Origin of the sequence: Kitasatospora sp. NPDC005748 (assembly GCF_040630735.1) — a bacterium.
GTDB lineage: Bacteria > Actinomycetota > Actinomycetes > Streptomycetales > Streptomycetaceae > Kitasatospora.
This window is the reverse complement of the sequence record NZ_JBEXYD010000005.1, coordinates 57,672-112,989: the sequence shown is the minus strand read 5'-3', so window position 1 is coordinate 112,989 and position 55,318 is coordinate 57,672. Positions and strand designations below refer to the sequence as shown.

Genomic DNA, 55,318 nt, shown 5'->3' with positions numbered 1-55,318 from the left:
AGTTCGTCTGGTTCGGCAACTACGCCGCCGTGCTCTCCTCCCCGTTCTGGTGGCAGGCGCTCTGGGTGACGGTGCTGATCACCGCCGTCTCGGTGGCCATCGAGCTGGTGCTGGGGCTCGCGCTGGCGCTGGTGATGCACCGGGCGGTGTTCGGCCGGGGCACGGTGCGCACCGCCGTCCTGGTGCCGTACGGGATCGTCACCGTGGTCGCCGCCTACTCCTGGCAGTACGCCTGGACGCCGGACACCGGCTACCTGGCCGCGCTGCTGCCCGAAGGCAGCGCCCCGCTCACCGACCACTGGCAGGCGATCGGGCTGATCATCCTGGCCGAGGTGTGGAAGACCACGCCCTTCATGGCGCTCCTGCTGCTGGCCGGTCTGGCGCTCGTCCCCGGGGAGACCGTCCGGGCCGCGATGGTGGACGGCGCGACCTTCGGCCAGCGGCTGCGGCTGGTGATCCTGCCGCTGATGAAGCCGGCCATCCTGGTCGCCCTGCTCTTCCGCACCCTCGACGCGTTCCGGGTCTTCGACAACATCTACGTCCTGACCGGCGGGTCCAACGACACCGGCTCGGTGTCGATCCTCGGCTACGACAACCTCTTCACCGCGCTCAACCTGGGCATCGGCTCGGCGATCTCGGTGCTGATCTTCCTCTGCGTGGCGGCGATCGCGCTGGTCTTCATCAAGGTGTTCGGCGCCTCGGCGCCCGGTGGCGGGACGGAGGGCCGATGACCTCCCGACGCACGCGCGCGGCGGCCGGCTGGGGCGTCGTCAACCTGCTGGTGGTGCTCTACGCGCTGTTCCCGGTCTGGTGGATCGCCGCGCTCTCCTTCAAGGACCCGAGCACGCTGAACGACGGCGACTTCGTCCCGCGCAAGTGGACGCTGGAGAACTACCGCGGCATCTTCCAGACCTCGGACTTCACCCGCGCGCTGGTCAACTCGATCGGCATCGCCGTCATCGCCACCACCATCGCGGTCGTCCTCGGCACCATGGCCGCCTACGCGGTGGCCCGCCTGCGCTTCCCGGGCAAGCGGCTGCTGATCGGGATGTCGCTGCTGATCGCGATGTTCCCGCCGATCTCGCTGGTCTCGCCGCTGTTCAACATCGAGCGGGTCCTGGGCCTCTTCGACACCTGGCCGGGCCTGATCATCCCGTACATGACGTTCTCGCTGCCGCTGGCGATCTACACCCTGTCGGCGTTCTTCCGGGAGATCCCGTGGGACCTGGAGAAGGCGGCGAAGGTGGACGGCGCGACGCCCGCGCAGGCGTTCCGGCTGGTGATCGCGCCGCTGGCGGCGCCGGGGGTGTTCACCACCGGGATCCTGGTCTTCATCTTCTGCTGGAACGACTTCCTCTTCGCCATCTCGCTGACCTCCACCAACGCCGCACGGACCGTCCCGGCGGCGATCGCGTTCTTCACCGGCAGCTCGCAGTTCCAGCAGCCGACCGGCTCGATCGCCGCGGCGGCCGTGGTGATCACGATCCCGATCGTGGTCTTCGTGCTGCTGTTCCAGCGCCGCATCGTGGCCGGCCTCACCGCCGGCGCCGTCAAGGGCTGACCCCCGAAAAGCACCCCGCAGGAAGCGTCCCAGGAAGGCAGGCAGGGCATGGCCGAGATCGTCCTCGACGGCATCACCAAGCGCTACCCGGACGGCGCGGTCGCCGTCCACGGCATCGACCTGACCGTCGCGGACGGCGAGTTCGTGATCCTGGTCGGCCCCTCGGGCTGCGGGAAGTCCACCACCCTCAACATGATCGCGGGCCTGGAGGACATCACCGAGGGCACCCTGCGGATCGACGGCCAGGTGGTCAACGACCGCGCCCCCAAGGACCGGGACATCGCCATGGTGTTCCAGAGCTACGCGCTCTACCCGCACATGAGCGTCCGCGAGAACATGGGCTTCGCCCTGCGGCTGGCGAAGACCGACAAGGCGGTGATCGCCGCCAAGGTCGAGGAGGCCGCCCGGATCCTCGACCTGACCGAGCACCTGGACCGCCGGCCCGCCAACCTCTCCGGCGGCCAGCGCCAGCGGGTCGCGATGGGCCGGGCGATCGTCCGCGACCCCAAGGCCTTCCTGATGGACGAGCCGCTCTCCAACCTGGACGCCAAACTCCGGGTGCAGATGCGCACCCAGATCTCCCGCCTCCAGCGCCGGCTGGGCACCACCACCGTCTACGTGACGCACGACCAGGTCGAGGCGATGACGCTCGGTGACCGCGTGGTGGTGCTGCGCGGCGGCGTCGTCCAGCAGGTCGGCGCGCCGCAGCAGCTCTACGACGAGCCGGTCAACCTGTTCGTCGCCGGGTTCATCGGCTCACCGGGGATGAACTTCCTGGACGCCACCCTGGAGCAGGGCGTGCTGCGCACCGCGCTGGCCGACCTGCCGGTGAGCGACCGGCTCCGGCAGCGGCTGACCGCGGCGGACGCGCCGCGCGAGGTGGTCGTCGGGCTGCGGCCCGAGCACTTCGAGGACGCGGCCCTCCTGGAGCACCCGCACGGCGGTCGGACGGCCACCGTCGCGGTCGAGGTGCTGGAGTCGGTCGGCTCCGACGTCTTCGCGCACTTCACGGTCGAGGGCGAGGCGGCCGTCCCGGGTGCGCTGGAGGAGCTGGCCGCGCAGCGGCGGGACACCGGCGCCACCGCGCGCGGGCGCGAGGTGGTGGCCCGGATCGGCACCGACACCCGGGCCGCCGAGGGCAGCCCGCTGGAGCTGTGGATCGACACCGACCGGCTGCACGTCTTCGACCCGGTCTCCGGGGCCGCCCTCAGCCACGCCGACCGCTGAGCGCCTGGCCGGGCCCGCCGCCGGGCGGCCCGCGCCGACGTGCCGAAGCGGGTGATCCGGGCGATCATGGGGAAACGCGCATCGAAAGGTGGAATGCGATGTTCCAGCTCCTGTGGATTCTGCTCATCGGTTTCGTGCTGGGTGTTCTGGCCAAGCTGATCCTGCGTGGCCCGCAGGCGATCCCCTGGTGGTTGACGATGCTGCTCGGCGCCGCGGGCGCCTGGCTGGGCAACGCGGTGGCCGGCTGGGTCGGCGTGCGGCACACCTCGGGCATCGACTGGATCCGCCACATCCTCCAGCTCGCCTTCGCCGTCGGCCTGATCGCCCTGGTCGCCCCCGCCTGGAGCAGATCGCACCCCAGCCGGTAGGCACCCGGAAGCCCGCCGGCGGGCACCCGACACCGCAGCCGGAGGGCACACCCGGCACCCCGGCCGCGGACGACACGTCCCGGACCGGGATGCCGGCCGGCGGCCGGACGGCCGCGGCCCGGAGCACCGGTGGGCGGTGCGACCGGGCACGTACGACCGCGGCTAGACTCGCCCGACCGAAGTGGACACCTGTCCGGTCGGCTGCGGGCGCCGGCGGCGCGGCACCGGCCGGGGATCGCGCGAGGGACAGAACATGGTCGAGGCCTCCCCCAAGGTCGTTGTCGTCGTACCCACGTACAACGAGCGGGAGAACCTGCCGGTCCTCGCGGGGCTGCTCGCTGACCTGAAGCTGCCCGGTCTGCACCTGCTGGTGGTCGACGACAACTCCCCGGACGGCACCGGCGAGGTCGCGGACGGGCTCGCTGCCCGGGCGCCCGGCACGGTCTCCGTACTGCACCGCACCGAGAAGGACGGCCTCGGCCGGGCCTACGTCGCGGGCATGACCCGGGCCCTGGCGGAGGGCGCCGACGTGGTGGTGCAGATGGACGCCGACCTGTCGCACCCCGCCTCGGTCCTCCCGGTCATGGTGGAGACACTGCTGGCCGACGCGAGCACCGCCGTGGTGCTCGGCTCGCGCTACGTGCCCGGCGGCTCGACCGCCGAGGAGTGGCCGTGGCACCGCAAGGCGCTGTCGGCCTGGGCGAACCTCTACGTCAACACCATCCTCGGCCTCGGCGTCAAGGACGCCACCGCCGGGTTCAAGGCCTGGCGCGCGCAGGCCCTGCGGGCGATCGACCTGCCCTCGGTGCACAGCAACGGGTACTCGTTCCAGGTGGAGCTGAACTACCGCGCCGTCCAGCGGGGCATGCGGATCCGCGAGGTGCCGATCCGGTTCGAGGAACGCGTCCAGGGCACCTCCAAGATGAGCCTCGGCGTACAGCTCGAATCGGCGCTCGCACCTTGGAAGCTGCTGCGCGAACAGCGCCGCCGGCCCTAGCACCGGGCCGGCGGCGTCGGCCGGACGAGCGGCTCTTTCGAGTGCCGGTGCGGTGGATCAGCAGTGTGAGCTGCCAGGACGGGGAAAGAAGGGCGGCATGGCCCTACTCCCGGAGACCTTCGCCACCACGCTGCGCCGCGGTGCCCGACAACCCTTCGTCGTCCAGACGGTCCGGGCCACGGTGGCCGCCACGCTCTCGTACGTGGTGGCCACTCGACTGAGCAGCGAGCCGGCGCCGCTGACCGCCCCCCTGACGGCGCTGCTGGTCGTCCAGGTCACCGTCTACTCGACGCTGACCACCAGCATCCGCCGGGTCAACTCGGTGGTCGTCGGGGTGCTGATCGCGATCGGTTTCAGCTCGGTGGTCGGGCTCTCCTGGTGGAGCCTGGGCATGATCATCCTGGCCTCGCTGATCATCGGGCGGTTCGTCCGGGTGGACGAGTTCGTCCAGGAGGTGGCGATCAGCGCGATGCTCATCCTGGGCGTGAGCCAGGTGACCTCACAGGCCTGGGACCGCGTACTGGAGACGCTGATCGGCGCCACCGTCGGACTGCTGTTCAACCTGCTGTTCGCCCCGCCGGTCTGGATCGACACGGCGGGCGAGTCGATCGAGGACCTCGCCCGGCGGGCCCGGCACCTGCTGCTCGGCATCGCCGAGGAGCTCGGCGAGCCCACCCCCGTGGAGCGCGCGGCCGAACGGCTGTACGAGGCCCGCCGGCTCGACCAGGCCATCGCGGACGTCGACGGCGCCCTGCGACAGGCCGAGGACAGCCTGCGGCTCAACCCCCGGATCAGCGAGGGGCTGCTCTCCCGGCTGGTGCTGCGGACCGGTCTGGACACGCTGGAGATCTGCGTGGTGGTGATCCGGGTGCTGGCCCGGTCGCTCACCGACCTCGCCAAGCGGCGGGCCCCGGGCGAGCGGCTGTTCCCGGCCGACGTCGCGGTCGCGCTGGAGGAGCTGCTGAGCCACCTCGGCGGGGCGCTGGTGAGCTTCGCGGTACTGGTCACCACCCAGGTGAGCCGCAACGCCGAGGAGGCCGAGCGGCGGCTGACCTCCGAGCTGGCCGCCGCCTGGGCCAGTCGGGAGAACGTCGCCCATCTGCTGCTGCTCCGGGTGCAGGAGCACCCGGAGGCCTGGCAGCTGCACGGTTCGCTGCTGGCCGAGGTGGACCGGATCCTCGACGAACTCGATCTGGAGCACCGCAGCCGGCGGCTGATGGAGGAACTGGACCGGGCCTCGGTGGCGAACCGGGAGCGGTTCTCCCGGTTCGCCCGGCTGCGGAGGCTGGCCCGGGGCGAGCGGCTGAACCCGGGCCGGCTGCGGAGGCGGCGGGCGGCCAAACAGCGGGCCTGAGGGCAGCGGTCCTGAGGGCAGCCGGCCTGAGGGCCCCGGCGTCGGCCGGGGCCCTCAGGACCGACGCGGCGGTGGCGGTCTCAGCCCCGGGCGGCGTCGAGGAGCGGCTGGATCTCGATCTTCTGCATCCGCAGCATCGCCGCCACCACCCGGGCGGCCTTGGCCGGGTCCGGGTCCGCGATCAGTTCGGTCAGCACGCGGGGGACGATCTGCCAGGAGAGCCCGTAGCGGTCCTTGAGCCAGCCGCACTCGCTGGCCGCGCCGCCGTCGGCGGTGAGCTTGGCCCAGAGGTCGTCGACCTCCTGCTGGTCGGCGCAGTCGACCTGGAGCGAGATGGCCTCGGTGAAGTGGAACACCGGACCGCCGTTGAGGGCGACGAACTGCTGACCGTCGAGTTCGAAGGTGACGGTCATGACCCGGCCCGGCTCGCCGGGGCCGGTCTCGCCGTAGTGGGTCACGCCGGTGATCCGGGAGTTGGCGAAGACCGAGGTGTAGAAGCGGGCGGCCTCTTCGGCCTGGTCGTCGAACCAGAGGAAGGTGGTGATCTTCTGCATGGCCCGACGCTAACCGCCGGGCCGCGGCGGGCGGCCGAGCCACGGCCGGAGGTCACCGGTTCGGCGCCTCCGGCCGTTCCCACCCGGGCCCGGGCGGCGGCGGCGGGGTCAGTGCACCCAGCCCGCGTACCGCTGGGTGAAGCGCAGACCGGTGCCCGCCGTCACGACGACGTCGTAGCGGCCCTGCTTGTCCAGCGGCCAGGCCAGGTCGGCCTGCTTGCCGGGCTTGACCCAGACCGTCTGCGCGGTGCCCGCGAAGTCGTTGGGCACCGCGGTGAAACCGACGTCGGTCAGGCCGTCGTTGACCAGTTGGAGGCTGAGCCGGGAGGAGCCGCTCAGATCGGCCGTCACGATCGGCACACCGATGTCGTTCTGGCCGTCCTCACCGTCCCGGACGACGGTGCCGGCGAAGCGGCGGACGAAGCCGTCGGGGCCGTGGACCGTGAAGTCGTACCGGCCGTGCGTGGCGGCGGCGTCCCAGACGTAGGTGGCGGTGGCAGCGGGCGCCACCGTGTACGGCGTCCCGGCGAACGGGAGGACGATGTTGGGGTAGACGGTGTAGGGGAAGGCGACCGAGCCGTCGTTGCTCATCGTGCAGGTGACCTTGCCGGTCTTCCGGTCCACCTCGACGTCCGCCCAGGGCTGGTAGGGCAGGTGACGGTGCGGGCGCTCGCCGGGCTCCTGGACGGGCATCGACTGGGTGCCGGCGGCGGGCAGCACGACACCGGGGAGCGCCGCCCCCGCGTCGGCCTTGGCCATCAGCGCCACGGTGTCGGGCAGCTCCGGTATCGAGAAGTCCGGGGCCGCGAAGTCGAAGCAGCTTGTGAGGTCGCCGCAGACGGCCCGGCGCCAGGCGGAGATGTTGGGTTCGGCGACCCCGGTGACCTGTTCCATGAAGCGCAGGACCGAGGTGTGGTCGAAGACCTGGGAGTTGACGTAGCCGCCGCGTGACCAGGGGGAGGCGACCCAGAGCGGTACCCGGTTGCCGAGGCCGATCGCGCGGCCCTGGGTGAACTCCTCGGCCGTACCGGCCTCGGGGGTGGGCGGCACCATGTGGTCGAAGTAGCCGTCGTTCTCGTCGTACATGACGAGGAAGACGGTGTGCTGCCAGACGGCGGGGTTGGACATCAGCGACTGGAGGGCCTGGTTCACCCAGTGCGCGCCGTACGCCGGGCCGGCGTTGGGGTGTTCGCTGAACAGGTAGGGCGCGACCAGCCAGGAGACGGTCGGCAGGGTGGCGTCCTTGCAGTGGGCGTCGAAGGCCGCCGGGTCGAACCTGGTCATCGCGTTGACGTAACGCGGGTCGTCCTTCGGGAAGTTGTGGAACTGCTTGAAGTAGGACAGGGCGTTGTCGTCGTAGTCGCCCGTCCGGTCGTCCTTGCTGGGGTTGTGGTAGACCCGCCAGGAGACGCCGGCCGCCTGCAGCCGCTCGGCGTAGGTCGTCCAGTCGGCGACGGGGTTGTCGGTCACCGGGGTGTTGTCGATCCAGGGACCGGTGGTGCCGTCCCGTCCGGGGCCGGAGGTGCCCGTCCACAGGTAGAGCCGGTTGGGGTCGGTCGGGCCGGCCAGCGAGGTGAAGTAGGCGTCGCAGAGGGTGAACGCGTCGGCCAGCGCGTACTGGTAGGGGATGTCGGCGCGGGTGAAGTACCCCATGGTGCGCTCGCCCTTGGCGGCGATCCACTTGTTCATCGCGCCGTTGTTGATCGCCTGGTGACCGGTCGCCCAGTCGTGCGGGAGGCCGCCGGCGTTCTGCGCGTTGTACTTGGCCGTGTCCATCCGGTACGGCAGCATCGCGCCGCCGTCGGCGCGCCCGGCGTCGGGCTGGCGGAACACGTCGGTGCCGTCCGGGAACCGGAGGGCCTGCTTGTCACCGAAGCCGCGGACGCCGTTGAGGGTGCCGAAGTAGTGGTCGAAGCTGCGGTTCTCCTGCATCAGCACCACGACGTGCTTGACGTCCTTGATGGTGCCGGTGGGCCGGCCGGCGGCGGGAGCGGCGCTCGCGGACGCGGCGGGCAGGCCGGTCAGTGCGGCGGCGCCGGCGGCCGCGGTGGCGCCGACGAAGGAACGACGGGAGAGATCGGACATGGCGAACGGGCCTCTCGGGGCGGGGGAGGGAGCAGGACGGGGCGGGAGGCCGTCAGAGCTGGAAGGTGGCGACCGCGGCGGCGCTGTCGGAGGGCCACTGGTTGGCGGCGATCGCGGCCGGGTCGGTCCCGGTGGCGGGCCAGTCCGCCACCAGGGTGTGCGCCTCGACCAGCTTCAGCGGGCCGGCGTACAGCACGTAGTCGATCCGGTCCTGCGGCTCCGGCTCGCTGCCCCGCTGCTTGCGGACCGGCGACCAGGTGGCCCCGGGCGCCTTGGCCGGGTTCCGGTGCTCCTCCCGGAAGCTGTCGGTCAGTCCGGCCTCCTGGAGGGCCACCGTGACCGGCCAGTTCAGCGGGCCTACCCCGCCGTGGCTGGCCGCGGTGGCCGCCGTCCAGTCCAGGTGCGAGGGCGAGGAGAGCGCGCCGGCGAGGACCACCGGGGTGTGCGCGGCGGCCTCGGCGCGGACGGCCGCGGCGAGCGCCGTGGCCTGCTGGAGGCGGGCGGAGGCGCTCTCCCCGGCGGTCACCTGGGCAGCGCTCTGGCCGTCCTGCACCGCGTAGGGGCCGTAGTTCGCCTCGTCCAGGTGGGCGGCCCAGAAGCGGACGCCCCGGCCGCCGGGCAGCTGCACCGTCACACCGGCCGCGGGCAGCCCGGCGGTGACCGGGGTGACGGCGGACAGCGGGTAGCGGCTGAGGACGCCGACGCTGCCCGCGCTCTGGTAGGCGTACCAGCCGAGCGCGGTGGCCAGGCTCTGGGCGGCGCTGCCGGCCGTCTCCTGGAGGGCGAGCACGTCCAGGCCCTGGGCGAGCACCACCCGCAGCTGCTTCTCCACCGCGTCGGTGAAGGCCGCGCCGGCCTCGGCGAGGTTCCAGCTCGCCACCTTCAGCCGCAGCGGCCCTGCCGGGTCCGCCACCGGGATCTGCACGGTGACGGTGTCGGTGGCGCCCGCGCTGTCCTTCACGCCGACGACCACCACCTCCGGGTTCTTCGGCGCGGTGGCGGGCGCGGTCCCGGTGAGCGTGCCGTCGGAGCCGACGGAGGCCCAGGCCGGGCCGCTGATCTTGCGGAACGCCGCGGTGCCCGCCGGGTTGCCGGCCGGCCGGGACCAGAGACCGCCGAGCTTGACCGAGACGGCGCCCCCGGGCGCCACGGCCGCGGTGGTCAGCGCGTCGACCGCGCTGTGCGGGCGGACCACGGCGGGCTTGGGCCGGAAGGTGAAGGGCGCGGTCTGCGCCAGGACGCCGTAGCCGTCCTTGGCCAGCAGGTACGCGGTGTACGGGCCGCCGGTCAGCGCCGAGGTGTCGAGCTGCACGTCCCCGGCGGCGGCCGGGGTGTACTTCCAGAGCAGCGACGAGCCGGTGCCGGGCTTCCTGCTGCCGTCGTAGATGCCGACCCAGTTCTTGGCGTCCGGGGCGTCGGTGCTCCAGTGGAGGGTGAGCCTGTCGCCTTCGACCGGGTTGGCGGATGAGCTGAGCGTCAGGGCGCTGCCTGCGGCCACGGTGGTCCTGTCCGCCGCGCCCGGGCGACCGGTCCGCGGGAGGGCACGGCCGGGCCCGTCCGCGGCTGGTCACGGAGATCGGGATGAGGGTTGCCGGCAGTTGGCTGTACAACTGCGGGCGACCCCATTCATCCCAAGGTCGGCGACCGCCACGTGAACGACGCATGACGCGGTGTCGGGCGCTGCGGGAACTCCGGCCCTGACCGGGCCGCCGGCGCGGGGGGCGTCGATCGGGCGCGCTGGCGGGTGGGTGGACGGGCGGCGGTGCCGACCGGTGGGCGGTCAGGCCGCCCGGGGCGTGCCAGGGTCGGCGCCCGGGGGTGCGCTCGGCGGGCCGCCGTGCGCGGCTTCGACGAACTCCTTGAAGTCGTGCAGGTCGTCGATGACCTGACGGTCGACGAAACCGAGCGCCTCCCCGATCCGCTCCAGCAGACCCTGCGGCTCGACCTCCAGCTGGAGCATGATCCGCGTGCAGTCCTCCCCGAGACGGTGGAACGTCACCACGCCCGACTGCCGGACCTCCCCGGCCACCGCGGCCCAGGCCACCCGCTCGTCCGGCACCACCTCGGTCGTCGCGGCGTCGAACTCGCGGTGCGCGCCGGCCACGCCGACCACCCAGTGGGTGAGCTCCCCGCCACGCCGCTCGATGCTGACCACGCCGCGCATGAAGCGCGGGAAGTCCTCGACCTTCCGCCACTGTTCGTACGCCACCGCGAGCGGCACGTCGACCAGGACCGACTCCTCGATCTGTGTCATCACGTTTCCCTTCTCCGCCGAGGTCCGACCGCCGGGCCGGCGGTCGGTCGTAGGGGCGCCTGCCCCGGCCCCGCCCCGGTATGCACGCGGGCCGACGATCCGTCAGACGTCACCCGGCCGGCCCAGCGCGGATCCGGCGGCGGCGGGGGGCCGATCGGCCGCTGGGCAGGCCGGGGGGCGAGCGGCGGGGCCGGGGCGGGTGTGGGCGGCGGAGCCGGGGGCAGGCGGGACCCATTCCCGCGGACCGCCCCCGCGGGACCGACCCGAGGAAGGGAACCGCACACCATGGGGTGGAGCCTCGTCCGCCTGATCGTCGTCGCCGCTTCGGCCGCCGTCGCCGCCTACGGCCTCAACCTGCTCACGGAGGCCGTGGCACGACTGGTCGCCGCACGCGGGCACACCGGTCCCACACCGACCCTGCTCCGCGCCTGTCGACCACCCCTGCTGGCGGCCACCGCCTGCGGACTGATGCTCGCCGGGGAGCCGTGGGCCCGTACCGCCCCGGTCGTGCACGCCGCCGTCCGGCACCTGCTGGTGCTCGCGACCATCGCCGCCTGCGCCTGGCTGGCCGCGCGGCTGATCGCCCTGGCGACGAGCGGCGCGATGCAACTCGCCGGGCGGCGGCGCAACCCCGCCTGGGCGGGCCGGGCCCGGACCCAGGCAGGTCTGCTCGGCCGGATCTTCCAGGCCACCGTCGCCGTGGTCGCCCTCGGGGCGATGCTGATGACCTTCCCCGCCGTCCGGGGGCTCGGGACCAGCCTGCTCGCCTCCGCCGGGCTGGTCGGCGTGGTGGCCGGGATCGCGGCCCAGAGCACCCTCGCCAACCTGTTCGCGGGCATCCAGATGGCCTTCGGCGACCTGATCCGGATCGGCGACGTCGTCGTGGTCGCCGGCGAGTGGGGGACGGTTGAGGAGATCACGCTCACCTCGGTGGTGATCGCCACCTGGGACCAGCGGCGACTGGTGATGCCGATGTCGTACTTCGCCGGCCGCCCCTTCGAGAACTGGTCGCGGCGCACCAGCAAGATCACCGGCACCGCGCTGTTCCACCTGGACCACCGCACCCCGGTGCCCGAGCTGCGGGCGGAGTTCGAGGCGTTCCTCGCCAAGAGCTCGCTGTGGGACGGCGAGGGCAGTGCCCTCCAGGTGGTCGACACCACACCGACCACCATCGTGGTGCGGGCCCTGATGACCGCGCCCGACGCCGACGCCGCGTTCGAGCTGCGCTGCCAGGTCCGCGAACACCTCGTCGGCTACCTGTGCGAGACCCATCCGCACGCCCTGCCCCGGGTGCCGGTCGCCCGCGCCGCAGGACGAGACGAGGCTCACATGTCGGGGTAATCACACCCTCTTTGCAGAATCACCACACATCAAAGGGGAATCGGTCCGAAGATCCCGGGTACACAGGGACAGACCGTCGCGGAACCGATGAAAGGACCGACATGGCTCCGTCCAGTGATGCTCTCCTCGCCCCCGTGTTCCCCCTTCAGGGCCAGGCCCGGCCGAGCGCCGGGCCTTTGGGAGCCACCTCCGGAACGCCCGGTCTCTCCGGCCTCTCGACGACCACGGAGATCACCGAGCTTCCCGAGCTCCCCGAGATCGCCGAACCGAGCGAGGTCTCCCCCGCCGACGCGCGTGAACTGACCCGGACCCTGCTGGCCCGGCTCGACGCACTGGAGGAGGGCACCCGGGAGTACTCCTATGTCCGGGCCACGCTGATCGAGCTGAACATCTCCCTGGTCCGCTACGCCGCCCGGCGCTTCAATTCCAGCCGCGAGCCGCAGGAGGACCTGGTCCAGGCGGGCATCGTCGGCCTGATCAAGGCGATCGACCGCTTCGACTCCCGGCACGGTGTGGAGTTCACCACGTTCGCGGTGCCGACCGTGCTCGGGGAGATCCGCCGCCACTTCCGTGACACCACCTGGGCCGTCCACGTGCCGCGCCGCCTCCAGGAGCTGCGGCTGACCCTGGCCAGGGCCCAGGAGCAGCTCACCCAGCGGCTCGACCGCGCCCCGACCGTCGCCGAGCTGGCCGAGCACCTGTCGCTCACCCCGGAGGAGGTGACCGAGGGGCTGACCGCCGCCAACGGCCACACCGTGGGGTCGCTCGACCTGGGCTCCGAGTCCACCGACGACGACTCCCGGGGCTCCCTGGCCGACCGGCTCGGCATGGAGGACGGCCGGCTGGAGAAGATCGAGAGCCTGGTCGCCCTGAAGCCCCTGATCGCCGCGCTGCCCGAGCGTGACCGGCAGATCCTCTCGATGCGCTTCACCGAAGAGCTCACGCAGTCCGAGATCGGCGCCCGGCTGGGCGTCTCCCAGATGCACGTCTCGCGGCTGCTCAGCCGGATCCTCGGCCGGCTCCGCGCCGGTCTGGACCAGGACTGACCGAGCGACCCCGGCGGCCGGGGCGTCACTCCTCCTGTGGGGCGTGCGCCTTGGCCGCGGGCTTTCCCCCGCGTATGGTCGAAGGGAACTCTCTGGAGGGGAAAGACAACCACGATGCCAGTCGAGGACGAGCAGTACCGGATCACGGCGGCGGCGAGCACTCTGCCGCCCGCGCTGACCGTGGACATAAGGCGGGCCGACGCCGAGGCGGCGGTCTGCGCGGTGGCGGGTGATCTCGACATCGACAGCCTCCTGCCCGCCGAGCGGGCGCTGACCTCCCTGGTCGACGAGGGCACCCCCCTGGTCGTGGTCGATCTGGAGGGCGTCGGCTTCTGCGACTCCTCCGGCCTGAACCTGTTGTTGAAGACCCGCCTGGCCGCCTCCGCCGCCGGGGTGGAGTTCCGCCTCGCGGCCGTGGCCACGCCGGTCGCCCGCGTCCTGGAACTGACCGGCGCCGGCGCCGTGTTCTCCATCCATGACTCGGTCGGCGCGGCGCTCGTCCGTTGAGCACGACCGTGCGATCCGGCCCGCTCCGCCCGCCCATGACCACGGGCGACCAGTCGAACGGCCGTCACAGGAATATCCTGGCGCTGCCCGGGAATCCGATCGGACGACGAGCCACAGCAACCGCACGAAGGGGTGAACCGCATATGACGAGGGGCCGGGGCACCCTGGACGACAACCGGTCCGGAGCCGCGCTACCGGAGGCCGGCCAACGCCGGCGGCTGCGGCTGGCCGGCCTGCCCAAGCCGGTGGCCCGTTCGCGTGCCTTCACCCAGCAGGCGCTCGCCGACTGGGCGTGGCTGGCTCCGGAGAGCGGCGCGGACCCGGACGTGGCGGACGATGTCGTGCTGCTCGTGGCCGAGCTGGTGGCCAACGCGATGATGCACGGCGGCGGGCCGCTCGAACTCGTACTGGACGCGTCCGCGGCCCGGCTCCGGGTGGAGGTGAGCGACGGCGAGTCCGCGCTCCCCGAGCCCCGCCTGCCGCACCGGCCGGGGCTGCCCGGCGGCCACGGCCTGTTCATCATCCAGCGGGCCGCCGACCGCTGGGGCGCCGAGCGCCACGACCAGGGCAAGGCGGTCTGGGTCGAGATCGACGCCGCCCGACTCGCTCCCGGGCACTGAACGGCTCAGGCTTCAGGGCTCTCGGGGTTCAGGGCTCTCAGGGCTCTCAGGGTCAGGGCTCTCAGGGTTCAGGGCACTCAGGGTTCAGGGCACTCAGGGGTCAGCAGGACACAGGCCACGGCCCGGGCGGTTTCCCCGCCCGGGCCGTGGTGTTCGTCGTGCTCCGGTCGATCCTCGTGCGTCGGCTGTTCGTCGTACCGGGCTCTCCCCGGCTCGCCGGCCGACGCGGGTGGTTGCGCCCGAAGCCCGCTCCGGGCGGAAGCCCGCCTATGACCGGGGGCGGCGACGCAGCCTCGTGCTGAGGTCGCCACCGCCCCCGGTCGTCGCGCTCCGCTCAGCCGGTCTCCCCCACCAGGCCCGCCACCGTGTCCGGCCAGTCGAGCAGCCGGTGCTCCGTCCCCGGGGCGACCACCTCGTACGTCCGGCGGAGGAAGTGCACCATGTCCCGGGAGGACAACACCAGGACGGCACAGCCCTCGTCGCCGTGGAACTCGACGGCGATCACGCCGGGAGCCCACGGCCGGACCCGTAGGTCCCCCAGACCGGACGGCTTGCGCAGCCCCTCCCCGAACAGCTCGCGGGCCGCCGTCCAGGACAGTGCACCCTCCAGTCCGAGCGAGGCACCGGCCCCGAAACCGAGCGACAGCGCGAACGGGTCGGCCGGGTCGTAGCGCAGCCCCATGAGCACCGGCCGGGGCTCCGGGCCGACGAGACAGGCCTCGATGACGTCCTCGACGATCTCGGGCACCGTGCGCCCCCCTTCTGTTGCAGCAGTGGTGCACGCCCGGCTACCCCCGTCGGCGGGGACCATGCGTGTCAGAACCGCTCCAACCCATCCGGCCGGTATACTTGACCGCTCGTCATGTCGCCCTACCGGCCCGCGAGGGGCCCCGAACCGACGGTTCGGTCGGGGGCTCAGTCGAGGCCGCGGGCGTGGCGGAGCCGGGCGGAGATCGTCTCGGGCTCGACGATCGGTGCCGGGTAGTCGGCCGGTGGGTGGTCCAGCCGCCACGGGCGGTGCACGGAGCGACCGGGCAGGTCGGCCAACTCAGGGACCCAGCGCCGGACGTAGGCCCCGTCCGGGTCGAGCCGGTCCGCCTGGGCGAGCGGGTTGAGCACCCGGTTGGGCCGGGTGTCCGTACCGGTCCCGGCCACCCACTGCCAGTTGAGCTGGTTGTTGGCCAAGTCACCGTCCACCAGCAGCCGCAGGAAGTGGGCGGCGCCCGTCCGCCAGTCCTTGTAGAGCGTCTTCGTCAGGAACGAGGCCGTCACCAGCCGGGCCCGGTTGTGCATCCAGCCCTCCTGGGCGAGTTGGCGCATGCCCGCGTCCACCAGGGGGAAGCCGGTGCGGCCCCGGCGCCAGGCCTCGGACTCCGCGTCGTCGGGCAACCAGTGGTCCCCCTTGGACCGGTAGTCGGCGTGCGCCGCCTCCGGGCGGGCGGCGAGAACCTGGTGGTGGAAGTCCCGCCAGGCCAGCTGCCGGACGAACGCCTCCGCACCGCTGCCGCCGCGTCGTTCGGCGGACGCCACCAGCTCGGCCGCGGAGACGCAGCCGAAGTGCAGGTAGGGCGAGAGGCGCGAGGTGCCGTCGGCGGCGAGGTCGTCGTGCAGTTCCTCGTACCGCTCCAGGGCGTAGCCCTGCCAGAGCTTGCGGCCGGGGCGCTCACCGCCCGGCGGCAGCCCCGGCGAATCCGGCGTGACGGCCGGGACGGGCTCGCTCGCGAGGCCCTCCGGCGTGCGCAGCGCCCGGGGCGCGCGGTGCAGCGTCCGGCGCGGGGCCTGCTGCCAGGTCCGGAAGTACGGGGTGAACACGGCGTAGTGGTCCTTGCCGGCGGGGCTGACCGCGCCCGGTACGGCCACGGTCAGCACGCCGTCGTGGACGTGCAGACGGGAGCCGAGGGCGTCGCGCAGGGCCTGCTCGCGGCGGTGGGCGAAGGCGCTCACGCCGGCGGCGACGTGGACCGAGACGGCGTCCACCTCGGTGGCCAGCCGGGCGGTCTCGGTGGCGGCGGCGCCCCGGCGCAGCACCAGCCTGCCACCGAGCGGGCGCAGCGCGGCGTCGAGGTCGGTGAGGCAGTCGGCGAGGAAGGCCATCCGGTTGGGCGGGGCGAAGCCGGCGGCGTCGACCTCGGGGTCGAGGACGAACAGCGGCACGACCTCGTCGGCGGCCTCGGCGGCGGCCCGGAGCACGGGGTTGTCGTGCAGGCGCAGATCCTGGGTGAGCAGGGCGATGGAGACGGTCATCAGTGGTGGCCCGGGGGTCGTGGTGGGGTGGGATGTGGGGCAGGTCCGGCCGGTCCGGCGGAGGCGGTGTTCGGCCTTCGGCGGTGCGGTGTTCGGCGTTCGGCGGTGCGGTGTTCGGCGTTCGGTGCGCGGGGCGGTTGCCGGTCGGCGGCTGCCCTGCGGGGACAGACGAGCCTCCCACCCCGGTGCGCCGAACGGGGCACGGCGCGCCGGGAATTCACGCGCGGTCCGGATCCGGGACGGAACCGCGGGAAGCTCACCGCGTCGCCGGCCGGGGCGGGGTCCCTGCATCAGAGGGCGGGGTCCCAGCATCAGTGGGCGGGGTGCCACTCCACCAGGACGATCGTGGCGTCGTCAGTGAGCCGGTGGTCCTGGCGCTCCAGCAGTGCGTGGATCAGCCGCCGCAGTGCCCCCGGAGCGGAGACACGACGACCGGCCCGGTGGGAGCGTCGGTGCCCTCCGCCGCCGGTGGCAGCAGCGGTGCGAGCCGCACCTGCCGCACGTCGGCGAGCAGGACCAGCGCGTCGGTGAGCCCCATCGTCCGGGCCGCGTCCCGGACGGCCGTAGCGAGCTCACCGGGGCCGATCCGCTGGGAGGCCGCCAACAGGCCCTCCATCGCCCGGCCGAAGCCGATGTCGTCCATGGCCTCCACCTTCCGCCGGGACCGTTCTCCGCCGATCGGCGCGGCCGGTCACGGCGTGCGACCGGGCCCGGGCCGTCCGGCCGTCCGGCCTCAGGCGAGGGTCAGGAAGAGCTTTTCCAGCTCCGCCTCGCTCATCGGCGGGGCTTCCCCGTCGGCGGCGGCCATGCACTGGCGCATCCCGCTGGCCACGATCTTGAATCCGGCACGGTCCAGGGCGCGGGAGACCGCCGCCAACTGGGTGACGACGTCCTTGCAGTCCCGGCCTGCCTCGATCATCGCGATCACACCGGCCAGCTGCCCCTGGGCCCGACGGAGCCGGTTCAGGACGGCGCCCACCGCTTCCTCGTCCACCTGCATACCGGGAGCCGCCTTCCGCCGTCGTGACCGAGCCTCCAGCGTACCCCGTGGGGTATCGCGGCCGCCGGGGCCGACCCGTACGCACCCCTCCCCCGGGCCGCTCAGCGCCTGGCCAGCCGCCGCTCACCGCCGGCGCCGGGGGTGTAGGCGAGTGCGTAGTGCGAGAAGACCGCCGGTTCGTCCTCGGCGGGCAGCACGTCGTCGGTGCCGATCGAGGGCGCCTGCTTGACCACGCCCTTGGCGAACGCGACCCGGACGTAGCCGGGCCCGACCACGGCGCCGTCGAGCGGGACGAACACCAGCCGCCGCCGGGACGGCAGGCCGACCGTGACGGTCACGAAGAACGGCTGGTCACTGGCCGTCTCCACGTACACCGACTCCAGCGTGCCGATCCGGTGGTCCTTCTCGTCGACCACGGCGTGGCCGCGCCACTCCCTGATGTCAGCCATTCCGATCACCGCAGCCTCCCGTTCACCGCAGCCTCCCGTGTCGCCGGTGCCGTCGTCGGACACCCGGGATCTCCATCCTGCGCCGCGACGGGGCGGGGCGCCCGGCGAGCACCGCGGCACCCGACCGGCCGGAGAAGGGGTACGCGGGCCTGGCGACCCCCGGCACGCGTCGACGGGCCCGCGCAGCCGGCGCTCCGGGGAGGCCGAGCGGGTGCACGCCGCGGCCGCCGCCCAGCAGGTGAGCCTGCCCGGCGCCGTCCTGCACTCGCTGCGGCACGCTTCGGTGGCGGGGACCGGCGAGGCCTGGGAGCGGCACCGCGCCCTGGAGCTGTCCGGCCGATCAGGTGACGCGCCGGGCTCGGCCCCCCATGGGAAGGGGTGGCTGTGACGGAGACGGCTCGTGAAGCGGCCGTTGCGTGGGTGCAGAAGATCATGGACGCGGACTGTGCCGACGATGCCGAGCCGTGCGGGGTGGTGGTGGCGTTGGGCAAGGCCCTCGGCTGTCCGGGCGGCTACGGCAGCGACTTGATCCTCTGGCCCGAGGGAAGGCAGCCGACGGCTCCCGAGGTCGTCGGTCAGGCGTTGGGGTACCGGCCCTTCGCCCTGTGAGAGGGTCCCGAGCCCGCGGCCGGACGGTCGGCCACCGTGTGCCGGATGGTGCGCCGCCGTGGGTAGGACGGCAAGGACCGTCAGCCTTTCGGCGGCCCGAGCCGGTGCCCGGGTCTTCTCCGGTACCGGAGCGGACTCCGGCTACCGCTCCGGCACCGGGGAGGCGGTCACTGTCGGGGGAAGTCCTGGTCCGCCCGGAGGGCGAGGGTGCGCCACCCATGGGTGATCTCCTCGCGCAGCGCGCCCGCGTCGGGCTCGGTGCTGCCCGGGCCGTGGCGCGTCGTCAGCAGGTCCAGCAGTGCGCCACCGTCGCCGGGGCGGGTCTGCGGGTCCGCGGTCAGCGCCCGGCCGACCACCGCCGCGAGCGCCGGGTCGAGCGCGGCGAGGGCTGCCAGAGCCGTCGGCTCCGGGCCGGTGTCGACGATCCGGCGGATCACCGCCCCCGTGCTGGCGGCCGCGAACGGACTCCCCCCGTGGGCCGCGCACACCACGCAGCAGGCCCAGGCCCAGACGTCCGCCGCCGGGCCGACCGGCCCGTCGCCGAACTGTTCGGGCGCCATGTAGGTCAGCGTCCCCGGGCCGCCGCCGGTGCGGGTCAGCCGGGTGCCGTCGACGATCGCCGCGATGCCGAAGTCGAGCAGCCGCGGCCCCGCCGTCGTCAGCATGATGTTGGCGGGCTTGAGGTCCCGGTGCACCAGCCCCAGCCGGTGCACTCCGCGCAGCGCGACGGCCAGCGCGAGCGCGAGGGCCCGCAGCGCCTCCGGGGAGCGGATCGGCCCCTGCTCGCGCAGATGGACGTCGAGCGGGCGGCCGTCCAGCAGCTCCATGGCCAGGTAGGGGCGCCCGGAGTCCACACCGGCGTCCAGCACCCGGGCGGTGTAGGCGCCGGAGACCATCGCCAGCACCTCCGCCTCGCGCTCGAAGCGACGCAACAGGTCTGCTTCCCCGAGGAGTTCGGGGTTGATCGTCTTCAGCGCGACCTGGGTGGCCGAGCCCTCCCGACGGGCCAGGTAGACCGTCCCCATGCCGCCGGCCCCGATCCGGCCGAGCAGTTGGTACCCGCCGATCGTCCGCGGCTCGTGCGGGTACAGCGACTGGTGCGGGACGTGCCCGACGGGTGAGGCGGGCGAGGCGGGTCCGGCCTGCCCGGCGGGTTCGACGCGCCCGAGGTGCAGCGGAGCCGGCGCGACCTGCGGCGCCGGTGGGGCGGGGACGGACCACGGCGCGTCGACCGGGGCCGCGGGCATCGGCAGGTAGGGCGCGGGCCGGGCAGCGGGCGGAGCATCCGCCGGGACGTGGGCCGTGCGGTCGGCACCGCCGGCCAGCGGGCGCCGGCTGGTCACGAGCGCGATGATCTGGAACATCAGCGCACCCTCGACCACCCCGATCGGCAGCACCAGTGCACCGAGCACCGCGCGGAGGACGAAGCCGCCGATCAGCCGGACGACACTGCCCGTGGTCGTCCCGGCCCCCGGGGGCATGCCGACGACCAGCAGGTTGCGCTGCGTCAGGAGCCAGAGGAACACCCAGCCGAGCAGGGCGACCACCGCCGGGATGAGGTAGATCGGCTGCGTGATGGAGAAGTGGACGTCCAGGGCCTGCGCGATGGCCAGCGGGCTCTCCGAGACGATCGACGGCATCATGTAGACGAAGTCGGTTTCGGCGATCGTCGAGTTCAGCAGGGCCAGGAGGCCGGCCGCACTCAGCAGCACGAGCACCTGTTCACCGACCGCCGCCGCCGTCAGCCCCGACGGCACCGCCACCCTCCCGCCCGGGCCCGCGAGGCGACCGATCGCGCGATGGCGGGTGGCCTGCTGAGCCAGCATCAGAAGCGGCAAGGACACCATCCGCACGACCAGTGCGACGCCGCCCAGGACCAGGATGATCAGGCCCAGCGGAGTCTCCGTGTAGCTCTCCATGAACGCCCCCCGTTGTGCCGTTCGCCGGTCAAGCAGACCGAGTATAGGCCGCGTCGCGATCACTCCGGCCGAACGGCGAACGGGGTCCGGGGGACGGCGAGTACGGCCCGGGCGTCCTTCACACGCCACGGCGCCGGGCCGGGGGGGCCGGTACGCCCGACGCGCACAGGAGTTGCCAGGCCACCGCCGCGGTCAGCCCCCAGCTCAGCCACCCCACGCCGAAGTGGCCGGACCACCCGGCCGGCAGCAGCGTCAGCCCGAGGCAGGGCAGCGCCCAGCGCAGGGTCCGCCGCCAGGACGCCCCGGCCACCGACGTGATCTGGATGACCCCCTCGCCCGGCACGATGATGACGAACAGGCCCAGCCGCTCCACCAGGTGCGGGGCGTCGGCGTAGGCCGCCTCGACCACCGGCACGCGCTCCGCGGTCCCCCGCTTCCTGATCAGGCGGTCCAGCCGCTCCTACGCCAGTCGCAGCACCCGGCTGCCGGGGGTGACGACGACCAGGTCGAGGAAGAGCTCGGTCCAGGAGGCATGCCGCTCGACGGGCGGCTGACATGTGCTCATGGGGAGAACATCGGCCGGCGGCCAGCCCGGTGCCCGTGGCCTCCTGTGCCCTTCGCCCTGCCTCCCGGCTCCCGTGCCGTACCGCCGGTCGGCGGGTGCGGCTAGATCTCCATGGACATGTACACCGCGCGCTTGCCGTAGCAGGCCGGAACGGCGACCTCGCGGTGGGTGCGGTAGCCCAGCAGGGCGAGCAGGATGTCACTGCGCCGGACCGCCACCATGGAGATCCGCTCGAAGCCCTGCTCCTGCGCCTCCTCGCGGATGTGGCGGATGAACCGGAGCGCCACGTCCTTGCCGCGCAGCGGCTCCGCGATGACGAAGTCGTGCACGTGCAGGTTGCGCGACTGGAAGTCGGCCTCCTCCACCTGCCCCAGGTCCGGGCACTGGTAGAGCGGGTAGGGCAGGCTCAGCAGGTAGCCGCCGACCTTGCCCCCGTGCTCCAGCACGAAGCAGGTGTCGGGTGAGGAACGCGCCCTGGACTGCAGCGCCTCCCGGCCCTCGGAGAGGTCGTCCGCCGCGTAGGCGTCGGACTCCAGCGCCACGACGGCGTCCCAGTCCTCGTCGGCCAGCAGGCGGAAGCTGATGTCGTCCGTCATCTACTCGGCCCCTCCGACGGTGGCACCGGCTCCGCCGGCGGGGCTGCCGCCCGGGCCGGTCAGGCCGTCGGTGCGGGCGGCCGCCACCATCGGGCCCCAGGCGGCGATCAGTCGCGCGAAGTCCTCGACGTCCGCCTTGGCCTCGTCGAGCAGGCGCTCCCGCAGCGGGGCCAGGTGCTCGGCGAACTCCGCGTACTTCCCGCCCAGTTGCCGGTACGAGCGGTCGAGGACGTCCAGCCGGTGGACGTTCTCCGCCCGGTCCGTCCCGGCGCTGTCCCTGACCAGCTCCAGGATCGTGTCGACCCGTACGTGGTGCTGCTCGTCGAGCAGCTCGCCGCCGGCCGCCATCATCCGGCCGTAGACGGGGTAGAGGTAGAGCATCGACAGCAGGAACTTGGTGAACCGCAGCTGGTAGGCGGTGAATCCGGCGCCGCTCCGGCGGCCCGGGGTGTAGTAGTTCACGATGTGCCGGTTGTGCACCACGCCGGGCAGGGTGGCGTCCAGGACCACGTGCAGCAGGAAGTAGTCACTGCCGATGGTCTCGGTCGCGGGCGGCAGCGGGACGCGCTCGTAGACCTCGTGATCGAAGCCGATGTTGCACATGTCCACCTGCCAGATGTCGGGAGCCCCGAGCACCGACTCGTCGGCGGTGAACGGGTCCGTCCCGCCCCCGGTGAACGACGCCTCGACCAGCTGCCGCTTCTCCTCCTCGGACCAGACGGGCGGCGCCCAGAGGCTGACCACGTCGTAGTAGAGGGCCGGGTCCAGCTCGCGGATCTCGCTGACGTCGACGGAGAGTTCACCGATGAAGGAGCTGCCGACCAGTGACACCGGCTTCTCGGCGTCCGCCGGCTCCAGCTCGCTCTTGGTGACGGCCGCCTCCGCGTCGGCCGCCCGCTTCCCGAGCGACAGCAGCTCCTGGTGGATCGGGAAGACCGGCTTCCCGTCCAGGACCTGGTAGTCGCTGTCCGAGTCCCGGCGGTGGACGGAGTCGCAGCCGAGGGCGGCGGCGATCAGGAACGCCCGGTTGGTGCAGGCACCGTAGGAGACGGCGTCGGGCAGCATCAGATCGAGCAGCCGGGCCGGTTCGGCGACGCCGGCGGCGTCGACCACCCGCTCCAGGAACTCCCGCTGGCGGGCCTCGTCGAGGTGGTGCACGACCACGCCCGCCGCCCCGCGCAGTTCGGCCACGGCGCGCGCGTGCGCCGCGAAGGTCGACGCGTCCGAGGAGTCCAGGACGACCAGGTGCACCTCGACCTCGAAGTGCTCGGCGGCGTACGCGGCCTCCTTGCCGATCGCCGAAATCGTCTCGGCACAGGCCCGGTTGGTGGGCAGGGCCAGACAGATTCTGCGCATGCCAGTTCTCCGTTCGGTCATCAGGTGTCGTGCTGTTACCGCGAGTTGGGCGAGGTCGAGCATTTACCACAGACCCGGTGCGTGCGGTGGCGAAGCGCTGGGGGCGCCGTGGACCGGCGCAGCGCCGTCCGGCATCCGTTCCGGCCACTCCAGAGGTCGAGTCCGTTTACCACCACGCCGATCAGGTACTCCTTGCGGCACCGGACCGGCGCCCACCGGTGTCGGCAGCGGGCGCGACTCCGGCACCACCACCGGCGCCGGCACCACCCGAACCGGCCGGACAGGCTGAACGGGCCCGTAGGACCGAACGGGCCGGGGCACGGCGAAGGCGTGACCGGCCACCGAATGGACCACACACCGAGACCGCCACAACTCACCGGTTTAGCTCGGTAGTTGATGCCCACGATGGGGACTCCCGCCAAGGCGCCCCCGCGCCGCCGACTGGCATTCCCCTACGGTGGACTAGACCAACTTCCGGTGTCAACCGCCTCCTTGGATCGGCTCCGGGCCACGGGGGCACGCTGCCCGATCGGGCAGCCGCCGCTGCCCGCGGCACGGAGCCGTGCGACGGCCCTCGGGAGGTGGGCCGTACACCCTCGACCATCGGGTTGCCGGGCCCGGGCGTTCGGTTGGCGCCGTCCGTCCGACCGGTCCGACCGGTCCGGGCCTCAGAGTCCTCCCCGGCCGTCCGTCAGGGTGCGGACGTCGAACAGCGGTGGATCGACCGGCCAGGGCAGCGCGGTGCCTCTCCTACGAGGAGAAGCAGATGTCGGCGTCCGGGCTCCCCCGGGCCCGGCCGCCCGGTTCGGCACCTCCCGGCACCGGACCGCAGGGGGCGGCTGACGGTTCCCGTGCCCGCCCTCGCCGCGGGCACGGGAACGGCGGGCACGGGAACGGCGGGCACGGGTGCGGCGGGCACCGGCGGGGCCGCCCCGGTGGCGGCGGGCGGTTCAGCCGCGCTTGACGGCCACGCCGCCGTACATCGCGATGTCCTGGTCGCGCACCGGCGCCGCCTCCGCGTCCGGCCGCCACTGGTGGACCAGGGTCACGCCCGGGTCGAGCAGGTCGTAGCCGTCGAAGAAGGCGAGCGTCTCGTCCTTGTCGCGGATCTGCAGGGGAATCCCACGCGCGTTGTACTCGCGGCCGACACCGCCCACACCCACCGGGTCGGTGTCCCCGGTGAAGACGGTCAGCGCCAGGAAGCTCCCCGGGGCCAGCTCGTCCATGAACCGCCGCACGATGCCCTGCGGGTCGTCCTGGTCGAGGACGAAGTGCACGATCGCGATCAGCGAGAGCGCCACCGGCTGCGTCAGGTCCAGGACCTCGCGCAGTTGCGGGGCACCGATGATCGAGTCGACGTCGCGGAAGTCGGCGTCGATGTAGGAGGTCCGGCCCTCCTCGGTGCTCGACATCAGCGCGCGGGCGTGGGTCAGCACGATCGGGTCGTTGTCGACGTAGGCGACGCGGGCTTCGGGGGCGATGCCCTGGGCGATCTCGTGCACGTTGGGCGAGGTCGGGATCCCGGTGCCGATGTCCAGGAACTGGCGGACCTTGTGCTCCTCGGCGAGGTGGCGGACCACCCGCTGCATGAAGGTGCGGGTGGTGCGCATCGAGGTCGGCAGGGCCGGCCAGGCCTTGACCGAGGCGTGGGCGGCGGTCCGGTCCGCCTCGAAGTTGGTCTTGCCGCCGATGAGGTAGTCGTACACCCGGGCCGAGTGCGGGACGTCCATCCGCAGGTCCACCCCCGGCCAGCGCCGCTCCTGCCGGTTCCCTGACATCCACCCCATGCCTGACATCCTCGCCCCTCCCGCTCCCCGCTCACCCGGGGAAGCAGCTCCGGCCGCCCCGCTGGCGGGCCATCGTGCGCATGGTAACGGTGCCGCCCGAACAGCGCGGCTGCCGGGGGCCGGACAGCGCGGGGCCGGTCGCGGACCAACGCCCGGCGGCCGCAGCAGCCGTGGTGCCCCGTCAACCCGGCGCGCCCGAGCTGGCGGGCGCGACGGGCTCCACGGAGCCCGGTACAGCGGGGCGACCGGGCTCAGCGCGGCGGGCGTGCCGCGCGGGCGGCCGGGACCAGGCCGGACTGGTAGGCGATGGCGACCAGTTGGGCCCGGTCGCAGGCGTCGAGCTTGGACATCGCGCGGTGCACATGCGTCCGGACGGTGAACGGGCTGACGTACATCCGCTCGGCGATCTCCTCGTTGGTCAGACCGTGGTGGAGGTCGGCCGGGACTCCGCGCCCGGCAGCCCGAGCCGCAGATCGAGGGCGGGCAGGGCGAGGACGCCGAGGCCCACGACACCGGTCAGCAGCACCGCCACCGGGCGGCGCAGCACCAGGCGGGCCCAGGGGGTGCCGCCGTTGGCCGGCTGCCGCTCCGCTTCGGCGGCGGCCGGGGCCACCGGCTCCCGGCTGCGTGCCGTCGGCGACGGCACGCAGCCGGCCGACACCGCCCCGGCGGGCGGCGCGCCGGGCCCTGCGCGGCAGCACCCGGTCGCCGAGGAAGCCGAGCAGGGCCGGGACCAGTGTCAGGGCGATCACGACCGCGATCACGACCGTACCGGCGGCCGCCATGCCCATCTTGGCGAGGATGGGGATGCCCACCACGGAGAGCCCGGCCAGCGCGATGACGACCGTCAGCCCGGTGAAGACCACGGCGGAGCCGGCCGTGCCGACCGCCCGGCTGGCGGCCTCCTTCGGCTCGTACCCCTCCAGGAGTTCGGCGCGGTAGCGGGAGACGAGGAAGACGGCGTAGTCGATCCCGACGGCGAGGCCGAGCATCATCGCGAGCATGCTGGTCGTGGTGGAGAGGCCGAGGGTATTGCCGAGGGCGGTGATCGCCGCGATGCCGAGGCCGACGCCGACCAGGGCGGTCAGCAGCGGCAGCCCGGCGGCGGCCAGCGATCCGAAGGTGATCACCAGCACGACGGCGGAGATCGCCATGCCGATGGCCTCCGACGTGCCGCCCGCCTCCCCGCCGCCCATGAGCGCGGAGCCGCCGATCTCGACCGTGAGGCCGGCGTCCCGCCCGTGCCGCGCCGCCTGTTGGAGGGCGTCCGTGGCGGCCGGCTTGGCGTCGTAGCCGATCGTCGCGTAGGCGGTCGAGCCGTCCTCGGAGACGGTGCCCGCCTGGAACGGGCTGACCGCGCCGGTGACCTGCTCGCCGTGGGCGAGCTCGGCGACCGTCCGCTCCACGGCCTGCTGGTGGGTGGCCGCGGTGATCTTCTGCCCGGACGCGGCGACGAAGACCAGGCGGGCCGACGCCGCCCTCGGCGGTGCTGCCGGGGAAGCGCGCGTCCATCAGGTCGAAGGCCTGCTGTGCTTCCGTGCCCGGCATCGCGAAGCCGTCGTCGGGTGCCGCGGGTGCCTTGGCGGCCAGGACTCCGGCGGTCGCCAGCAGGGCGACCCAGAGCCGGGTCGTCAGGCGGCGCCTGAGGAAGGCCCAGCGGCCCAGGCGGTACAGGAATGTGGCCACGGGAGAGCAGACTCCTTCGGATGACGTTCACGGGTGCGGCGGCGGGCCCGGGGCCGCGGCACGGCCTGGGGCGCCCGGAGCATGGCCATCCTCGATCGCGGGGGGCCGCCGCGTCGTCCTCGCTGCGCAGGCCGTTCACGTAGTCCGTGCGCAGTAGCGCGGCACCCGGACGGAGTACGTCAGCTGCACCGCGGGGAGCAGCCGCCGGGCCTTCCGGCTCCCCGGCCCGGCCTCCACCGGGGTGGTCCGGGGCGGACGGCGACGTCCGGCGGGCCCCGGCGGTCCGGTGACCGCCCGGTCACCGGGGCAGTCACCCGGGCGGTCGGTGACGACGGGCCGGGAACGGGCAGGCGAAGTAGCGTGATGTGCCTGGCCCGACCGATTTGTCCGGTCCGGCCGGAAACGAACCCGCTCGATGATCTGATCATCCTGCCGCCGGAGGTGGCCTCATGGGCGTTCCAGCCGCTCGCATCGTGTTCGACGAGAGCGACCGCGCGGCCGTCGCGGACGCGGTGGCGGAGATCCTCGCCACCGGTGCGCTGACCCTCGGCCCCTGGACCGAGCGCTTCGAGCAGGCCTTCGCGGCCGAGCACGGCGCCTCGCACGCCGTGGCCGTCGCCAGCGGGACGGCCGCGCTGGAGATCGTCCTGCGCACCGTCGACGTCCGTGACCGCGACGTGGTCGTCCCGGCGGTCACCTTCTACGCGACCGCCGCCGCCGTCGTCCACGCCGGCGGACGCCCCGTCCTCGCCGACGTCGACCCGGCGACCTTCGCGCTCTCCCCCGAGACGCTGGAGGCGGCCCTCACCCCGGACACCGCCGCCGTGGTGCTGGTGCACATCGGCGGCCTGATCACCCCCGAGGTCGACGAGCTGCGCGCGATCTGCGACCGCCGGGGCATCCCGCTGGTCGAGGACGCCGCCCACGCGCACGGCAGCAGCTACGCCGGGCGCGCGGCCGGGTCGTTCGGCCTGGCCGGCGCCTTCTCGTTCTACCCGACCAAGGTCACCACCAGCGGCGAGGGCGGCATGATCCTCACCGAGTCGTCCGACCTGCGCGACGAGGCACGGATCCACCGGGACCAGGGCAAGGGCTCGTTCACCACCAACCACCACGTCCGGTTCGGCGCCTCCTGGCGGCTGAGCGAGCTCAACGCCGTCGTCGGCGCGGTGCACCTGCGCCGGCTCAAGGAGTTCGTGGAGACCCGGCGCCGGGTGGCCCAGCGGTACGACGCGGCGCTCGCCGGGCTCGACGGGCTGCGGCCGACGGTCGAGCCGGTCGGCTGCCGCAGCAACTACTACAAATACGTCGCCCTGCTGCCGGCCGGCGTCGACCGCGCCGCGTTCAAGCGGGCGGTGGCCGAGGAGCACGGGGTGCGGCTCTCCGGCGAGGTGTACGACCTGCCGCTGCACCTCCAGCCGGTGCTGGCCCCCTACCGGCGCGGGCCGCTGCCGGTCGCCGAGGACCTCTGCGCCCGGCAGATCTGCCTGCCGGTGCACTCCGACATGACCGAGGACGAGACGGACCAGGTGATCGAGGCGGTCACCGCCGTCCACCGCCGGCTCGCCGGATGACCGGGACGGCCGAGAGCACCGGGGCCGCCGGACCCACAGCGACCGCCGGGGCCGCCGGACGGGTCGGCCGGTCCCGATGACCGGAACCACCAGGAAGCCCGGAACCACCGGAACCACCGGGACGCCCCCGGACCGGACGGTCCGGGCGAAGGCCGGACAAGGAGAGAGACCGTGCGCGTAGCCGTCACCGGGGGATGCGGATTCATCGGCTCACACGTCGTGGACCGGCTGATCACAGCCGGCCACGAGGTGCTCGCGGTGGACACCACCGACAAGTACCTCAATGCCGACGCGGAGCACGCCCGCATCGACATCCTCGACCTGACCGCCCTCACCAGCGCCCTGGACGGCTGCGAGGTGGTCTTCCACCTCGCAGCCATGGCCGACGTCGAGCAGGTCGCCGCCGACCCCGTCCGGGCCGTGCGGATGAACATCGACGGCACCGAGGCCGTCCTGGAGGCGTCCCGCCGCAGCGGCCTCAGCCGCACCGTGCTGGCGAGCACCGTCTGGGTCTACGGCGCCGCCCTCACCGACGACCAGCTGGACGGCGGTGCGCAGGAGCTGGACGAGCACGTGCCCATCGAGCTGGAGCGCAGCGGGCACCTGTACGTCGCCACCAAGCTGGCCGCCGAGATGCTGGTGCACAGCCACCGGGAGCTGTACGGGCAGCACTTCACCATCCTGCGCTACGGCATCCCGTACGGACCGCGGATGCGGGACGAGCTGGTGGTCGCCCGGTTCGTGCAGGCCGCGCTGGCCGGCCGGCCGATCACCATCGCGGGCGACGGCCGGCAGAGCCGCAACTTCGTCTACGTCGAGGACCTCGCGGACGCCCACGTGCGCGCCCTGTCCCCCGCCGCCGAGGACCAGACCTTCGCCCTGGAGGGCTCCACCGCCGTCTCCGTCCGGGACATCGCCGACACCGTCGACCGGCTGCTCGGCCCGGTCTCCATCTCGCACATCGAGGCCCGGGCCGCCGACTACGACGGCCGCCGCATCTCGGCCGCCCAGGCGAAGCGGCTGCTCGGCTGGTCGCCGAAGACCACCTTCACGGACGGCGTGCGGCGCTACGCGGACTGGTACCGCGACGAGGGCGGCCCGGGCGCCGGCCGCGCGGCCGGCGGCTCCTGAGGCGGCGCCCCCGGTGCCGCACGCCCTGCTGGTCTCCGGCTCGCTCGGGCAGGGCCACGACGTGATGGCCCAGGCCTGCGCCGACTCGCTGCGGGCGCGCGGCTGGACCACCGCCACGGTGGACGCCATGGCGCTGCTCGGACAGCGCGCGGGCGCGGTCGGCGAGGCGGTCTTCCGCCGGCTGCTCGACCTGCCCGGCGTCTACGACGCCTTCCACTTCGCCGCGCTGCGCCCCGGCGCCCGGCCGGCCCTGCTCGCCGACGCCGCTGCGCGGACCAGGCTCGTCCCGGCCCTGCGGGAGCTGGTCGCGCGGCAGCGGCCGGAGCTGGTGGTGTCGGTGTTCGCCACCGCCACCGCGGCGGTGAACCGGCTGCCCCGGCGGGCCGGCGGGCCGGCCTTCCGGCACCTGGTGCTCTGCACCGACGTGACACCCCACCGGCTCTGGGTGCAGGAGGGCACCGACCTCTTCCTGGTCACCTCCGAGGTCGCGGCCTGCGCGGTGCGGCGCTACCGGCCGGAGGCCGCGATCGCCGTGCTGCCGGCGCCGCTGCGGGCGCCGTTCTACCACCCGCCCACCCGCGCGGCGGCCAGGGCCGAGTTCGGGGTGCCGCCCGACGCCAGGTGCGTGCTGCTGATGTCCGGCTCCTGGGGGCTCGGTCCGCTCGCCCGCGCCGCCACCGACCTGGCGGACGCCGGGCCGCACGTGCTCGCCGTGGCCGGGCGCAACCGCGAGCTGGAGCGCCGGCTGCGCCACGCCGCCGGCCACCGTCCGCGCCTGCACCCGTTCGGCTACACCGAGCGGATCCCCGCCCTGATGACCGCCGCCGACCTGGTGGTGACCAGCTCCGGGGACACCTGCAGCGAGGCCCGGGCACTCGGCCGCCGCCTGCTCCTGCTGGACGTCGTCCAGGGCCACGGCCGGGACAACCTCCAGCACGAGCTGGAGCTGGGCCACGCCGACGTCACCTCCGCCCGACCGGCCGACGTGGTCCGCACCGCCCTCGCCGCCCTGGACCGCCCGGCCCCGCCCCCCTCGGCCGGCGCCTCCCCGGAGGGCTGGCGGACCGGCTTCGCGGCCGCCCTGGCCCAGGTCGGGCTGGTCTAGGGGTGTTGGCAGCGTCCCTCCTGATCCGGCGGGACGCTGCCCGCACTCCCTAGCCGGGCCGGCCCGTGCGGGGCGGGACGGCGTGGTCGCGGAGTGGGCCGAGGGTGAGGCCGTGGGTGCGGCAGTGGGCGGCGATCAGGGGGAGGGCGGCGAGGGTGGCGCGCCAGGAGTCGGGGGCGGAGGTGCAGTCCGAGTCGTGCAGCAGGAGGGTGGCGCCGCCGGACAGGCCGGGGCGGGCGGTGGCGTACACGGAGGCGCCGGTGGCGTCGTCGGTCCAGTCCCGGCCCCAGGCCGTCCAGAGCACGGTGCGCAGGCCGAGGCGGCGGGCGGCCAGCGCCGGGCCGGCCGCCAGGACGCCGTACGGCGGGCGGTACCAGGACGGAGGGACCGCGCAGAGTTCGGTGACCGCCGCCGTGGCGCGGCGCAGTTCGCGCAGGTCGCGGGCGGGGGCCGGGTACCACTGCGGGCGGTGGTACCAGCCGTGCACGGCCACCTCGTGACCCCGGGCCACCAGCTCGCGACCGAGCTCCGGGGCCCGCTCCAGCATCGTGCCGAGCAGGAAGAAGGTGGCCCGGACACCGAGGCCGTCCAGCGCGTCCAGGACGTACGGGGTGCTGCGCCGGTCCGGGCCGTCGTCGAAGGTCAGCGCGACGTGCCGGTCCGCGTCGCCGTACCCGGCCGTGCGCCGGGCGAGGGTGCGGCGCACGGGCGGCAGGCGGACGGCGGCCGGGGCGAGGTGGAGCAGCTCGGCGCCCGCCACGGTGAGGGCCGCCCGGCGGGCGGTGCGCGTCCGGTCCATCGGTGCCCGTCCCGGGTCAGCCGAACCGGGACGCCATGCGCCGGAACACCCCCGGTGCGACGCCGTGGACGCGTGCGGCGAGGCCGAGCCAGCGCGGGACGAAGGGCCGGTCGCAGGACGTGCTGATCGCCCCGACGACGGCTTCGGCGACCCGCTCGGCGGTCACCGGCCGAGGTCTTTCACGCTGGTAGGGGGTGCCGCGCTGGGCGAAGAAGGGGGTGTCCACCGCGCCCGGCAGGACGATCCGGACGCCGACGCCGGTACCGCGCAGCTCGTACCAGAGGCTCTCGGCGAACATCGCCAGCCCGGCCTTGGTCGCCGAGTAGGCGGCCTCGTCGCGGACGCCGACCTGCCCGGCCATCGAGCCGAGGAGCACGATCCGGCCGCGCCGGCGCTCCAGCATGCCGGGGAGCAGCAGGCGGACCAGCCGTAGCGGGGCGGCCAGATTGACCTCGATCATCCGGTCCAGGGTGTCGGTGGGGGTCTGCGCGAAGGGGCCGCGCCAGCCGAGGCCGGCACTGGCGATCAGGACGTCGACCTGCCCGGCGGCGGCCAGGGCCGCCTCGGCGAGGCGCTGCGGGCCGTCCGGCTTGGAGAGGTCCTCGGGCAGGGCCCGGCCGCCGGTGCGGGCGGCGACCGCGTCCAGCCGGGTGCGGTCGGTGCCGGAGAGCAGCAGCTGCCAGCCGGACGGCGCGAGTCGGGCGGCGGTCGCAGCGCCGATGCCGGAGGAGGCTCCGGTGACCAGCGCCACCGGCGGCCCGGCGGCAGGGGCCCCGGGCCGGTCCGGCCGCCGGGGCCGGTGACGGCCTTCGTCCACCATGGCTGCTCCGCCCTTCCCACGCCTGGCCGTCCGTTTTGTCCGGCAAGTCACCTTCGCACGGGGGCGCCGTCCGGGCTACCGGGGTGGGATCGCCGCCGCCTCGCTCCGGCCGTCCGCCGCCGCCGCGACCGGCCGCACCTCGGCCTCCACCTCGCCGAAGCGGGAGAGCACGAAGGTGCCGCCGACCGCCACCGCGAAGCCGACCAGCGCGCACCAGGCGTAGCCCGGCCGCGCGGCGTCGCCCAGCGCGACCACGCCGACCAGGGCCGGACCGAAGGTCTCGGTCACCGTCCCGGCCGCCGTCGCCGCCGTCACGGTGCCCCGCTGCAGCGCGAGCGCGTACGCGAGGTAGCCGCCGAGGCCGCCCAGGGCGAGCCCGTACGCCGCCGGGTCGGTCAGCACGTCGGCCACCCCGCCGACGTCCAGCACCCGGACGGCCAGGCTGGTCACGCCGAAGCCGACCCCGGCGAGCAGGCCCAGACCGGCCGCCGCGGCGCCGCCGCCCCGGCGGGCCAGCACCAGGGTGAGCAGCAGCATCAGGACGGTGGTCCCGAGCAGCGCCCAGTGGAAGGCCGGCGCGGCGTACTCACGGCCCTCCCGCCCGGAGCCGAGGGCCAGCAGGGTGAGCCCGGCGACCACGGCCACGATCGCGGCCACGTCGCCGCGCCGCAGCCGGGCGCCGAGCAGCCAGACCGCGGCGAGCGCCGTCACCGCCAGACCCGCGTTGGTGACCGCCTGGACCAGGAAGAGCGGCAGACTGCGCAGCGCGACGACGCTCAGCACGAAGCCGCCGATGTCCAGCGCCGTCCCGAGCAGGAACTGCCAGGAGCGCGCCAGGGCGGCGAGCAGCCCGACCCGCACCCGGTCCGACCGCGGCGCCGACCGCGCGCCGCGCGCCTGGAAGACCGAGCCGAAGCCGAAGCAGACGGTCGCGACCAGGGCGGTGGTGAGTCCGAGCAGCATGACTCTCCTCGCTCCTCGGGGCGGGCTCCACGACCAGTCTGGTCCCGTGCGGGCGCACCCGCACGGGGTGCGGGCACGGCGGGCGCCGCACCGGCGGGCGCCGCACCGGCGCGAGCCGGCGCGCCGGTGTCACGGCTTGATGGCCACGGCCGCGTAGAGGGAGGCCTCGGTGTCGGACACGGCGGTGTCCTCGGGGCCGGCCGGGCGCCAGCGCGGGGTGGGGACGAGCCCGGGGGCGAGGAGCGTCCAGCCGTCGAAGAACCGGGCGATCTCATGGTGCGCGCGGGCCTGGCCGGGGGCGCCCGCGGCGCGGTAGATGCCGGCCAGCCGGGCGATCTCCTCGGGCGCGAAGTCGGCGGTGACGTGGGAGAGCACCAGGGCACTGCCGGGCGCGAGGGCGGCCTTCAGGTGTTCGACGATCGCGTGGGCGCGCTGCACCGCGGCGCCGTCGGGGCCGTCCGGCGCGACGGTGCCGTCCGGCGCGACGGGGGCGTCGGGCGCGTCGGGGTCGCCGGGCGCGTCGGGGTCGTCGGGGACGAAGTGCAGGACGGCGTTCAGGGAGAGGGCGACCGGGCGGGCGAGGTCGATGGTGTCCCGCAGACCGGGTGCGGCGAGCAGCGCCGCCGGCTCGGTCAGCTCGGCCTCGACGTACGCGGTGCGGCCCTCGCGGGCCCCGGTGAGCAGGGCCTGGGCGTGCGAGAGCACGATCGGGTCGTTGTCGACGTAGACCACCCGGGCCCGCGGGTTCACCCGTTGGGCGATCTCGTGCAGGTTGGGCGAGGTGGGGATGCCGGTGCCGATGTCGAGGAACTGGTCCAGGCCGGCCTCGGCGAGGGCGCGCGTCGAGCGGTGCATGAAGGCACGGTTGGCGCGCGCGGTCGCGCGCACCCAGGGGAGCGCGGCGAGCGCCTGGCCGGCCGCCTCGCGGTCGGCGGCGAAGTTGGTGATGCCGCCCAGGAAGTAGTCGTACATCCGGGCCGAGTGCGGCACGTTCAGTCGTAGGTCGACACCGTCGTAAAGGCTCATCGCTCTCCCCGGCCGCAGGACTCACCCGTCGTCGCCCACGCTACCGGCCCGTCAACCGCCGTTCCGGTCTGTGGAGTTCCGCTGGCCGATGATCCGTAGATCGGACGCAATGACTGTCGGTATTCGCACAAACGCCTGCGGTGACGAAACCTGGTGGAATGGGGTCCGCGGGCACGGGGCCCGCACCCTCGGGCGGCCGGCGGTCGGTCGGCGGCGGTGGAAGGCAGGTTCGATGACGATCGACAGGGGTGTCCGGGTACTCGGGCACCGGGGAGGACCGGCGCCGGCGGGCCCGGGCGGGGGCGGCCGCCGGAGGAACGGCCACGGGGACGCCGACGAGCACGGGTACAGCGGCCCGGAGTACGCCAACATCCGCCTGGAGCTTGCCTATTCGGCGTTCTGCGAGACCCATGAGCCGGCCTGGCGGGCCCTCGCCCTGACCCGGATAGGCAACCGCGCGGACGCGGCACTGATCGTCGAGGCGGTCAAGGAGGACCTCGCCCGGCACTGGGCCCACGTCCTGCGGTTCGAGGAACCGGCCGCGTACGCCTGGCGGCTGGCGAACCGTCATGTCGCCGACTGGGTGTCCGGCGAGGAGCGGGTCGAGGTGGAGGCGGTCACCTTCGAGGCCGTCATCGGAGCGTTCAAGGACGTCGCCAACGGCCTGCTGCACAGCGAGGCGGACGAGGTCCGGCTCTATGCGGCGATCCTCGAACTCCCCGACCGGCAGCGGGACGTGGTCGTCCTGCGGTACCTGCTCGGGCTGCACGTCAAGGTGATCGGCGCTTATCTGGGCCGGCCCGTCGCCACCGTCCACTCCAACCTCCGGCACGCCCGCGAGCGGCTGGCCAGACGGCTCGGTGTGCGCGAACTGCCGGACCGGGGAGGCGAACAGTGACCCCCCGGCCCCCGGCCGAGGCGCCCGCCGCACCGGCCACGCCACCAGGGGCCGTGCCACCGGCCGAGGGCGGGACGGCGACGCCGCACATCCCCCGGCCCGAACGGGCGCACGCCGAGCGGATCGCCGCGCTGCGCCTGGCCAGGCTCACGGCCGCGCCCACCCACCTGCCGTCCGAGCACGAACAGGCCACCTTCGAGCTGGGCCTGGTGGTCGCCCTGGTGCTGGGTACCCCGGAGGCGGCCCGGGGGCTGGACCTGCTGGTCAACGCGCGGCGGATCCAGCCGGAGGGAGCGGAGGTGTTCGCCGCGCTGCTCTACGCCACCGGCCGCGAGGAGGGCGCCGAGTTCTGGTGGCGGTTCGCCGCCGGATCGGGCAGCGGCACGGCGGCGTACTGCCTGCACCTGTACCACCTGCGGTACGGCGAGACCGACGACGCCGACTACTGGCGGGCCTGGTCCGACCAGCTCGCCGCCGCCCTGGGCCCGCCGGGAGCGCGCCCGCGCGGACCGACCCCGCCGCGGGTGGACCGGCCGCTGCTGCCGGACGACGTCCGGCGGGACGTGCTCTCGCGCTGCCACCGGGGCCTGGCGCCGCAACTGCCCCCAACGCTGGTCGAGGTGATCGACCGCCTGCCGCGCCAGGGCGATCCGGGCCGCGGCGACCCGGGCCACGGCGACAACGACCACGGCGACCCGGACCGGAGCGGTGACGTACCCAGCCCGTGGGGGCTGACCTCGGGTGCGACCTCGGCCTGTTCCTGGGACGGCGCGCAGGGGTGAACCGGGCGGCGGGACGGCCCGGCCCCGTTCGGGTGAGTCCCCGGGCCGGCGATCTCCGGACGGGGCGGGCGCAGGGCGGCGCCCGCCCCGGGCGCTCAGCGCGGGGCGAGGCGGCCGGCGATCTCCGGGCACCGGCCGGAGCCCTCGGCCACCACCGTCGCGTCGTCCCAGCACGGCGGGCCGGCCGGGTGGGCGGCGGCATGGACCACGTAGTGCTGCGGGGCCACCGCGGTGTCCCGGCCTGGCAGGGCCTCGATCACCGTGCGGTGGGCGACCAGCGGGGTGAACCCGGGGTCGTCGGTGGCGATCCGGGCGATCAGACGGCCGTCGACGAAGTCGACCCGGGTGGCGGTGCCGAGCGCGTCGACGACCAGGGCTCGGACGGCGTCCAGGTCCACCCAGGAGTTCTCGATCCGCTGCCACGCACCGGTCCGGACGGCGCCGCCCAGACCGGTCAGCGCGGGCAGACCGGCGAGCGGGACCGGCCCCCGGGCGGCGGCTTCGAGCAGCGCGGGCAGGGCCAGCGCGAAACGGCCGGTCTCCTCGCGGTCGAGCACCTGCGGGCAGGCGACCAGTGCGAACTCCAGGCTGTTCGAGGTCCGCAGGATGTTCAACATCAGCCGGACGGCGACCGGCTGGTCCGGCAGCCAGGTCAGTTCGGGGTCGCTCGTCGGGGACGGGCGGGCGTCGGACATCGCCTCGGGGATGGTCATGCTCAGGTCGTTGACCACGACCTGGCGGGCGAAGCGGGAGCCGCGCAGATGGGCGACGTCCTCGATCAGCTGCCAGACGGCGCCCGCCGGGAGGGTGCTGTGCCAGTAGCCGGCGAGCGACGCCGCCTTGGCCCGGCCGATCACCTCGTCGAGGTCGGCCGCGTCGGTGTCCAGGGCGATCAGGGCGTCCTGGGCGAGGGTGCCGATGTGGTCGGCCATCGCGGCGCGCTGGCGGTTGGCGGAGAGCGCCGACATCACCAGGTCGCCGCGGCCGGCCCGGCGGGCCACCAGGGCCGCGAAGGCCGCCAGCAGGACGACGGAGGGGCTCGCGCCGGTGCGCCGCGCGGTGGCGAGCAGGTCGGCGGCGGCCTGCCGCGAGCGCAGGACGACGGCGGCGACGCCGTCCGGCGGGCCGGTGATCCGGGAGTCCGCGAAGGCGGCCTGCGGCGCGGTGGACAGGACCTTCTGCCAGTGCCGCAGCGCGGCGGCGGCCTTGCGCCGGCCCTGGTCGCTCTGCTCCACCGCGGCCACCTCCAGCGGCGTCCGGGCGGTGACGGGCGGGAGCTCCTTGCCGGCCGCGAGGGCGAACCAGTCCTCGATGAGCAGCGTCGTCGCGGCGCCGTCCGCACCCGCGTGGCAGACGACCACCACCAGCCGGAGCGGGTGGTCGTCCTCGGTCAGCAGGGTGAACCGGAGCCGGGGCCCGGCCGCCAGGTCGAACGGGACGGCGACGTCGGCCCGGCCCAGCTCCTCGGCGAGCGCGTCGATCCCCGCCGCCCCGCCGGTCGACCGGCTGTCCACCACGGTGACGCCGAACTCGCCCTCGCCGCAGACCAGCTGACGCTCGGGGAAGGCGTCCGGCCCCGGCCCGGGCGGGAACACCGTCCGCAGCGAGTCGTGCCGCTCGACGAGCCGCCGCACGGCGTCGAGCGCGGCCGTCAGGGTCGTCCCGTCGGGGACCGGCCAGACGGACTCCTTGTTGATCTGCTCGGGTCGGTCCCGCCGGATGCAGCGGATCATGTTGTCCTGGCCGAGGGTCAGCGGCCCGAAGCCGCTGCTCGCGCCGCTGTACCGGACGGTGATCCGCCGGCTGGTCTCTCTCACGTCGTACGCGCCCTTCGGCCGGCCTGGGGTTGGAGCGGTGTGCGGGTCGGGACGTTATCAGCGGCCCGGCGAAGTGGTACAGACCAGATTTCTGGTGGCGCCGACGGACCGTCAGTTCCGTTGCCAGAAAGGCTGACAGGCCTCTGACAAGGCTTTCCAGCGGTGCCGTCGCAGCCGGAACGGCTGCTCCCCGAGCACCGCCACGGCGGCGCGGAACGGCCCGGGCACCGGGACGTCGTCGAGCAGGCAGGGGCCCTCGCCGAGCGTGCCCGGGTGGGCCAGACGCAGCGGGGCCGGGCCGGCCAGCGGCAGCCCGAAGCCCTGCACCAGTCGGCCGCCGTAGGCTTTGACGCAGGCCTCCCGGCGACACCAGAGGGTGGTGAAGCGCTCGGCCAGCACGGCGGGCGAGGCCGACCGGGCGAGGAACTCCGCCTCGGCGCCCGGGAAGTAGCGCTCGGCCACCCGGGTGGCCACCCGGGCGTCGTGGACCTCCTCGACGTCGACACCGACCGGCCGCCCCGCGGTCAGGGCCAGCACGGCCAGGGCGCCGGAGCCGGAGTAGCTGACGCCGACCCGCTCGTGCCCCACCGCCGGTTCGGGTTTGCCGTGCGGGCCGTACCGCCAGGCGAGTTCGGCGGGGTGCAGGCCGAGGCGTTCGGCCACCAGCAGCCGGACGACGCCGTGCACCACGGTGAACCGCCGGCCGGCCACGGGATCGCGGGCGGGGCTCCGGCCGGTGGCGCGGGCGAGTTCGTCACGGTCCAGCAGGCTTCGCAGGCTCCGGACGACCTCGTCCGGCTGGTCGGTGGGAATGGTCCAGAGGTCGACCCGGTCGGCGGTGTCCGGTGTGGAGGCGGTGTCGGACGTGGAGGCGACTTCGGAGGTTGAGGTGGACGTGGAGGCGGTGTCGGCGGCCGGACCCGCCGTCACGGGCCGGCCCGAAGGGTCAGGGTGCTCAGCACGCCCAGCCTGCGGTCGAAACCGGCGGCCAGCACCGGCCGCCCCTTCTCCTGCCACTCGGGCAGCCGCTCGGCCAGCTCCGCCCAGAGGCCGGTGAACGGCAGACCGGCGAACGGCAGGCCGGCCGCGGCTGCCACCTCGGGGACCGGCTCGGTCGCCAGGCCGGAGCCCAGCAGGACAGCCGCGTCAGCCCCGAGGGTTCCGACCTCCGCGCCGACCACCTCGGCCGCCTTCCGGCCGTCGAGCGCGGAGATCTGACGCACAATCAGTTCCACGTCGGCGGTTTCGTCCAGGACGAGCACGACGACGCTGTGCCGCTCGGGCAGGTCGACCGGCGCCGCCGGCCGGTAGTGCAGCGCGGTCTGTTCCGCCAGTACCACCACCGCCCGCCGGCAGGCCCCGGTGCGCTGGTACTCGGCGGCCACCCGCAGTGCGCTGAAGGCCACCGCCGACCCCTGGTCGCAGAGGGCGAAGGCCAGCGGCGCGCCCGGGCAGGACCGGCTGAGCGCCAGCGAGCTGGGCGCCCCCGGGCGCACGTCGGGCGAGTCGAAGGCGAGGATCAGCAGGTCCACCGGCACGCCGTCGGCGAGCGCCTCGGCCAGCAGGCCCTCGGCCAGTTCCTCGTAGGAGTGGCCGACGCCCTCGGCGAGGAGGTCCTCCCGCACCGGCAGGCCGTACGGCCGGACCAGGTCCGTGACGAACACCCGCAGGTCCGGGTCGAGCGAGGTCTCCGACCTGCCGTCGAAGGACCGCGCGAGGATCCGGGTGACGCCCAGGGCGAGCGGCGGCGCGGAATCGGCGGCCACCCGGTCAGTCCTCGGGGATGATGTGCCCGGCGACGTAGTCGGCCAGGCTGGTCACCGAGCGCAGGTCGTCCTCGCCGATCTGCTCGACGTCGACCTGGATGTCCAGCGTCTCCTCGACTTCGAGGATCAGCTCGATGGTGCCGGCCGAGGTCAGGCCGAGGTCGTCGAAGAGGCAGGCGTTCTCGGGGATCTCGGGGAGGTCGCGCTTGAGGACGCGCGGCAGCAGCTCGCCGATGCTCCGCAGGATCCGGTCGCGCAGCTCGACATCAGTGGTCTGGACCGCGGGTTCTGGCATGGATGTCCCGTCCCGTCGTGCGTGAGAGGTGAATGGGTGCGGCGGGCGGAGGCGTGGTCGTCCTCGCCGTGCCGATGCGTCGCCCGGGTGCGCCGAAACGACGATGCGTCAGTGTTCGACGGCCATGGCGGAAAAGGTGGCTCCGACACCGGCGGCGGCGATCAGGTAGCGGTCGCCCCGGTGGAGCAGCCCCCGCGTGGTGGCGGTGTGGAGATTGATGAGGCTGTCTGCAGCGAAACTGTGCCCGACGGAGCGCACGTTGTCCAGCACGACCTTCTCCACCGGGAACCCGATCCGTCGGCAGATCATCCGCCAGGAGGCCTGGTTGACGTTGTGCGGGAGCACCAGGGCGAGGTCCGAGAGGTCCAGACCTGCCTGGTCGAGGGCGGCCTCGATCGCCTCGATCATCACCACCGGGTACTCCCGCTGGTAGCGCGCCAGCAGGTCCGCGTCGCCGGCCAGGCGGCCGTCGAACTCGGGGCGGTGGCGGACGGCGTAGGAGAGCACCCGATTGCGCTCGCCGGTGGCCCGGACCAGGCAGGCGGCCGCGCCCTCGGCGAAGATCCCGGTCTCGGGCACCACCTGGGCGTCCTTGGTGAAGGTCTTCTCGCCGGCCAGCACCAGCGCCAGGGCCTCCGGGTCGTCCTGCCCGGCGAGCAGGCGGCCGGCCAGGTCGACGGCCAGCAGACCCACCGCACAGGCGTGGTGGGTCACCGTGAAGGCCGAGGCGTGCGCCAGGCCGTACCGGCCGAGCAGGTCGTGCAGGGGGTTGAGCGGGTACGGCACCGCCACCGGCATGCTGCGGGCGTGGATCACGAAACGGACGTGCCGTTCGCGTCCGCGCAGCTCCGGTAAGGCCTCGACGGCGGCGCCGAGCAGGTCGGGCAGCTTCCCGTCCGGATCCAGCCGCAGCTGGTCCAGTCCGTGGAAACGGCGGAAGAGTCGAAGTTGACGCGGGGTCAGGCCGATCCGCTCGCCCACTGCCTCAATGGGCACGGTGTGGTGGGGGAGGTGGACGGCCACTGCCTCCAGTGCTGTCACGCGGGCTAGTATTCCGACGCCCGACGGGTCGCACAAGTGATCTCGGGCCCTTCGCAGTCTCAATCCGCCCCCGTGCCGTCGAGCAGGTGGAGCCCCCATGACCTCTTCCGAACCCGAATCCTCCGCCGCCCAGGTCCGTCCGGAGCTGGTCGCCCTGCTGGCCCGGGCCGCCGGCGCGCCGCCCGAGTGGGCCGCGCTGGTCACTCCGCAGGCCCGGCTGGACGCCGATCTGCTGCTGGACGAGTACGAACTGACGGTGCTCGATGCCCTTTTGTGCGGGCACTTCGGGGCAGCCGCCGGCCTCGCCGCACACCGCGCCGGGCTGGACCTGGCCGAGCTGGAAGCCCTGACCGTCGCCGAGGTGCAGCGGCTGCTGCCCGCCGAGGAGCCCGTCCGATGAGCCGATTCCTGCTGGTGGTACCGCCGTTGACGGGACACGTCAATCCGGTCGTGGGGATCGCCCGCGAGCTGGCCGCGCGCGGCCACGAGGTCGCCTGGACCGGCACCGAGTCGGTCCTGCGGCCGCTGCTCGGCCCCGGGGCGGTCGTCCTGGGGACGGGCACCCGGGCGTTCCGGACGCAGGGCGGGCACGGACTGGCCGCCCTGCGCTCGCTCTGGGAGGGCTTCATCGTCCCCTACGCGCGGTTCACCGCGAAGCCGTTGGACGCGGCGGTGCGGGAGTACCGGCCGGACGCGCTGCTGGTCGACCAGCACACGCCCGCGGGCGCGCTGGTCGCCCACCGGCACGGTCTGCCGTGGGCCAGCCTGGCGCCGGGCGCGATGGAGCTGGGGCGGCCGTTCCGGGCGCTGCCGAAGGTCGAGGCCTGGATGACCGGGCTGCTCACCGGGCTCTGGCGACGGGCCGGACTGCCGGAGGAGGAGTACACCGACCCGCGCTTCTCCCCCGCCCTCGTCCTGGCGACGACCGGTCCCGCGCTGGCCGGTCCGGCGCCGCTCCCGGCGCACTACGCCCTGGTCGGGCCGGTGCTCGCCGAACGGCCGGCCGACCCGGCCTTCCCCTGGGAACGGCTGCAGCCGGGCCGGCGCCGGGTCCTGGTCACCATGGGGACGCTGGCCGGAGACCTCGGCGCGGACTTCCACGCCCGGGCCGTCCGGGCCCTGGCGCTGTGCGGGGACGACGTCCAGCCGGTGATCGCCGCGCCCGCCGCGCTGCTGCCCGAACTGCCGCGCCACGCGGTGGCCGTGGACCGGGCACCGGTGCTGGAGCTGATGGCGCGGGGAGCGCTGGACGCGGTGCTGTGCCACGGCGGGATGAACACCGTCGGCGAGGCGCTGGCGCACGGGATCCCGCTGGTCACCGCACCCATCCGACACGACCAGCCGTTCGTCGCGGCCCAGGTGGCGGCAGCCGGCGCCGGGCTGCGGGTGCCGTTCGCGCGCGTCACGCCCGAGGGGCTGGCGGCCGCGCTGCGCACCGTCCTCGACGCACCGGAGCACCGCGCGGCGGCCGCCCGGGTGGGCGCCGAACTGCGGTCCGGCGGCGGGGCCCTGACGGCGGCCGACCGACTGGAGTCGCTGGTCGGAACCGGGGCAGAACGATCGAATCCATTGGTCTAGGCCATTGTATCCGGGGCGCCGCAGACCCTAGTGTGGCGCGAAGCACCGCTTCCCAGGTGCCCCGGCCACCTTCCCCGCACGGACCGTCCAGCCCTGTGTGCGCTGGACGTCGTCGACGTGGCACATCCATCCCCGCACGGGAGTTCTGGTTGATCGAGACCAAAGGACTTCGCAAGTCCTATCCGTCCAAACAACGCGGCCAGGCTGCCGTCGACGCCGTCCGCGGCATCGACCTGGACGTGGCCGCAGGCGAGATCTTCGGCTTTCTCGGGCCCAACGGCGCCGGTAAGACGACCACCCTGCGCATGCTCGCCACCCTCATCCGGCCGGACGGCGGTGCGGTCCGGATCGCCGGCGCCGACCTGCTGACCGACCCGGCCGGAGTCCGGCAGCGGATCGGGTACGTCGCCCAGGGCGGTGGCACCGCCGACGCCGTCACCGCCCGCGAGGAGCTGGTGATGCAGGCCCGGATGTACGGCGCCCGCAAGACCCTGGCCCAGCAGCGGGCCGAGGAGGCCCTGAAGGCCTTCGGGCTCACCGAGTTCGGCGACCGCGCGTGCCGCACCTACTCGGGCGGCCAGCGCCGCCGGCTGGACATCGCACTGGGCGTCATCCACGCGCCGCGGGTGCTCTTCCTCGACGAACCCACCGTCGGGCTCGACCCGGCCAGCCGGGTGCAGGTGTGGGCGGAGATCCGCCGCCTGAACGCCGAGGGCCTGACCGTCGTGGTGACCACGCACTACCTGGAGGAGGCCGACGCGCTCTGCGACCGGGTGGCGATCGTCGACCACGGCGAGGTCGTCGCCGAAGGAACCCCGGAGAGCCTGAAGCGGGAGATCTCGGGCGACGTCGTCCTGGTCGGCCTGGCGGCCGGCGAGGCCGAACGCGCCACCAAGGCGCTGCGCGAACAGCCGTACCTCCACCGCCTGGAGACCCAGGGCGAGGACGACCTGCGGCTCTACCTCGACGACGGCGCGGCCGCGATCCCGCGACTGCTGCGCGCCCTCGACGGGGCGGGCGTCGTGCCCGGCACCGTGCAGCTGCAGCGGCCCAGCCTGGACGACGTGTTCCTGGCCCGGACGGGCCGTTCCATCGAGCAGTCCTGAGCACTGATCCCCGAGAGGCCCCCATGAAGCTCGCCCGCGACACCTGGCTGGTCTTCCAGCGACAGCTGCTGATCATGTGGCGAACCCCGATCTGGATCGCCGTCGGGCTGATCCAGCCCCTCTTCTACCTGCTGCTGTTCGCCCCGCTGCTCAAGACGGTGCTGGCGCCGATGGGCGCGATCACCTACGCCGACGCCTACCAGATCTACGTACCGGGCCTGTTGGCGGTGCTCTGCATCTTCGGCGGCCTGTACACCGGCTTCAGCCTGCTCGGCGAGCTGAAGGCCGGGATCATCGAACGGTCCCGGGTGACCCCGGTGAGCCGGCTGGCGCTGCTGCTCGGCCGGGCGCTGCGCGAGACGGTGGCGCTGCTCGTCCAGGCCGTCCTGATCACCCTGATCGCGCTGCCGTTCGGGCTGCGGGTGGCACCGCTGGACCTGCTGCTGGCGTACCTGCTGCTCGGCCTGCTGGCCCTGATGACCTCGGCGATCTCCTACGGCATCGCGCTGGTGCTCCCGGCCGACGAGGCGATGGCGCCGGTGGTGAACACCCTCGCGCAGCCGATCGCGCTGCTCTCCGGCGTCCTGCTGCCGCTGGTGCTGGCGCCGGTGTGGCTGCAGAACGTGGCCAAGTGGAACCCCTTCTACTGGGCCGTGGAAGGCATGCGGGCGCTGTTCTCCGGCCATGTCGGGGACAGCGTGGTCTGGCAGGGGCTGCTGGTGGTCGTCCTGATGACGGTGGTGTCCGTGTACTGGTCGGCCCGCCTGTTCTCGACCCGGGTGCGCTGAGCCCCGCGCGTTCCCCATGCGGTACGAGGGCGGGGCCGGGGCTCGAAGAAGCCCCGGCCCCGCCCTCGTCCGTGTCGCTACCGGGCCTGCGCCCGGATGAAGCGGGCCAGCTCGGCGACGCCGACGTCGATCTGGTGCTCCGTCAGCGAACTGACCGAGAGCCGGAGCCGGTGCTCTCCCCCGCCCGCCGGGTAGAACGGCGCCATCGGCGTCCAGAGCACTCCGAAGTCCCTGGCGCACCGCTCCATGGCCGCTTCGTCGGCCGTGAAGGGCACCGTCAGCACGGCGAAGAAGCCGCCCTCCGGCTCGTTCCAGGACAGGCCCAGCCGCCGGCGCTCCGCCGCCGGGAACTCCCGCTCCAGGGCGCCCAGCAGCGCCGTCATGTTGGCCGCGTAGTAGGCCGTCGCGCGGGCGTTGGCGGCGCGCAGCCGGCAGTCGTGGCGCAGCAGCATGCCGCCGATGACGGCCTGGCTGAGCGCGGGCGTGTTCACCGTCGTCATGCTCTTCAGCTTCGCCAGCTCGTCGGCGAGCAGCGAGCGCCGGCCGCCGGGGCCGGCCACCTCCTGATCGGCGACGACGTAGCCGAGCCGGGCGCCGGGGAAGCAGGTCTTGGCGAAGGAGCCGAGGTAGACGACCTGCCGGCGGCGGTCCAGCGCCTTCAGGGTCGGCCGCTCGCCGGGGTCGCGGGCGAAGAAGCCGTACGGGTTGTCCTCGATGACCAGCAGCCCCTCCGCGGCGGTGGCCTCCAGCAGCCTCGCCCGGGCGCCGACGGGCATGCTGGTGCCCGAGGGGTTGGCGAAGTCGGGCACCACGTAGAGGGCCCGCGGTCGCCCGCCCCCGGCCCGGACGGCCCGGGCGGCTGCCCGGACGGCCTGCGGGTCGGGGCCGCCGTCGGGGCCCTCGGGCACCGGGACGGTGGTCAGGTCGAGCAGCCGGGCGGCGCCGGTGACGCCGACGTAGCAGGGCGAACTGACCAGCAGGACGTCCTGCGGGCCGGCGCAGAGGGCGCGCAGCGTCAGCAGCATGCCCTCCTGGGCGCCGACGGTGAGCACCAGGGACTCGGGGGCGACGGTGAGGCCCTCGTCGTTGGCCAGGGTGCGGGCGACCAGGTCGGCGATGACGCCCTTGGTCGGGCCGTACTGGAACAGCGTGGTGCGCACGGCGTCCCGGTCCAGGCCGCGGGCCGCCAGGTGGTCCAGATAGGCGTCCAGGTGGCCGTGGACGTCCTCCGGCTCGAAGAAGCCCTCGTAGGGGCGGCCGGGGGCGAAGGAGACGGCCCCGGGGTAGCGGGTGGTGACCTCGTTGAGGAAGGTCATCGCGTCCAGCAGCGGATCCGACAGCGAGGCGTGCAGTCCGGACAGCGCGAGGGGCTCGACGTCCGGGGCGTCGGGCGGGGCGAGCGGGCGGAGGGCGGTCACCGCAGGGCCTCGCGCAGCCGCTCGGCGGCGTACCGCTGGGCCTCGCCGGCCGCGTCCAGGACGCCCGTCATGGCGAAGAAGCCGTGCGGCATGCCCGCGAACCGGCGGGACTCGACCGGGACGCCGGCCGCCCGCAGCGCGTCGGCGTAGTGCTCCCCCTCCGCGCACAGCGGGTCGTACTCCGCGGTGATCACGGTGGCGGGCGGCAGCCCGGCCAGGCTCGGGGCGCGCAGCGGGGATGCGTAGGGGTGGGCGCCGTCGGCGGGATCGGCCAGGTAGTGGCCCCAGTACCAGGCCACCGAGCGGCGGTTGAAGAGCAGCGGGTCGTCGTGCCGCTCCGGCGGTGCGGCGGCGACCGCGCGGTGGTCGGTGTTGGGGTAGACCAGCAGCTGGTGGCGCAGGGCCGGGCCGCCCTCGTCCCGGGCGAGCAGGGTGAGGGCGGCGGTGAGGTTGCCCCCGGCGCTGTCGCCGCCGACGGCCAGCCGGGCCGGGTCGACGCCGAGGGCGGCGGCGTTCCCGGCCAGCCACCGGGCGGCGGCGCGGCAGTCGTGGACGGCCGCGGGGAAGGGGTGCTCGGGGGCCAGGCGGTAGCCGACGGAGGCGGTGACGCAGCCGACGGCGTTGGTCAGCCGACGGCAGATCGCGTCGCTGGTGTCGGGCGAGCCGAGGGTCCAGCCGCCGCCGAACAGGTAGAGCAGCGCGGGCAGCGGCCGGCCGGCCGGCTCGGGGCGGTAGAGCCGCAGGGCGAGCTCGCCGCCGGGGCCGGGGATCCGGTGCTCCTCGACGGCGGCGACGGGCTCGGGGGTGCCGGCGGCGGCCCGGATGTCGGCGAGGTCGGCGGCGCGGGCCTGGGCCGGGGTGAGGCTGTAGAGCGGGGGTGTGCCGGCCTGCGCACGGCGTTCGCGCAGGGCCTGGGCCTGGGGGTGCAAGGGCATGGTCATCCCATCGGACGGCGGGGGTCGGGCGCTCCTGCTCGGAGCCTGCCCGGTCGGTCACGCCCGGACGGGCTCGCGGAGGGGAGTCCTGGGGCTTGTCCGAGCAGTTCGCGTCGCGAGAGCGCGGCGGGGAGTGTCGGACAAGTCCTAGGGGGTGCTGGCAGAGTCGCGTCGGATCAGGCGGGACTTTGCCGACGCTCCCTAGCGGTCGGCCTCGACGTAGATCGTCTCGTCGGTGCGGAACGCGGTGTCGAGGTCGGCGACGTCGGCGCGGACGCCCTGCCGGTAGGCGCAGTGGCGGATCGCGTCGGCCTCGAAGCCGGCCTCGGTGAGGACGTGCCGCAGCTCGTCCAGGTCGTAGATCCACTGGTGGCCGTAGTACCGGAAGATCTGGTTGACCAGGAAGGCCGGGCGCGGCGGCATCGGCGGGCCGAACCCCATGGTGGTGAGGCGCCGGCGGTGCTTGGTGAGGAAGCCGTCGTCGGTCGCGTAGCCGATCAGGTAGCGGGCCAGGTCGGGGGTGGTGACGCGCAGCACGCCGCCGGGGCGCAGCACCCTCCGGGCCTCGCGCAGCCAGCCGATCGCGACCGGCATGGTGACGTGCTCGATCAGGTGCTCGGCGTAGACCCAGTCCACGCTGGCGTCCGCGAAGGGCAGCGGGCGGCCGATGTCGAGCTGGGTGAACCAGCGGTCGCCGTCGACGCGGTAGAGGGTGCCGGGTTCGGTACTGGCGCCGGGGCTGCGCAGGGCGGTCAGGTCGGTCCCGAGGCCTTCCGGGTGGGCCGTCCGGAAGGCGGCGAACTCGATTCCGGTGATGCCGAGTTCGCGGAAGCCCTGGTGGTCCCGCGGGAGGCCGCCGGCGGCCGGTTCGAGCTTCTCGCAGGTGGCGACGTCGGCGCTGAACGCGTCGAGGCGGACGGCGAGGCCGTCCGGGTCGTCCCAGTCCCAGCCGGGGAAGGCGTCCTGGTTCTTCATGTCGTCGGTCTCTCTGTCGGGCGTGCGGTGCTTCGGCCCGGAACTTCGGTCCGGAGCTCGGTGCGGGGCCGCGCGGTGGGGCGGTGGGCCGGGCGCGGGGGATGGGAGGGGCCGCGCGGTGGGGCGGGGGGCCGGGGTCGCGCCGTCAGGCGGTGGGCCGGGGCGCGGGGGCTGTCGGCCAGGGCGCGAGGGCGCTGCGGTCCAGGTCCGCGAGGGTGGGCCGGCCCAGCAGGGCCAGCGTGTGCTCGAGTTCGTCGCGGAGCAGGTCGAGGACGCGGACCACTCCCGCCTCGCCGTCGACGGCGAGCCCCCACAGCACGGGGCGGCCGACCAGGACGGCCCGGGCGCCGAGCGCGAGGGCGACGGCGATGTCGGTGCCGGTGCGGACGCCGCCGTCGAGCAGCACCGGGACCTCCGGCGGAAGCGCCGCGACCACCTCGGGCAGCGCCGCCAGCGCCGGGAGCGCGCCGTCCAGTTGACGGCCGCCGTGGTTGGAGACCACCACGGCGTCCACCCCGTGTTCGGCGGCGAGCCGGGCGTCCTCGGCGGTCAGGATGCCCTTGAGGACCAGCGGGAGGCGGGTGCGGGCCCGCAGCCAGGCCAGGTCGGACCAGGTCAGGCTGGGGTCGAACTGCTCCAGGGCGTGCTCGGCGATGCCCGAGGAGCCCGCGTCGGCGCGGTGGCTGGCGGCCATCAGCGCGGGGTCGAGGTTGACGGCGCGGATGTCCGGCGGAACGGCGAAGCCGTTGCGCAGGTCGCGCAGCCGACGGCCGATCCGGGGCGCGTCCACGGTCAGCATGAGCGCGGCGAAGCCGGCCGCCTCGGCCCGCTCGATCAGGGCGGCGAGCGCGTCGCGCCGGCGCAGCCAGTAGAGCTGCAACCAGAGCGGCCCGGTGGCCGCGGCCGCGATGGACTCCAAGCTGCGGCTGGCGAAGATTCCGGCGACCAGCACCGCGCCGGCCCGGCCGGCTGCCCGGGCGGTCACGGTTTCCCCGCCCGAATGGACCAGCCGGTGGTAGGCCATCGGGGCAATTGCGAGTGGCGTCCGGAGCTCGGTTCCGAGCAGCGGGACGGCGGTCGAGCAGGTCGAGACGTCGACCAGCGTGCGGGGGCGCAGTGCATAGTGACCGAACATTTCCCGGTTGGCCGCCAGGGTGCGTTCGGATCCACTGCCACCCTCGATGAAGTCCCATATTTCCGGTGGTAGTTGGGCGCGCGCCGCGCGCTCCATACCGGCCAGCGTGAGTAGTCCCACGGGCATCCTCGTTCCCGGACGGCCGCGCTCGGACCAGTCCCGCTTCGGCAGCGTAGAAGGTACGGACCAGATTGGTATAGACCTTGATTTGACCAAACGTCTGTGCAAAGGTCTGGCAACGGAATTGACCGTATTGGTTTGAGAACGGCGTCCATGTCAAATCTCCTCTCCGTGGAGTGGCGTTGACCGGCATTTCCCTCCCCGCACTTCCACCCTCCTCACCGCCGCACGCCGACGCCCCGGACGACTGGGTGGCACGGTTCCTGCTGGCCGGCCCCGAGGACGCGGAGTGCCTGCGCTTCGGCACACCCGTCGACCGCGCCACCCTGCGCGCCCTGGTCGACGAGCAGGCCGCACGGCTGACCGCGGCCGGCCTCGGCCCCGGCGGCACCGCGGCGCTGCGACTGCCGCCCTCCCTGGGCTTCGTCGCCGCGCTGCTCGCCTGCTGGCAACTGCGCGCCCAGGTAACCCTGCTGGACCATCGGCTGACCGACCACGAGATCGCCCTGGCGGTCGAACGGCTGACCCCGCAGGTGCTGGTAGGGTCCGAGCACCGGCCCTCGGCGGCGCTGCGCGGCTTCTCCGAGGTCGAGCCGGTGGCCGTCCGGCTACCGGGCGGGCGACCTGCCCGGACCGGCCACGCGCTGGTCCAGCTCAGCTCCGGGTCCACCGGCCCGGCCAAGGTCATCGCCCGTACCGCCGGCGACCTGCTCCGTGAACTCGACTGCTACCGGCGGTTGGCGGACTTCCCCGGCGAGGGCGAGCGGGTGGTGCTGCTCTCCTCGGTGGTGCACGTGCTCGGACTGGTCGGCGGACTGCTGAACAGCCTGTACGCCCACGCACCGCTCACCGTGCCGGAGCGGATGACGGCGGCGGGTATCCTGGCCGCCGTCGGCGACGAGGGGGAACGGCCGACCACCGTGATCGGTGTCCCCTTCCACGCCGAACTGCTGGCCGGTGTGGCCGCGCCCCCGGCGCTGCCACGGCTGCGCCGGATGGTGGTGGCCGGGGAGCTGGTCCGCCCGGGCCTGCCGGCGGCCTTCACCGCCCGGTACGGCGTACCGCTGGGCACCATGTACGGGATGACCGAGCTCGGCGTCATCGCCACCGATCTGGACGGCGCGCTGCACCCGGCGAAGCGTCCCGTGCACGGGATGGAACTGCGCCTGGTGGCAGGCGAGTTGCAGCTGGGCACGGCCGCCTCGCCGTACCCTGGGCTGGACGACCCGACCCGGTGGTCGGACGGCTGGCTGCACACCCGCGACGCCGCGGAGCTGGACCGGGCCACCGGGCTGGTCACCGTGCTGGGCCGGCGGGACTCCCAGGTCTCGATCGGCGGGCTGAAGGTGGACCTCACCGAGGTCGAACTGATCCTGGCCGCCCTGCCCCAGGTCCGCGAGGCCGTCGTGGTCTTCGACGAGGGCGCCATCGAGGCGTACCTCGCCGCCGACCAGGACGCCGACCACGCGCTGGTCCGGGACGGGCTGACCCGGCGGCTCGCCGCCTACAAGCGGCCCCGCCGGCTGTCCTTCCTCCCGCAACTGCCGCGCACCGCCACCGGAAAGCTGCTGCGCGACCCGGCCGCCCTGCGGGCGACCGCCGCCGAACCGCCCCGCTGACCGGCCTCGCCGGGAGGCGCCGGACAGACCCGCCGCACCCGGACCGCCGCGTCCCCGACTCCCCGCCGCTTCTCCCCGCCGCTTGCTTCTCCCCCGACGATCCGCGCGCCGCTGCGCGCGAGTACAGGAGCACACCATGCAGGACCGCATCCGCGAGTTCGTCCTCGCCGCCCTGACCGAGATGCAGTACGACGTCTCCGAGGTCACCGGCGACACCGACCTCGGCCCGGCCGGGCTCGACCTGGAGTCGCTCGCGCTGGCCGACCTCTCGGTCCAGGTCGAGGACGAGTTCGGGATCAAGTTCGACTTCGACGAGATGGAGAGCACCGCGCTGATGACGCTCGACGAGTTCACCGCCGACGTCGCCAAGCGCTTCGCCGCCGTCACCGCCACCTCCGGCAGCCCCGCGTGACCGAGCCCGTCCTCCCCGACCGGGCCGAGGTACTGACGATCCTGGCGGCGTTCGGGCAGCGCGCCGCCGACACCGTCCCCGAGGAACTCGGCTCTCTGGAACTCACTTGGCTGATAGCCGAGTTCGAGCAGCGCTACGGCATCGAGCCGGATCTCGACGACGAACGCTTCGAGGCGATCCGGACGGTGGACGACGCCGTCGAGGTGCTCCGCTCCGCCGTCCTCGCGGCGGCCGCCGGCGCCCCGCCGGAACGGACCGCAGGGGTCGCGCAGTCATGACCGGCCACGCTCCGCCCGCCGTCCGGCCCGTGGTCACCGGAGTCGGCGTGCTCAGCGCGGCCGGCACCGGGCTGGACGCGCTCACCGACGCGGCCGCCCTCGGCAAGACCGCGTTCACCACGGTGACCAGGTTCGACGTCTCCGCGCGCCGGACCACCCGGGCCGCGCTGCTGGCCGAGCCGGTGCCGCTGGCCGACGCCGTCCTCGCCGCCGTGGACCAGGCCTGCCGCCAGGCCGGCCTGCCCGCCGGGCGCGGCGGTGACGGCCCCGACGGCGACGGCCGGGCCGCGGCGGACCGGGAGGGCATGCCCGTCCTGCTCGCGCTGCACAGTGACCTCCACACCCGGGCCGTCACCGCCGCCGTCGCCGCCGGAGCCACCGCCGCCTGGGGGACCGCCGGCGTCACCCGCGTCTACACCGGTGCCTGCGTCGCCGCCGGCACCGCCGTGGCCGACGCCGCCGCCCTGGTGGCCGCCGGCCGCCACCCCCGGGTGCTGGTCGCCGCCGGCCACCTGGTGGAACCGGGCGTCTTCGCCGCCTTCGACGCCGGCCGGGCGCTGGCCCGGGACGGCGAGCTGCGCCCGTTCAGCGCCGGCCGGACCGGCACCCTGCTCGGCGACGCGGCCGCCGCCGTGGTCGTCGAGGCGGAGCCGCGGGCCGAGCTGCGCGGCGCACCCGTGCTCGCCCGGCTGGCCGGCTGGGGCCGGTCCGGGGACGCCCACCACGTCTGCCGCCCGGAGCCGAGCGGCGACGGCGTCGCCCGCGCCGTCGGGGCCGCGCTCGCCCGGGCGGGCCTCGCCCCGGACGAGGTCGGCTACGTCAACGCCAACGGCACCGGTTCGCCGCTGTCCGACCGGGCCGAGGCCAACGCCCTGCACCAGGTGTTCGGCGCGCACGCCGGGCGGCTCCCGGTGAGCTCCAGCAAAGCCGTCCACGGGCACGCCCTGGAGGCCTCCGCCCTGCTCGAACTCGCCGTCACCATCGGAGCGTTGCGCGACGGGCGGCTCCCGGTGAACGCCGGCTGGCTCGGCCCGGACCCGGACGTCGGACTGGACCTCGTGCTGGACGGCCCGCGCGCCGACCGGCCACGCTACGCGCTGACGCTCAACTCCGCCTTCGGCGGTGCCAACACCGCACTCCTGGTGGCGACCCGGTGAGCGCACTGCGCGTCCTCGCCGAAGCCCGCTGGCCGGAGCCGGGCCACCACGAGCCGCTCCCGCCGATCCCCGGCTTCACCGCCTCCTCCTTCAATCCGCTGGTCGCCGAGACCGCCGAGCGCTGCCTGCGCGCCCGGCACGGCAGCGCCCCGGCCCCCGGCCGGACCGCCCTGCTGCTGGCCAGCGCGGGCGGCGACCGCGCCACCGCCCGCGCCATCGACGACGCCGCCGCCTCCGGGGGGCGGGTGCCGCCCCTGCTGTTCTTCCAGTCCAACCCGAACGCCGTGCTCGGACACATCGCCGCCCGCTGGGGCCTGACCGGGCCGGTGGTGTCGATCAGCCCGGCCGACTCCGTACCCGGCCTGGTGCCGCAGGACGCGCTCGACCTGGCGGCGCTGCTCCTCGCGGACGGCGACGCGGACCAGGTGCTCGTCGTCGCCGCCGAGCAGGCGGCGTCCGCCGGGGGAACGGACCGGGCCGCCGCCGTCCTGGTCACGGCCGGCTGACCCACGCCGCCCCGCCACCGCACACCACGCCGCCTCCGTACCCCGCCACCCCGTATCGCCCGCACCGCCATCGAGCGAGCGGCGCACCCGACGCGCCCCGCCGAAGTACGCCCAGCACCATGGGAGGGATTCACCACCGTGAGCATCCGCAGTATCCGCACCCTTCTCGCGGACGACCCCGACGTCGGCGCCGGCAACGTCCTCACCCGCCGGATGGCCCTGGGCCTCGGACTGGACGAACCGCTGCTGGCCTTCGACACCCCGGTGGACGGCCATGCCGCCTGGCAGCCCTTCACGCTGCGCGAACTCGACCGCGCCGTCCGGGCCCGGGCGGCGGCCCTGCACGGCCTCGGCGTCACCCGCCGCGACCCGGTGGTGGTCTACGCGACGGACGTCGCCGACCATGTGCTCTCCTTCCTCGCACTGGCCCGGCTCGGCGCCATCCCGGCGCTGCTGAACCCGAACGTGGACGGGGAGCGCGCCGCCCGCTACATCGCCCGGATCGGCGCCGTCGGCATCCTCGCCGACGCCCCGCACCTCACCGCGCTGGCCGGCCACGACCCGGGCGCCCCGCTGCTCCCGGAGGTCGGCACGCTCGGCTCGGGCGACCCGGACGCCGCCCCCGCCCCCTACCGGCACTGGTCCGACGACCCGGTGGCGATCACGCACTCCTCCGGCACCACCGGGATGCCCAAGGCAGTCGTCCACTCCCACGCGAGCCTGTACGCGGCGATCCGCCACCGCCTGCGACTGCCCCGCCCGCAGGGCCAGGAGCGGATGCTCAGCGCACTGCCCGCGCCGCACGCCGCCACCCTGATCGCGGTGAACCTCGCGCTCAGCTCGCACACCCGGCTCGACCTGCTCTCCCGGCAGGCCGGCGCCGGTGTGCTGGACGCCATCGAGGAGCGCCGGCCCACCGGTGTCATCGGCTTCGCCGCCACCTGGGCCGAGCTGGCCCACCACGACCTGGCGAAGCGCGAGTTGTCGTCGGTCGCGCTCTGGTGGAACACCGGGGACTGCGCCCACGAGGTGCACATCCGCCGGCTGATCGCGGCCGGCAGCCGCGAAGCCGTCACCCGCGAGGGCCGGGTCCGGCTGCCCGGCTCGCTGTTCGTGGACGGCCTCGGCTCCACCGAGATGGGCCACTCGCACTTCTTCATCACCCACGGACCCGGCACCGAACGCTACGGCCGCTGCGTCGGCCGCCCGCACGCCTTCGTCGACTGCGAGCTGGTCGGCCCGGACGGCGAGCCGCTGGGGACGGGCGAGGTCGGCGAACTCGCCACCGCCTCCCCCACCCTGGCACTCGGCTACTGGAACGACTCGGTCAAGACCTTCCGCACCCGGATCCGCGGCCGCTTCCTCACCGGGGACCTCATGTACCGGGACGAGGAGGGCTACTACTACCACGTCGACCGCGCCGTGGACTCAGTGGAACTCGGCGACGGCAAGCGGCTGTTCACCGCGATGTCGGAGGAGCGGGTACTGGCCGCCTGCCCCGACGTGGCGGACTGCACGGTGGTCGCCGTCCGGGACGGCGACCAGGTGGTCACCGACGTCCTGCTGATCCTGACCGCGGACGCGGATCCGACGGCCGACCGCACCAAGGCGGTCACCGCGGCCCTCGACGAGGCCGCGGCGGCCACCGTCCGCCAGGTCCTGGTGGTGGCGGGCGACGACATCCCGCTCGGGCCGACCGGTAAGGTCCGCAAGGTGCTGCTGCGCCGCCGCTACCTCGACTCGGTGGCCGCCCGATGAGCGCGGCCACCGCCCGCCCGGGCGCCGTGGTCACCGGGATCGGCCTGGTCACACCGGTCGGCCGAAAGCCGGCCGAGGTCTTCGAGGCGCTCACCGCCGGCCGCTCCGGCATCCGCGCGCTGCCCGAGGGCCACGCCGCGCACGGCTGGCTCACCGCCGCCGGCCTGGCACCCGCCGTCGAGGGCCGCGAGGTGCTGCCGCCCACCGAGACCAGGTGCGTGGACCGGTTCGTGCTGCTCGCCCTCGCCGCCGCCGACGACGCGCTCGCCGACGCCGGCCTGGTGGTCGGCCGGGACGCCGACCCGCACCGCACCGCCGTGGTACTGGCCACCGGCGGCGGCGGGCTGGAGACCTTCGAGCAGCAGTCGCACCGCCGACTGGAGCGCGGCCGGCCCGGCGTCAGCCCGTACCTGCTGCCCGGCATGCTCTCCAACATGGCCACCGCCCGGATCGCCATCAAACACGGTATCCGGGGCTTCAGTTCGGCCATCGTGACGGCCTGTGCGGCCGGCGCCCAGGCCGTCGCCGAGGGGCTGCGGCTGATCCGGGCCGGCGACGCCGACGTGGTGGTCTGCGGCGGCAGCGAGTCCTCGCTGCACCCGACGATCGCCGCCGCCTTCACCAACGCCCGTGCACTGTCGGCCGGCTGGGACGATCCGACCGAGGCCAGCCGGCCGTTCGACGCCCGCCGCAACGGCTTCGTCCTCGGCGAGGGCAGCGCCGTCCTCGTCCTGGAGCGGGCCGAGCACGCGGACGCCCGCGGCGCGGCCGGGTACGCCGACCTCACCGGCTGGGGCGCCTCGACGGACGCCCACCACCCGACCATGCCACGACCGGACGGCTCGGGCGCGGCCGACGCGATGCGCGCCGCGATCGCCAACGCGGGTCTGGCGCCGTCCGACATCGGCTACGTCAACGCGCACGGCACCGGCACCAAACTGGGCGATGTCGCCGAGACCGCCGCCCTGCGGGCGGTCTTCGGCGAGCACGGTCCGGCGGTCAGCTCCACCAAGGGCGCGACCGGCCATCTCCTGGGCGCCGCAGGGGCGTTGGAGGCAGTGGTAACCGCGCTCGCGGTCGCCCGGGGGACGCTGCCACCGACGCTCAACCTGACCGATCCCGATCCGGCCTGCGCGCTCGACCACGTGCGCGGCGCGGCCCGGTCCGTACCGCCGGGCGCCGCGCTGAGCAACGCGTTCGCCTTCGGCGGGCACAACCTCAGCCTGGTCTTCGGCCCGGCGTCCACCCGGTCCGTCAAGTAACCGACCGGGCACCGGGGTCGCACCCCGGCCTGCCCCGGGGCACCCGTCGGAGCCGACCCGGCCCGGCGCGGCGCCCCGGCCACCCATCATTCGCCACCCCCGGGGAGCACCCGTTGTCCATCCAGTCCA

Annotated in this window: 57 protein-coding genes and 1 pseudogene (2 of these 58 only partly in view); 29 read left to right on the top strand and 29 right to left on the bottom strand. The window is 74.3% G+C overall.

Annotated elements, in window-relative coordinates; all coding sequences use genetic code 11:
- The 6 genes from ABZ495_RS06365 to ABZ495_RS06340 all read left to right on the top strand — a co-directional run.
- Positions 1–731, top strand: the 3' portion of a protein-coding gene (locus tag ABZ495_RS06365; protein WP_359834688.1) for a sugar ABC transporter permease. The gene continues 193 nt to the left of window position 1, outside the view; 731 of the gene's 924 nt are visible here — the last part of the coding sequence; its start codon lies beyond the left edge, outside the window; the stop codon is at positions 729–731.
- Complete coding sequence (locus ABZ495_RS06360) at positions 728–1,561, top strand: carbohydrate ABC transporter permease (RefSeq protein ID WP_329491346.1); 834 nt, start codon at positions 728–730, stop codon at positions 1,559–1,561. Before ABZ495_RS06365 ends, ABZ495_RS06360 begins: the two co-directional genes overlap by 4 nt.
- A 48-nt stretch (positions 1,562–1,609) precedes the next feature.
- Complete coding sequence (gene ugpC / locus ABZ495_RS06355; RefSeq protein ID WP_329491345.1) at positions 1,610–2,788, top strand: sn-glycerol-3-phosphate ABC transporter ATP-binding protein UgpC; 1,179 nt, start codon at positions 1,610–1,612, stop codon at positions 2,786–2,788.
- Between the two features lie 98 nt (positions 2,789–2,886).
- Positions 2,887–3,156 (top strand): GlsB/YeaQ/YmgE family stress response membrane protein, encoded by a 270-nt coding sequence (locus ABZ495_RS06350; protein ID WP_329491344.1) that lies wholly within the window; start codon positions 2,887–2,889, stop codon positions 3,154–3,156.
- 253 nt (positions 3,157–3,409) lie between these two features.
- The gene (locus ABZ495_RS06345) at positions 3,410–4,153 is read left to right on the top strand and encodes a polyprenol monophosphomannose synthase (protein WP_359834686.1); all 744 of its coding nucleotides are present in this window, start codon (positions 3,410–3,412) and stop codon (positions 4,151–4,153) included.
- Positions 4,154–4,250: 97 nt separating this feature from the next.
- Entirely contained in the window at positions 4,251–5,507 is a 1,257-nt protein-coding gene (locus ABZ495_RS06340) for an aromatic acid exporter family protein (protein WP_359834684.1), read from the top strand.
- Between the two features lie 80 nt (positions 5,508–5,587).
- On the opposite strand, the gene ABZ495_RS06335 is transcribed toward ABZ495_RS06340, so the two are convergent.
- The 4 genes from ABZ495_RS06335 to ABZ495_RS06320 form a co-directional block, all read right to left on the bottom strand.
- A complete protein-coding gene (locus ABZ495_RS06335) occupies positions 5,588–6,061 on the bottom strand; it encodes a VOC family protein (RefSeq protein ID WP_352295268.1) in 474 nt (157 codons plus the stop codon).
- A gap of 108 nt (positions 6,062–6,169) precedes the next feature.
- Positions 6,170–8,146 (bottom strand): phosphocholine-specific phospholipase C, encoded by a 1,977-nt coding sequence (locus ABZ495_RS06330; protein ID WP_359834682.1) that lies wholly within the window; start codon positions 8,144–8,146, stop codon positions 6,170–6,172.
- A gap of 52 nt (positions 8,147–8,198) precedes the next feature.
- On the bottom strand, positions 8,199–9,644 hold the full coding sequence (locus ABZ495_RS06325; protein WP_359807159.1) for an endonuclease/exonuclease/phosphatase family protein: 1,446 nt from the start codon (positions 9,642–9,644) through the stop codon (positions 8,199–8,201).
- A 282-nt stretch (positions 9,645–9,926) separates the two neighbouring features.
- A complete protein-coding gene (locus ABZ495_RS06320) occupies positions 9,927–10,400 on the bottom strand; it encodes an SRPBCC family protein (protein ID WP_329491338.1) in 474 nt (157 codons plus the stop codon).
- 285 nt (positions 10,401–10,685) lie between these two features.
- Here ABZ495_RS06320 and ABZ495_RS06315 point away from each other — a divergent pair, with 285 nt between their 5' ends.
- The 4 genes from ABZ495_RS06315 (at position 10,686) to ABZ495_RS06300 (ending at position 13,914) form a co-directional block, all read left to right on the top strand.
- The gene (locus tag ABZ495_RS06315) at positions 10,686–11,741 is read left to right on the top strand and encodes a mechanosensitive ion channel domain-containing protein (RefSeq protein ID WP_329491337.1); all 1,056 of its coding nucleotides are present in this window, start codon (positions 10,686–10,688) and stop codon (positions 11,739–11,741) included.
- Between the two features lie 134 nt (positions 11,742–11,875).
- Complete coding sequence (locus ABZ495_RS06310) at positions 11,876–12,787, top strand: SigB/SigF/SigG family RNA polymerase sigma factor (protein WP_359834679.1); 912 nt, start codon at positions 11,876–11,878, stop codon at positions 12,785–12,787.
- Between the two features lie 114 nt (positions 12,788–12,901).
- A complete protein-coding gene (locus tag ABZ495_RS06305) occupies positions 12,902–13,294 on the top strand; it encodes an STAS domain-containing protein (protein ID WP_352296515.1) in 393 nt (130 codons plus the stop codon).
- A gap of 143 nt (positions 13,295–13,437) precedes the next feature.
- Positions 13,438–13,914 carry an ATP-binding protein gene (locus ABZ495_RS06300; RefSeq protein WP_359807152.1) on the top strand — a complete coding sequence of 159 codons (477 nt, stop codon included), beginning with the start codon at positions 13,438–13,440 and terminating at the stop codon, positions 13,912–13,914.
- 334 nt (positions 13,915–14,248) lie between these two features.
- On the opposite strand, the gene ABZ495_RS06295 is transcribed toward ABZ495_RS06300, so the two are convergent.
- The 5 genes from ABZ495_RS06295 to ABZ495_RS06275 all read right to left on the bottom strand — a co-directional run bounded on the left by ABZ495_RS06295 (position 14,249) and on the right by ABZ495_RS06275 (position 17,616).
- Complete coding sequence (locus ABZ495_RS06295; protein ID WP_359807150.1) at positions 14,249–14,662, bottom strand: SsgA family sporulation/cell division regulator; 414 nt, start codon at positions 14,660–14,662, stop codon at positions 14,249–14,251.
- Between the two features lie 167 nt (positions 14,663–14,829).
- Positions 14,830–16,158, bottom strand: a complete 1,329-nt coding sequence (locus tag ABZ495_RS06290; protein ID WP_359834677.1) for a deoxyribodipyrimidine photo-lyase — start codon at positions 16,156–16,158, stop codon at positions 14,830–14,832.
- A 394-nt stretch (positions 16,159–16,552) separates the two neighbouring features.
- Positions 16,553–16,801 carry a hypothetical protein gene (locus ABZ495_RS06285; protein ID WP_359834675.1) on the bottom strand — a complete coding sequence of 83 codons (249 nt, stop codon included), beginning with the start codon at positions 16,799–16,801 and terminating at the stop codon, positions 16,553–16,555.
- Between the two features lie 90 nt (positions 16,802–16,891).
- Entirely contained in the window at positions 16,892–17,158 is a 267-nt protein-coding gene (locus ABZ495_RS06280; protein WP_359807143.1) for a metal-sensitive transcriptional regulator, read from the bottom strand.
- A gap of 101 nt (positions 17,159–17,259) precedes the next feature.
- A complete protein-coding gene (locus tag ABZ495_RS06275; protein ID WP_359807140.1) occupies positions 17,260–17,616 on the bottom strand; it encodes a PRC-barrel domain-containing protein in 357 nt (118 codons plus the stop codon).
- A 202-nt stretch (positions 17,617–17,818) separates the two neighbouring features.
- Between ABZ495_RS06275 and ABZ495_RS06270 the strand changes: the two genes are divergently transcribed.
- Both ABZ495_RS06270 and ABZ495_RS06265 read left to right on the top strand, forming a co-directional pair.
- The gene (locus ABZ495_RS06270) at positions 17,819–17,995 is read left to right on the top strand and encodes a hypothetical protein (protein ID WP_359834673.1); all 177 of its coding nucleotides are present in this window, start codon (positions 17,819–17,821) and stop codon (positions 17,993–17,995) included.
- Positions 17,992–18,216 carry an e9imm peptide gene (locus ABZ495_RS06265; protein WP_359834671.1) on the top strand — a complete coding sequence of 75 codons (225 nt, stop codon included), beginning with the start codon at positions 17,992–17,994 and terminating at the stop codon, positions 18,214–18,216. Before ABZ495_RS06270 ends, ABZ495_RS06265 begins: the two co-directional genes overlap by 4 nt.
- Before the next feature lie 167 nt (positions 18,217–18,383).
- Here ABZ495_RS06265 and ABZ495_RS06260 read toward each other — a convergent pair whose 3' ends face one another.
- The 7 genes and pseudogenes from ABZ495_RS06260 to ABZ495_RS06230 form a co-directional block, all read right to left on the bottom strand.
- A complete protein-coding gene (locus ABZ495_RS06260; protein ID WP_359834669.1) occupies positions 18,384–20,135 on the bottom strand; it encodes a serine/threonine-protein kinase in 1,752 nt (583 codons plus the stop codon).
- A 118-nt stretch (positions 20,136–20,253) separates the two neighbouring features.
- Positions 20,254–20,550, bottom strand: a complete 297-nt coding sequence (locus ABZ495_RS06255; protein ID WP_359834667.1) for a hypothetical protein — start codon at positions 20,548–20,550, stop codon at positions 20,254–20,256.
- A gap of 251 nt (positions 20,551–20,801) precedes the next feature.
- Positions 20,802–21,296, bottom strand: a complete 495-nt coding sequence (locus tag ABZ495_RS06250) for a GNAT family N-acetyltransferase (protein WP_329491326.1) — start codon at positions 21,294–21,296, stop codon at positions 20,802–20,804.
- The gene (locus ABZ495_RS06245) at positions 21,297–22,652 is read right to left on the bottom strand and encodes a DUF6271 family protein (protein WP_359834665.1); all 1,356 of its coding nucleotides are present in this window, start codon (positions 22,650–22,652) and stop codon (positions 21,297–21,299) included.
- Positions 22,653–23,602: 950 nt separating this feature from the next.
- Positions 23,603–24,430, bottom strand: coding sequence for an SAM-dependent methyltransferase (locus ABZ495_RS06240; protein WP_359807182.1), 828 nt, complete (start codon positions 24,428–24,430; stop codon positions 23,603–23,605).
- A gap of 260 nt (positions 24,431–24,690) precedes the next feature.
- The gene (locus tag ABZ495_RS06235; protein ID WP_359834663.1) at positions 24,691–24,834 is read right to left on the bottom strand and encodes a LuxR C-terminal-related transcriptional regulator; all 144 of its coding nucleotides are present in this window, start codon (positions 24,832–24,834) and stop codon (positions 24,691–24,693) included.
- 29 nt (positions 24,835–24,863) lie between these two features.
- Positions 24,864–26,125, bottom strand: a pseudogene (locus ABZ495_RS06230) (MMPL family transporter); the annotation flags it as partial.
- A 449-nt stretch (positions 26,126–26,574) separates the two neighbouring features.
- On the opposite strand from ABZ495_RS06230, the gene ABZ495_RS06225 reads away from it, so the two are divergent.
- From ABZ495_RS06225 to ABZ495_RS06215, 3 genes are all read left to right on the top strand, one after another.
- Entirely contained in the window at positions 26,575–27,699 is a 1,125-nt protein-coding gene (locus tag ABZ495_RS06225; protein ID WP_359834660.1) for a DegT/DnrJ/EryC1/StrS family aminotransferase, read from the top strand.
- 171 nt (positions 27,700–27,870) lie between these two features.
- Positions 27,871–28,830 (top strand): NAD-dependent epimerase/dehydratase family protein, encoded by a 960-nt coding sequence (locus ABZ495_RS06220; RefSeq protein ID WP_359807124.1) that lies wholly within the window; start codon positions 27,871–27,873, stop codon positions 28,828–28,830.
- Positions 28,831–28,843: 13 nt separating this feature from the next.
- Entirely contained in the window at positions 28,844–29,935 is a 1,092-nt protein-coding gene (locus tag ABZ495_RS06215) for a hypothetical protein (RefSeq protein WP_359807121.1), read from the top strand.
- Between the two features lie 49 nt (positions 29,936–29,984).
- On the opposite strand, the gene ABZ495_RS06210 is transcribed toward ABZ495_RS06215, so the two are convergent.
- The 4 genes from ABZ495_RS06210 to ABZ495_RS06195 all read right to left on the bottom strand — a co-directional run bounded on the left by ABZ495_RS06210 (position 29,985) and on the right by ABZ495_RS06195 (position 33,543).
- Positions 29,985–30,734 carry a polysaccharide deacetylase family protein gene (locus tag ABZ495_RS06210; protein ID WP_359834658.1) on the bottom strand — a complete coding sequence of 250 codons (750 nt, stop codon included), beginning with the start codon at positions 30,732–30,734 and terminating at the stop codon, positions 29,985–29,987.
- 16 nt (positions 30,735–30,750) lie between these two features.
- Positions 30,751–31,554, bottom strand: a complete 804-nt coding sequence (locus tag ABZ495_RS06205; protein ID WP_329491319.1) for an SDR family NAD(P)-dependent oxidoreductase — start codon at positions 31,552–31,554, stop codon at positions 30,751–30,753.
- Positions 31,555–31,629: 75 nt separating this feature from the next.
- Positions 31,630–32,517 carry a hypothetical protein gene (locus ABZ495_RS06200; protein ID WP_352294623.1) on the bottom strand — a complete coding sequence of 296 codons (888 nt, stop codon included), beginning with the start codon at positions 32,515–32,517 and terminating at the stop codon, positions 31,630–31,632.
- Positions 32,518–32,646: 129 nt separating this feature from the next.
- A complete protein-coding gene (locus ABZ495_RS06195; protein ID WP_359807112.1) occupies positions 32,647–33,543 on the bottom strand; it encodes an SAM-dependent methyltransferase in 897 nt (298 codons plus the stop codon).
- A gap of 232 nt (positions 33,544–33,775) precedes the next feature.
- Between ABZ495_RS06195 and ABZ495_RS06190 the strand changes: the two genes are divergently transcribed.
- Complete coding sequence (locus ABZ495_RS06190; RefSeq protein ID WP_359807109.1) at positions 33,776–34,441, top strand: sigma-70 family RNA polymerase sigma factor; 666 nt, start codon at positions 33,776–33,778, stop codon at positions 34,439–34,441.
- On the top strand, positions 34,438–35,223 hold the full coding sequence (locus tag ABZ495_RS06185; RefSeq protein ID WP_359834655.1) for a hypothetical protein: 786 nt from the start codon (positions 34,438–34,440) through the stop codon (positions 35,221–35,223). Before ABZ495_RS06190 ends, ABZ495_RS06185 begins: the two co-directional genes overlap by 4 nt.
- A gap of 95 nt (positions 35,224–35,318) precedes the next feature.
- On the opposite strand, the gene ABZ495_RS06180 is transcribed toward ABZ495_RS06185, so the two are convergent.
- The 5 genes from ABZ495_RS06180 to ABZ495_RS06160 form a co-directional block, all read right to left on the bottom strand.
- Positions 35,319–37,040, bottom strand: a complete 1,722-nt coding sequence (locus ABZ495_RS06180; RefSeq protein ID WP_359834653.1) for a condensation domain-containing protein — start codon at positions 37,038–37,040, stop codon at positions 35,319–35,321.
- A gap of 111 nt (positions 37,041–37,151) precedes the next feature.
- Entirely contained in the window at positions 37,152–37,970 is an 819-nt protein-coding gene (locus ABZ495_RS06175; RefSeq protein WP_359834651.1) for a 4'-phosphopantetheinyl transferase superfamily protein, read from the bottom strand.
- Positions 37,967–38,806, bottom strand: a complete 840-nt coding sequence (locus ABZ495_RS06170) for a hypothetical protein (protein ID WP_359834649.1) — start codon at positions 38,804–38,806, stop codon at positions 37,967–37,969. The genes ABZ495_RS06175 and ABZ495_RS06170 overlap by 4 nt, the downstream gene beginning before the upstream one ends.
- 4 nt (positions 38,807–38,810) lie before the next feature.
- Positions 38,811–39,101: an acyl carrier protein gene (locus ABZ495_RS06165; protein WP_329491311.1), complete on the bottom strand. Its 291-nt coding sequence runs from the start codon at positions 39,099–39,101 to the stop codon at positions 38,811–38,813.
- A 108-nt stretch (positions 39,102–39,209) separates the two neighbouring features.
- The gene (locus ABZ495_RS06160) at positions 39,210–40,142 is read right to left on the bottom strand and encodes a 3-oxoacyl-[acyl-carrier-protein] synthase III C-terminal domain-containing protein (RefSeq protein WP_359807096.1); all 933 of its coding nucleotides are present in this window, start codon (positions 40,140–40,142) and stop codon (positions 39,210–39,212) included.
- A gap of 97 nt (positions 40,143–40,239) precedes the next feature.
- Here ABZ495_RS06160 and ABZ495_RS06155 point away from each other — a divergent pair, with 97 nt between their 5' ends.
- From ABZ495_RS06155 to ABZ495_RS06140, 4 genes are all read left to right on the top strand, one after another.
- A complete protein-coding gene (locus tag ABZ495_RS06155) occupies positions 40,240–40,542 on the top strand; it encodes a hypothetical protein (RefSeq protein WP_329491308.1) in 303 nt (100 codons plus the stop codon).
- Positions 40,539–41,720 carry a glycosyltransferase gene (locus ABZ495_RS06150; RefSeq protein ID WP_359807090.1) on the top strand — a complete coding sequence of 394 codons (1,182 nt, stop codon included), beginning with the start codon at positions 40,539–40,541 and terminating at the stop codon, positions 41,718–41,720. Before ABZ495_RS06155 ends, ABZ495_RS06150 begins: the two co-directional genes overlap by 4 nt.
- Before the next feature lie 149 nt (positions 41,721–41,869).
- On the top strand, positions 41,870–42,826 hold the full coding sequence (locus ABZ495_RS06145; RefSeq protein ID WP_352294601.1) for an ATP-binding cassette domain-containing protein: 957 nt from the start codon (positions 41,870–41,872) through the stop codon (positions 42,824–42,826).
- A 23-nt stretch (positions 42,827–42,849) separates the two neighbouring features.
- On the top strand, positions 42,850–43,614 hold the full coding sequence (locus tag ABZ495_RS06140; protein ID WP_329491305.1) for an ABC transporter permease: 765 nt from the start codon (positions 42,850–42,852) through the stop codon (positions 43,612–43,614).
- A 77-nt stretch (positions 43,615–43,691) separates the two neighbouring features.
- Here ABZ495_RS06140 and ABZ495_RS06135 read toward each other — a convergent pair whose 3' ends face one another.
- The 4 genes from ABZ495_RS06135 to ABZ495_RS06120 all read right to left on the bottom strand — a co-directional run bounded on the left by ABZ495_RS06135 (position 43,692) and on the right by ABZ495_RS06120 (position 48,197).
- A complete protein-coding gene (locus ABZ495_RS06135) occupies positions 43,692–45,032 on the bottom strand; it encodes a PLP-dependent aminotransferase family protein (RefSeq protein ID WP_359834648.1) in 1,341 nt (446 codons plus the stop codon).
- A complete protein-coding gene (locus ABZ495_RS06130; protein WP_359834646.1) occupies positions 45,029–45,967 on the bottom strand; it encodes an alpha/beta hydrolase in 939 nt (312 codons plus the stop codon). Before ABZ495_RS06130 ends, ABZ495_RS06135 begins: the two co-directional genes overlap by 4 nt.
- Before the next feature lie 201 nt (positions 45,968–46,168).
- Positions 46,169–46,942 carry a methyltransferase domain-containing protein gene (locus ABZ495_RS06125; protein WP_359834644.1) on the bottom strand — a complete coding sequence of 258 codons (774 nt, stop codon included), beginning with the start codon at positions 46,940–46,942 and terminating at the stop codon, positions 46,169–46,171.
- 145 nt (positions 46,943–47,087) lie between these two features.
- Entirely contained in the window at positions 47,088–48,197 is a 1,110-nt protein-coding gene (locus ABZ495_RS06120; protein WP_359834643.1) for an alpha-hydroxy acid oxidase, read from the bottom strand.
- A gap of 182 nt (positions 48,198–48,379) precedes the next feature.
- Here ABZ495_RS06120 and ABZ495_RS06115 point away from each other — a divergent pair, with 182 nt between their 5' ends.
- The 8 genes from ABZ495_RS06115 to hppD all read left to right on the top strand — a co-directional run.
- Positions 48,380–49,816, top strand: coding sequence for a long-chain fatty acid--CoA ligase (locus ABZ495_RS06115; protein WP_359834641.1), 1,437 nt, complete (start codon positions 48,380–48,382; stop codon positions 49,814–49,816).
- A gap of 136 nt (positions 49,817–49,952) precedes the next feature.
- A complete protein-coding gene (locus ABZ495_RS06110) occupies positions 49,953–50,228 on the top strand; it encodes an acyl carrier protein (protein ID WP_329491299.1) in 276 nt (91 codons plus the stop codon).
- Positions 50,225–50,506, top strand: coding sequence for an acyl carrier protein (locus ABZ495_RS06105; protein ID WP_329491298.1), 282 nt, complete (start codon positions 50,225–50,227; stop codon positions 50,504–50,506). Before ABZ495_RS06110 ends, ABZ495_RS06105 begins: the two co-directional genes overlap by 4 nt.
- Positions 50,503–51,663: a beta-ketoacyl synthase N-terminal-like domain-containing protein gene (locus ABZ495_RS06100; RefSeq protein ID WP_359807075.1), complete on the top strand. Its 1,161-nt coding sequence runs from the start codon at positions 50,503–50,505 to the stop codon at positions 51,661–51,663. The genes ABZ495_RS06105 and ABZ495_RS06100 overlap by 4 nt, the downstream gene beginning before the upstream one ends.
- Entirely contained in the window at positions 51,660–52,169 is a 510-nt protein-coding gene (locus ABZ495_RS06095) for a beta-ketoacyl synthase N-terminal-like domain-containing protein (protein ID WP_359807072.1), read from the top strand. Before ABZ495_RS06100 ends, ABZ495_RS06095 begins: the two co-directional genes overlap by 4 nt.
- A gap of 138 nt (positions 52,170–52,307) precedes the next feature.
- Positions 52,308–53,927, top strand: coding sequence for a class I adenylate-forming enzyme family protein (locus ABZ495_RS06090; RefSeq protein ID WP_359834639.1), 1,620 nt, complete (start codon positions 52,308–52,310; stop codon positions 53,925–53,927).
- Positions 53,924–55,189 carry a beta-ketoacyl-[acyl-carrier-protein] synthase family protein gene (locus ABZ495_RS06085; RefSeq protein WP_329491294.1) on the top strand — a complete coding sequence of 422 codons (1,266 nt, stop codon included), beginning with the start codon at positions 53,924–53,926 and terminating at the stop codon, positions 55,187–55,189. Before ABZ495_RS06090 ends, ABZ495_RS06085 begins: the two co-directional genes overlap by 4 nt.
- A 113-nt stretch (positions 55,190–55,302) precedes the next feature.
- Positions 55,303–55,318, top strand: partial view of a 4-hydroxyphenylpyruvate dioxygenase gene (gene hppD, locus ABZ495_RS06080; protein ID WP_359834637.1) — the beginning only. Its footprint extends 1,067 nt past the window's final position; 16 of the gene's 1,083 nt are visible here — the first part of the coding sequence; its start codon is at positions 55,303–55,305; the stop codon falls past the right edge of the window.

Coding starts and splice junctions, on each gene's coding strand:
- ABZ495_RS06245 (WP_359834665.1), bottom strand. CDS start 22,652: ATGCGCAGAATCTGTCTGGCCCTGCCCACCAACCGGGCCTGTGCCGAG.
- ABZ495_RS06305 (WP_352296515.1), top strand. CDS start 12,902: ATGCCAGTCGAGGACGAGCAGTACCGGATCACGGCGGCGGCGAGCACT.
- ABZ495_RS06195 (WP_359807112.1), bottom strand. CDS start 33,543: ATGAGCCTTTACGACGGTGTCGACCTACGACTGAACGTGCCGCACTCG.
- ABZ495_RS06205 (WP_329491319.1), bottom strand. CDS start 31,554: ATGGTGGACGAAGGCCGTCACCGGCCCCGGCGGCCGGACCGGCCCGGG.
- ABZ495_RS06235 (WP_359834663.1), bottom strand. CDS start 24,834: ATGTACGTCAGCCCGTTCACCGTCCGGACGCATGTGCACCGCGCGATG.
- ABZ495_RS06110 (WP_329491299.1), top strand. CDS start 49,953: ATGCAGGACCGCATCCGCGAGTTCGTCCTCGCCGCCCTGACCGAGATG.
- ABZ495_RS06345 (WP_359834686.1), top strand. CDS start 3,410: ATGGTCGAGGCCTCCCCCAAGGTCGTTGTCGTCGTACCCACGTACAAC.
- ABZ495_RS06165 (WP_329491311.1), bottom strand. CDS start 39,101: ATGCCAGAACCCGCGGTCCAGACCACTGATGTCGAGCTGCGCGACCGG.
- ABZ495_RS06225 (WP_359834660.1), top strand. CDS start 26,575: ATGGGCGTTCCAGCCGCTCGCATCGTGTTCGACGAGAGCGACCGCGCG.
- ABZ495_RS06125 (WP_359834644.1), bottom strand. CDS start 46,942: ATGAAGAACCAGGACGCCTTCCCCGGCTGGGACTGGGACGACCCGGAC.
- ABZ495_RS06155 (WP_329491308.1), top strand. CDS start 40,240: ATGACCTCTTCCGAACCCGAATCCTCCGCCGCCCAGGTCCGTCCGGAG.
- ABZ495_RS06200 (WP_352294623.1), bottom strand. CDS start 32,517: ATGCTGCTCGGACTCACCACCGCCCTGGTCGCGACCGTCTGCTTCGGC.
- ABZ495_RS06280 (WP_359807143.1), bottom strand. CDS start 17,158: ATGCAGGTGGACGAGGAAGCGGTGGGCGCCGTCCTGAACCGGCTCCGT.
- ABZ495_RS06320 (WP_329491338.1), bottom strand. CDS start 10,400: ATGACACAGATCGAGGAGTCGGTCCTGGTCGACGTGCCGCTCGCGGTG.
- ABZ495_RS06100 (WP_359807075.1), top strand. CDS start 50,503: ATGACCGGCCACGCTCCGCCCGCCGTCCGGCCCGTGGTCACCGGAGTC.
- ABZ495_RS06150 (WP_359807090.1), top strand. CDS start 40,539: ATGAGCCGATTCCTGCTGGTGGTACCGCCGTTGACGGGACACGTCAAT.
- ABZ495_RS06285 (WP_359834675.1), bottom strand. CDS start 16,801: ATGGACGACATCGGCTTCGGCCGGGCGATGGAGGGCCTGTTGGCGGCC.
- ABZ495_RS06085 (WP_329491294.1), top strand. CDS start 53,924: ATGAGCGCGGCCACCGCCCGCCCGGGCGCCGTGGTCACCGGGATCGGC.
- ABZ495_RS06340 (WP_359834684.1), top strand. CDS start 4,251: ATGGCCCTACTCCCGGAGACCTTCGCCACCACGCTGCGCCGCGGTGCC.
- ABZ495_RS06190 (WP_359807109.1), top strand. CDS start 33,776: ATGACGATCGACAGGGGTGTCCGGGTACTCGGGCACCGGGGAGGACCG.
- ABZ495_RS06130 (WP_359834646.1), bottom strand. CDS start 45,967: ATGCCCTTGCACCCCCAGGCCCAGGCCCTGCGCGAACGCCGTGCGCAG.
- ABZ495_RS06250 (WP_329491326.1), bottom strand. CDS start 21,296: ATGACGGACGACATCAGCTTCCGCCTGCTGGCCGACGAGGACTGGGAC.
- ABZ495_RS06260 (WP_359834669.1), bottom strand. CDS start 20,135: ATGGAGAGCTACACGGAGACTCCGCTGGGCCTGATCATCCTGGTCCTG.
- ugpC (WP_329491345.1), top strand. CDS start 1,610: ATGGCCGAGATCGTCCTCGACGGCATCACCAAGCGCTACCCGGACGGC.
- ABZ495_RS06330 (WP_359834682.1), bottom strand. CDS start 8,146: ATGTCCGATCTCTCCCGTCGTTCCTTCGTCGGCGCCACCGCGGCCGCC.
- ABZ495_RS06240 (WP_359807182.1), bottom strand. CDS start 24,430: ATGTCAGGGAACCGGCAGGAGCGGCGCTGGCCGGGGGTGGACCTGCGG.
- ABZ495_RS06290 (WP_359834677.1), bottom strand. CDS start 16,158: ATGACCGTCTCCATCGCCCTGCTCACCCAGGATCTGCGCCTGCACGAC.
- ABZ495_RS06315 (WP_329491337.1), top strand. CDS start 10,686: ATGGGGTGGAGCCTCGTCCGCCTGATCGTCGTCGCCGCTTCGGCCGCC.
- ABZ495_RS06140 (WP_329491305.1), top strand. CDS start 42,850: ATGAAGCTCGCCCGCGACACCTGGCTGGTCTTCCAGCGACAGCTGCTG.
- ABZ495_RS06350 (WP_329491344.1), top strand. CDS start 2,887: ATGTTCCAGCTCCTGTGGATTCTGCTCATCGGTTTCGTGCTGGGTGTT.
- ABZ495_RS06300 (WP_359807152.1), top strand. CDS start 13,438: ATGACGAGGGGCCGGGGCACCCTGGACGACAACCGGTCCGGAGCCGCG.
- ABZ495_RS06335 (WP_352295268.1), bottom strand. CDS start 6,061: ATGCAGAAGATCACCACCTTCCTCTGGTTCGACGACCAGGCCGAAGAG.
- ABZ495_RS06360 (WP_329491346.1), top strand. CDS start 728: ATGACCTCCCGACGCACGCGCGCGGCGGCCGGCTGGGGCGTCGTCAAC.
- ABZ495_RS06210 (WP_359834658.1), bottom strand. CDS start 30,734: ATGGACCGGACGCGCACCGCCCGCCGGGCGGCCCTCACCGTGGCGGGC.